The 41208-nt window shown below is 68.6% G+C and carries 46 protein-coding genes and 1 pseudogene; 30 read left to right on the top strand and 17 right to left on the bottom strand.

What is annotated here, in order from left to right:
• On the bottom strand, nt 1–630 hold a 630-nt coding region (locus tag A5701_RS19740; protein WP_067757724.1), incomplete at its 3' end, for a class I SAM-dependent methyltransferase.
• A gap of 198 nt (nt 631–828) precedes the next feature.
• The gene (locus A5701_RS19745) at nt 829–1530 is read right to left on the bottom strand and encodes a TetR/AcrR family transcriptional regulator (protein WP_067757602.1); all 702 of its coding nucleotides are present in this window, start codon (nt 1528–1530) and stop codon (nt 829–831) included.
• 122 nt (nt 1531–1652) lie between these two features.
• On the opposite strand from A5701_RS19745, the gene A5701_RS19750 reads away from it, so the two are divergent.
• From A5701_RS19750 to deoC, 6 genes are all read left to right on the top strand, one after another.
• Complete coding sequence (locus tag A5701_RS19750; protein ID WP_067757605.1) at nt 1653–3047, top strand: DUF445 domain-containing protein; 1395 nt, start codon at nt 1653–1655, stop codon at nt 3045–3047.
• A gap of 84 nt (nt 3048–3131) precedes the next feature.
• The gene (locus A5701_RS19755; protein ID WP_067757727.1) at nt 3132–3557 is read left to right on the top strand and encodes a helix-turn-helix domain-containing protein; all 426 of its coding nucleotides are present in this window, start codon (nt 3132–3134) and stop codon (nt 3555–3557) included.
• Between the two features lie 104 nt (nt 3558–3661).
• On the top strand, nt 3662–4267 hold the full coding sequence (locus tag A5701_RS19760) for a heparin-binding hemagglutinin (RefSeq protein WP_067757608.1): 606 nt from the start codon (nt 3662–3664) through the stop codon (nt 4265–4267).
• 77 nt (nt 4268–4344) lie between these two features.
• Nucleotides 4345–4632 carry a DUF2516 family protein gene (locus tag A5701_RS19765; RefSeq protein ID WP_067282206.1) on the top strand — a complete coding sequence of 96 codons (288 nt, stop codon included), beginning with the start codon at nt 4345–4347 and terminating at the stop codon, nt 4630–4632.
• Between the two features lie 4 nt (nt 4633–4636).
• Nucleotides 4637–5053 (top strand): DUF2599 domain-containing protein, encoded by a 417-nt coding sequence (locus A5701_RS19770; protein ID WP_067757611.1) that lies wholly within the window; start codon nt 4637–4639, stop codon nt 5051–5053.
• Nucleotides 5053–5739 (top strand): deoxyribose-phosphate aldolase, encoded by a 687-nt coding sequence (gene deoC / locus A5701_RS19775; RefSeq protein ID WP_067757614.1) that lies wholly within the window; start codon nt 5053–5055, stop codon nt 5737–5739. The genes A5701_RS19770 and deoC overlap by 1 nt, the downstream gene beginning before the upstream one ends.
• 114 nt (nt 5740–5853) lie before the next feature.
• Here the strand turns inward: deoC and A5701_RS19780 are convergent, their stop codons facing one another.
• Genes A5701_RS19780 through A5701_RS19790 form a run of 3 tightly spaced genes read right to left on the bottom strand, consistent with a single transcriptional unit; the run spans nt 5854 to nt 8274 of the window.
• On the bottom strand, nt 5854–6897 hold the full coding sequence (locus tag A5701_RS19780; RefSeq protein WP_067757617.1) for a DUF2993 domain-containing protein: 1044 nt from the start codon (nt 6895–6897) through the stop codon (nt 5854–5856).
• On the bottom strand, nt 6894–7724 hold the full coding sequence (locus A5701_RS19785) for a carbon-nitrogen hydrolase family protein (protein WP_067757620.1): 831 nt from the start codon (nt 7722–7724) through the stop codon (nt 6894–6896). Before A5701_RS19785 ends, A5701_RS19780 begins: the two co-directional genes overlap by 4 nt.
• A gap of 25 nt (nt 7725–7749) precedes the next feature.
• Nucleotides 7750–8274, bottom strand: a complete 525-nt coding sequence (locus A5701_RS19790) for a DUF2505 domain-containing protein (RefSeq protein ID WP_067757623.1) — start codon at nt 8272–8274, stop codon at nt 7750–7752.
• A 26-nt stretch (nt 8275–8300) separates the two neighbouring features.
• Here A5701_RS19790 and A5701_RS19795 point away from each other — a divergent pair, with 26 nt between their 5' ends.
• Both A5701_RS19795 and A5701_RS19800 read left to right on the top strand, forming a co-directional pair.
• Nucleotides 8301–9407, top strand: a complete 1107-nt coding sequence (locus A5701_RS19795; protein ID WP_067757629.1) for a UDP-N-acetylmuramate dehydrogenase — start codon at nt 8301–8303, stop codon at nt 9405–9407.
• Nucleotides 9408–9467: 60 nt separating this feature from the next.
• The gene (locus A5701_RS19800; protein WP_067757631.1) at nt 9468–10802 is read left to right on the top strand and encodes an Ig-like domain-containing protein; all 1335 of its coding nucleotides are present in this window, start codon (nt 9468–9470) and stop codon (nt 10800–10802) included.
• Here the strand turns inward: A5701_RS19800 and A5701_RS19805 are convergent.
• Entirely contained in the window at nt 10774–11535 is a 762-nt protein-coding gene (locus A5701_RS19805) for an SDR family NAD(P)-dependent oxidoreductase (protein ID WP_067757634.1), read from the bottom strand. The two genes, A5701_RS19800 and A5701_RS19805, sit on opposite strands and share 29 nt — an antisense overlap.
• Before the next feature lie 242 nt (nt 11536–11777).
• Between A5701_RS19805 and A5701_RS19810 the strand changes: the two genes are divergently transcribed.
• From A5701_RS19810 to regX, 6 genes are all read left to right on the top strand, one after another.
• Nucleotides 11778–13028: an ROK family transcriptional regulator gene (locus A5701_RS19810; RefSeq protein WP_231968988.1), complete on the top strand. Its 1251-nt coding sequence runs from the start codon at nt 11778–11780 to the stop codon at nt 13026–13028.
• A gap of 29 nt (nt 13029–13057) precedes the next feature.
• Complete coding sequence (mshA, locus tag A5701_RS19815; RefSeq protein ID WP_231972858.1) at nt 13058–14359, top strand: D-inositol-3-phosphate glycosyltransferase; 1302 nt, start codon at nt 13058–13060, stop codon at nt 14357–14359.
• Nucleotides 14356–14865 (top strand): YbjN domain-containing protein, encoded by a 510-nt coding sequence (locus tag A5701_RS19820; protein WP_067757647.1) that lies wholly within the window; start codon nt 14356–14358, stop codon nt 14863–14865. Before mshA ends, A5701_RS19820 begins: the two co-directional genes overlap by 4 nt.
• A gap of 10 nt (nt 14866–14875) precedes the next feature.
• Nucleotides 14876–15625, top strand: a complete 750-nt coding sequence (locus A5701_RS19825) for a phosphoglyceromutase (protein ID WP_067757650.1) — start codon at nt 14876–14878, stop codon at nt 15623–15625.
• 152 nt (nt 15626–15777) lie between these two features.
• On the top strand, nt 15778–16998 hold the full coding sequence (locus A5701_RS19830; protein WP_156670177.1) for a cell wall metabolism sensor histidine kinase WalK: 1221 nt from the start codon (nt 15778–15780) through the stop codon (nt 16996–16998).
• Between the two features lie 49 nt (nt 16999–17047).
• Nucleotides 17048–17731 (top strand): two-component sensory transduction protein RegX, encoded by a 684-nt coding sequence (regX, locus tag A5701_RS19835; protein ID WP_007167631.1) that lies wholly within the window; start codon nt 17048–17050, stop codon nt 17729–17731.
• On the opposite strand, the gene A5701_RS19840 is transcribed toward regX, so the two are convergent.
• Nucleotides 17728–18225 (bottom strand): hypothetical protein, encoded by a 498-nt coding sequence (locus A5701_RS19840; protein WP_067757656.1) that lies wholly within the window; start codon nt 18223–18225, stop codon nt 17728–17730. The two genes, regX and A5701_RS19840, sit on opposite strands and share 4 nt — an antisense overlap.
• A 769-nt stretch (nt 18226–18994) precedes the next feature.
• Between A5701_RS19840 and A5701_RS19845 the strand changes: the two genes are divergently transcribed.
• The 4 genes from A5701_RS19845 (at nt 18995) to A5701_RS29380 (ending at nt 23995) form a co-directional block, all read left to right on the top strand.
• The gene (locus A5701_RS19845; RefSeq protein WP_197499033.1) at nt 18995–19417 is read left to right on the top strand and encodes an MmpS family transport accessory protein; all 423 of its coding nucleotides are present in this window, start codon (nt 18995–18997) and stop codon (nt 19415–19417) included.
• The gene (locus tag A5701_RS19850) at nt 19414–22350 is read left to right on the top strand and encodes an RND family transporter (protein WP_067757662.1); all 2937 of its coding nucleotides are present in this window, start codon (nt 19414–19416) and stop codon (nt 22348–22350) included. Before A5701_RS19845 ends, A5701_RS19850 begins: the two co-directional genes overlap by 4 nt.
• A 170-nt stretch (nt 22351–22520) precedes the next feature.
• A complete protein-coding gene (locus A5701_RS29210; RefSeq protein ID WP_067757665.1) occupies nt 22521–23711 on the top strand; it encodes a PPE family protein in 1191 nt (396 codons plus the stop codon).
• Nucleotides 23712–23791: 80 nt separating this feature from the next.
• Nucleotides 23792–23995 carry a hypothetical protein gene (locus A5701_RS29380; RefSeq protein ID WP_368664926.1) on the top strand — a complete coding sequence of 68 codons (204 nt, stop codon included), beginning with the start codon at nt 23792–23794 and terminating at the stop codon, nt 23993–23995.
• Here A5701_RS29380 and A5701_RS19860 read toward each other — a convergent pair.
• From A5701_RS19860 to A5701_RS19870, 3 genes are read right to left on the bottom strand one after another with little or no spacing between them, the layout of a single operon-like run.
• On the bottom strand, nt 23946–25796 hold the full coding sequence (locus A5701_RS19860) for a GMC family oxidoreductase (protein WP_067757668.1): 1851 nt from the start codon (nt 25794–25796) through the stop codon (nt 23946–23948). The genes A5701_RS29380 and A5701_RS19860 overlap by 50 nt on opposite strands.
• Nucleotides 25793–26122 carry a hypothetical protein gene (locus A5701_RS19865; protein ID WP_067757671.1) on the bottom strand — a complete coding sequence of 110 codons (330 nt, stop codon included), beginning with the start codon at nt 26120–26122 and terminating at the stop codon, nt 25793–25795. Before A5701_RS19865 ends, A5701_RS19860 begins: the two co-directional genes overlap by 4 nt.
• Nucleotides 26119–27069, bottom strand: coding sequence for a hypothetical protein (locus tag A5701_RS19870; protein ID WP_067757674.1), 951 nt, complete (start codon nt 27067–27069; stop codon nt 26119–26121). The genes A5701_RS19865 and A5701_RS19870 overlap by 4 nt, the downstream gene beginning before the upstream one ends.
• Before the next feature lie 42 nt (nt 27070–27111).
• Between A5701_RS19870 and A5701_RS19875 the strand changes: the two genes are divergently transcribed.
• Nucleotides 27112–27846, top strand: a complete 735-nt coding sequence (locus A5701_RS19875; protein ID WP_067757678.1) for a FadR/GntR family transcriptional regulator — start codon at nt 27112–27114, stop codon at nt 27844–27846.
• Here A5701_RS19875 and A5701_RS19880 read toward each other — a convergent pair.
• Nucleotides 27827–28621 carry a hypothetical protein gene (locus tag A5701_RS19880; protein WP_067757682.1) on the bottom strand — a complete coding sequence of 265 codons (795 nt, stop codon included), beginning with the start codon at nt 28619–28621 and terminating at the stop codon, nt 27827–27829. The two genes, A5701_RS19875 and A5701_RS19880, sit on opposite strands and share 20 nt — an antisense overlap.
• A gap of 120 nt (nt 28622–28741) precedes the next feature.
• Here A5701_RS19880 and A5701_RS19885 point away from each other — a divergent pair, with 120 nt between their 5' ends.
• The 9 genes from A5701_RS19885 to A5701_RS19920 all read left to right on the top strand — a co-directional run bounded on the left by A5701_RS19885 (nt 28742) and on the right by A5701_RS19920 (nt 36196).
• Entirely contained in the window at nt 28742–29758 is a 1017-nt protein-coding gene (locus A5701_RS19885) for a Ppx/GppA phosphatase family protein (RefSeq protein WP_067306251.1), read from the top strand.
• A complete protein-coding gene (locus A5701_RS19890) occupies nt 29755–30699 on the top strand; it encodes a hypothetical protein (RefSeq protein WP_067757685.1) in 945 nt (314 codons plus the stop codon). Before A5701_RS19885 ends, A5701_RS19890 begins: the two co-directional genes overlap by 4 nt.
• Nucleotides 30700–30723: 24 nt before the next feature.
• The gene (locus A5701_RS19895) at nt 30724–31566 is read left to right on the top strand and encodes a sugar phosphate isomerase/epimerase (protein ID WP_067757688.1); all 843 of its coding nucleotides are present in this window, start codon (nt 30724–30726) and stop codon (nt 31564–31566) included.
• A gap of 15 nt (nt 31567–31581) precedes the next feature.
• Nucleotides 31582–32424, top strand: coding sequence for a thioesterase family protein (locus A5701_RS19900; protein ID WP_067757691.1), 843 nt, complete (start codon nt 31582–31584; stop codon nt 32422–32424).
• 27 nt (nt 32425–32451) lie between these two features.
• Entirely contained in the window at nt 32452–33327 is an 876-nt protein-coding gene (proC, locus tag A5701_RS19905) for a pyrroline-5-carboxylate reductase (RefSeq protein ID WP_197499035.1), read from the top strand.
• Nucleotides 33328–33467: 140 nt separating this feature from the next.
• The gene (locus A5701_RS19910; protein WP_046185670.1) at nt 33468–33722 is read left to right on the top strand and encodes a cell division/environmental response transcriptional regulator; all 255 of its coding nucleotides are present in this window, start codon (nt 33468–33470) and stop codon (nt 33720–33722) included.
• Nucleotides 33723–33845: 123 nt separating this feature from the next.
• A complete protein-coding gene (locus A5701_RS27655; RefSeq protein WP_003402602.1) occupies nt 33846–33947 on the top strand; it encodes a 30S ribosomal protein bS22 in 102 nt (33 codons plus the stop codon).
• A 51-nt stretch (nt 33948–33998) separates the two neighbouring features.
• Nucleotides 33999–35126 (top strand): SDR family oxidoreductase, encoded by a 1128-nt coding sequence (locus A5701_RS19915; RefSeq protein WP_067757697.1) that lies wholly within the window; start codon nt 33999–34001, stop codon nt 35124–35126.
• The gene (locus A5701_RS19920) at nt 35108–36196 is read left to right on the top strand and encodes a lysophospholipid acyltransferase family protein (RefSeq protein ID WP_197499036.1); all 1089 of its coding nucleotides are present in this window, start codon (nt 35108–35110) and stop codon (nt 36194–36196) included. The genes A5701_RS19915 and A5701_RS19920 overlap by 19 nt, the downstream gene beginning before the upstream one ends.
• Nucleotides 36197–36295: 99 nt before the next feature.
• On the opposite strand, the gene A5701_RS19925 is transcribed toward A5701_RS19920, so the two are convergent.
• From A5701_RS19925 to A5701_RS19950, 6 genes are all read right to left on the bottom strand, one after another.
• Nucleotides 36296–37225, bottom strand: coding sequence for a cyclopropane mycolic acid synthase family methyltransferase (locus tag A5701_RS19925; RefSeq protein WP_067757703.1), 930 nt, complete (start codon nt 37223–37225; stop codon nt 36296–36298).
• 10 nt (nt 37226–37235) lie between these two features.
• A complete protein-coding gene (locus tag A5701_RS19930) occupies nt 37236–37766 on the bottom strand; it encodes a MaoC family dehydratase N-terminal domain-containing protein (protein WP_067757706.1) in 531 nt (176 codons plus the stop codon).
• A gap of 45 nt (nt 37767–37811) precedes the next feature.
• On the bottom strand, nt 37812–38723 hold the full coding sequence (locus A5701_RS19935) for an HAD family phosphatase (RefSeq protein WP_067757709.1): 912 nt from the start codon (nt 38721–38723) through the stop codon (nt 37812–37814).
• A gap of 144 nt (nt 38724–38867) precedes the next feature.
• Entirely contained in the window at nt 38868–39152 is a 285-nt protein-coding gene (locus A5701_RS29215; protein WP_067757712.1) for a hypothetical protein, read from the bottom strand.
• Nucleotides 39153–39156: 4 nt separating this feature from the next.
• Complete coding sequence (locus A5701_RS19945) at nt 39157–39447, bottom strand: WXG100 family type VII secretion target (protein ID WP_067757715.1); 291 nt, start codon at nt 39445–39447, stop codon at nt 39157–39159.
• A complete protein-coding gene (locus A5701_RS19950; RefSeq protein ID WP_067757718.1) occupies nt 39440–39739 on the bottom strand; it encodes a WXG100 family type VII secretion target in 300 nt (99 codons plus the stop codon). The genes A5701_RS19945 and A5701_RS19950 overlap by 8 nt, the downstream gene beginning before the upstream one ends.
• Nucleotides 39740–39798: 59 nt before the next feature.
• On the opposite strand from A5701_RS19950, the pseudogene A5701_RS19955 reads away from it, so the two are divergent.
• Nucleotides 39799–40163, top strand: a pseudogene (locus A5701_RS19955) (glutaredoxin family protein).
• A gap of 7 nt (nt 40164–40170) precedes the next feature.
• The coding region (locus A5701_RS19960; protein WP_067757721.1) for a glutamyl-tRNA reductase at nt 40171–41208 on the top strand (1038 nt) is incomplete at its 3' end.

Below are 41208 nucleotides of genomic sequence, written 5' to 3' on the forward strand. Positions count from 1 at the left end.
ATCTTCCTGCGTCGGCAGCTGGCCGCCCGGAAAAATCTCGGTGCCGATGAATCGCGCGAATCTCACATCGCTCATCGTCAGCTTGACGCCGAGTGCGGGCATCTGCTGCCATTGATAGGTCAAAATGGTGTGCAACAGCATCCGACCGTCGTCGGGCAGGATGTGGTGGGCACGTTCAAAAAAGGCCGGCCACCGGTCGGCCTTGAACGCCTCGAAGGCGCCGATGCTGACGATTCGGTCGACCTTGTCGTCGAATTCCTCCCAGCCCTGCAACCGGACTTCGACGGAGCGGTCGGTGGGGATGGCGGCCATTTTGGCCTTACTGTAGGCAAACTGGTTGCGACTCAGCGTGATCCCGATCACGTTGACGTCATATTTCTCGATCGCCCGGTGCAGCGCTCCTCCCCAGCCGCAGCCGATGTCCAGCAGCGTCATGCCCGGCTCGAGATTCAACTTGCCCAGCGCCAGGTCGATCTTGGCAAGCTGCGCCTCTTCCAGGGTCATGTCGTCGCGCTCGAAGTAGGCGCAGCTGTACGTCTGGGTGGGGTCCAGGAACAACCGGAAGAAATCATCGGACAAGTCGTAGTGGGCTTGCACGTTTCCGAAATGCGGCGTGAGCTGCACAGACATGTCGAGAAGAGCCTTTCATTTTACACGGAGGCAGGGACGCCCGGCCAGCACGGCGCAGCTGCGTCGCCCCCGGTGCACCCTCTGCATGCTAGTCGCTGCGGGCGATGCACGTCGTTCTCACTAGCGGGTCATAGCGTCACACGAAACGGGTTGAATTCACAAAATGAGAACCGCCCTGGGCGCCCCGCGGGGACGCATCTACTGGCCGCGGGGCGGAACGATCGGCGACGGGTGGGGCTCCTCGCGGAACTTCTCCAGCGATCCGCCTACCTCGACGATGCCCTTCAACGCATTCCAGCTCAGCATCGTCAGGTAGTCGATCAACTCGTCGCGGCTCATGCGCGGGAACGACATCCAGGAGTGGGTGGCCAGTTGCACACCGCCGACGATCAGGTAGGCCCACGGCTCCGCCCCGCCGGTGTCCATCCCCGCCTGCTGCATGCGTCGGCGCATCAGCACCGCGAGCATGCGGGCGATGATGCGCTCGGAGTCGGCGATCACCTTGCTCTTGCTGGCCGAGCTGTTCGACATCACGAAGCGGTATGGCTCGGGTTCGTTCGCGACGGTTTCGACGTACACCCGGATGACCTCGCGGGTCAGGTCGAAGCCGTCCAGATTGGAGGTCAGCGCCGAGGCCAGGTTGGGAATCAGGGTGGTTTGGGTGAACCGCATCATCACGGCGGTCGTCAGGTCGTTCTTGTCGACGAAGTAGCGATACAACACCGTCTTGGATACGCCGATATCCGCGGCGATGTCGTCCATGCTCAGGGCGCCGCCCTGCCGCCGGATCGCGTCGATCGTGCCGTCTACCAACTCGTTGCGGCGCTCCACCTTGTGTTGGTGCCAGCGCCGCTTGCGGCCATCCGTCTTGGCCGCCGCCGCCAACGTTCGCTCTGCCACTGTCGCCGATATCCCATTCACTAGACGCCCTCGATAATACGGCGTGCGGGCCTGTTTCGAACGGTGACCGCGCGCCCCTCGCGGGCTTGTGAACAGTGCGGTCACACCAAACGCCCGCAACGATGAATGATGGAGTGGTGGTACACAGAGCCTCGCCCCGAGGCGAAGCACCGGGGCCCCGCGCGGCGGCCCCCGCCCCGACGACCCCGTCGAGCGGAACCGGGCGTCCCCATCCGTCGCTCGCCGAATCCTTCGCCGGCGCCGACCCGCAGGCCGACGCCGAGCGACGGGTGGCGCTGCGCCGGATGAAGGCGGTGGCGCTGAGCTTTCTGATCGGCGCCACCGGCCTGTTCCTCGGCTGCCGCTGGGCGCAGGCCCACGCGAACCTGGGCGCCTGGGTCGGCTATGTCGGTGCCGCCGCCGAGGCCGGGATGGTGGGCGCCCTCGCGGACTGGTTCGCGGTGACGGCGCTGTTCAGGCATCCGCTGGGCATCCCCATCCCGCACACCGCGATCATCAAGCGCAAGAAGGATCAGCTCGGCGAGGGGCTGGGCACCTTCGTGCGGGAGAACTTCCTGTCGCCCCCTGTGGTGGAGACCAAGCTCCGCGACGCCCAGGTGCCCGGACGGCTCGGCAAGTGGCTGTCGGAGGCCTCGCACGCCGAGCGGGTGGCCAGCGAGACCGCCACGGTGCTACGGGTGCTGGTCGAGCTGCTGCGCGACGAGGACGTCCAGCAGGTGATCGACCGGATGATCGTGCGGCGCATCGCCGAGCCCCAGTGGGGGCCGCCGGTCGGGCGGGTCCTGGCGACACTGCTGGCCGAGAACCGGCAGGAGGCACTTATCCAGTTGCTGGCCGACCGGGCCTTCCAATGGTCGCTGAACGCCGGCGAGGTGATCCAGCGGGTCGTCGAGCGTGACTCGCCGACGTGGTCGCCGCGGTTCATCGACCACCTGGTGGGCGACCGCATCCACCGGGAGCTGATGGATTTCACCGACAAGGTGCGCCGCAATCCCGATCACGAGCTGCGCCGGTCGGCGACCCGGTTCCTGTTCGAATTCGCCGACGACCTGCAAAACGACGCCGACACCATCGCGCGCGCCGACGCGATCAAAGAGCAGCTGATGGCGCGCGACGAGATCGCCAATGCCGCCGCGACGGCCTGGAAGACGCTGAAACGGCTGGTGCTCGAGGGCGTGGACGACCCGTCCAGCACGCTGCGCACCCGGATCGCCGACACGGTGGTCCGCATCGGGGAGTCGCTGCGCGACGACGCCGACCTGCGCGACAAGGTGGACAACTGGATCGTGCGGGCGGCCCAGCACCTGGTTTCGCAATATGGAGTCGAGATCACAGCGATCATCACCGACACCATCGAGCGCTGGGACGCCGAGGAGGCCAGCCGGCGCATTGAGCTGCACGTGGGCCGTGACCTGCAGTTCATTCGGATCAATGGGACCGTGGTCGGGTCGCTGGCGGGCCTGGTGATCTACGCGGTCGCGCAGGTACTTTTCTAGTAGTGCTAACAAGCGCTTGCAATAGCAAGCACTTGTAGTAGTCTGATGGCCGTCACCATCGACCATCCGACCCAGGAGCGCGCCATGGCACCCGAGGAGAAGCTCTCCGCGAAGGTGTCCAATGCCGCCTCCGACATGGCCTCGGACATCGGCAGCTTCATTCGCACTCAGCGCGAACTCGCGCAGGTCTCGGTGCGCCAACTCGCCGAAAAGTCCGGGGTCAGCAATCCGTACCTGAGCCAGGTGGAGCGCGGATTGCGCAAGCCGTCCGCCGACGTGCTCAATCAAATCGCGAAGGCCTTGCGGGTTTCCGCCGAGGTTCTCTATGTGCGGGCCGGGATTTTGGAGCCGAGCGACAAAAGCCAGGTGCGCGACGCCATTATCACCGACACCGCGATCACCGAGCGCCAGAAGCAGGTTCTGCTCGACATCTACACATCGTTCACCCAACAAAATGAAATCAGTGAACCAAGCGACGAGGAGTGTTCCACCGAACCCAACGGCGAGTGAGCTTCCCCCTTCTGGCCGGCACGCATAGACCACCGACCGCTTGGATTACAGCCCTTCGTCTCCCATAGCAACACCCAAGAACGCCGTTAACGAAAGGAATCACCATGGCGGATAACACCAACATCGAAGATCTGCGGGCTCCGCTGCTCGCGGCCCTCGGCGCGGCCGACCTGGCCCTGGCGACGGTCAACGAGCTGATCGCGAACCTGCGTGATCGCGCCGAAGAGACCCGCGTCGACACCCGCACCCGGGTGGAGGAGAGCCGCGCTCGCCTGACCAAGTTGCAGGAGGACCTGCCCGAGCAGCTCGGCGAGCTGCGCGAGCGCTTCACCAGCGACGAGCTGCGCAAGGCGGCCGAGGGCTACCTGGACGCCGCGACCAACCGCTACAACGAGCTGGTCGAGCGGGGCGAGGCCGCCCTGCAGCGGCTGCGCAGCCAGACGGGTCTGGACGACGCCTCCGCGCGCGCGGAGGGCTACGTGGACCAGGCCGTCGAGCTGACCCAGGAAGCGCTGGGCACCGTCGCATCGCAGACCCGCGCGGTCGGCGAGCGTGCAGCCAAGCTGGTCGGCATCGAGCTGCCCAAGAAGTCCGACGAGACGGCGAAGAAGGCCCAGAAGGCCGTCGCCAAGAAGGCGCCCGCCAAGAAGGCTCCGGCCAAGAAGGCTCCGGCCAAGAAGGCGTCCGCCAAGAAGGTCACCCAGAAGTAAGTCCGACGGTCGACTCGGAGTTGCCCTCGGGCAACTCTGAGTCGACGTTTGGGACGGGGCCCGCATACGCTTAAGGCGTGAGCCACCTCGTGGGAACCGTCATGTTGGTCTTGCAGATCGCCGTTTTGGTCACGGCGGTATACGCGTTCGTGCACGCCGCGCTGCAGCGGCCCGACGCGTACACGGCCGCGGAAAAGCTGACCAAGCCGGTGTGGCTGGTGATCCTGGGGCTGGCTGTCGCGCTGACGTCCATCCTGAGTTTTGTTTTCGGGGTACTCGGGATGGCGATCGCCGCGTGCGCGGCCGGCGTCTATCTCGTGGACGTACGGCCGAAACTTCTGGAAATCCAAGGTAAGTCGCGCTAGCCGGATGAAGGCGCTGCTGACGGCGCCCGCCGCCGTGCTTGTCGCGCTGTGGGGCCCGGCGGCCACCGCGGCGGCCGCTCCGGTTTTGCCGTCCCCGCCGTTCATCGACCACACCGAGTGGGGGCAGTGGCGCGGCATGAGCAGCCTGCGCGTCTTCCCGACACCGTCGGGGCGGGCGGCCGCCGCCGGGCAACCCGGCAACGTCGCGCTCGCCGACGAGGCGTGGGGCGAGGTGTTGGCGCTGTCGCCGGACGCGGACACCCCGGGGATGCGCGCGCAGTTCATCTGCCACTGGCAGTTCGCCGAGGTGGCCGAGCCCGGCAAGACCAGCTGGAACTTGGAGCCGTGGCGCCCGGTCGTCGACGACGCCGAGATGGTCGCGTCGGGCTGCAATCCCGGCGGGCCCGAGGAGAGGTTCTAGTGGCCGGCAAACCCACCCGGGCGCAGCTGGCGGCGATGGTCGACCACACGCTCCTCAAGCCCGAGGCCACCGAGGCGGACGTGGCCGCGCTCGTCGGCGAGGCCGCCGAATTGGGCGTCTACGCGGTGTGCGTGTCGCCGTCGATGGTTCCGGTCGCGGTGCGCACCGGGGGCGTCCGGGTGGCTAGCGTCGCGGGTTTCCCGTCGGGCAAGCACATTTCGGCGGTCAAGGCGCATGAGGCCGAACGGGCCGTGGCGTCGGGGGCCGCCGAGGTGGACATGGTCATCGACATCGGCGCCGCGCTGGCGGGAGACATCGACGCGGTGCGGGCCGACATCGCGGCCGTGCGGGCCGCCATGAACGACGTGGATGCCGGTTCCGTGCTCAAGGTGATCGTGGAGTCGGCGGTGCTGTTCTCCGGGACGGACGAGAGCACGCTGGTCCAGGTGTGTCGCGCGGCCGAGGACGCCGGCGCCGACTTCGTCAAGACCTCGACCGGGTTCCATCCCGCGGGGGGCGCGTCGGTGCGCGCGGTCACCGTGATGAGTCAGACCGTCGGGGGCCGGTTGGGCGTCAAGGCCAGCGGCGGCATCCGCGCCGCCGCGGACGCGCTCGCGATGCTGGACGCCGGCGCCACCCGGCTCGGCCTGTCCGGCACCCGTGCCGTGCTCGACGGGCTTGGCTGAATTGTCCGGCGCCTCACCGCGCCGTGCCGGCGCGCATCGTTGCCGAACGGGCTGAATTGTCCGGCGCCTCAACGCGCCGTGCCGGCGCGCATCGTTGCCGAACGGGCTCAATTGTCAGAGGTTGGCGAAGCAGGGGTCGTTGTTGTTGCCGGTCGGGATGCTCGCGTTACGCGTCGAGAAGTGGCTGGTCACACCGTCGTTGGTGACCTGCACGCTGTCCGCGTGGATGCCCAACGGGTAGTTCTTGGTGAACTGCGAGGTGAAGTCGTCCAGGGTCGACTGCACCGACTCCTTGGGCATCGTGAAGCCGAGCGCATTGAAGCTGACGATCTGCAGCTGAAGGCCGGTCCCCGACACCACCGGCTTGGTGGTCAGGTTGTCCAACATGCCCTTCAGCTCGATGGTCCCGTCGGCGGGGTGGGTGGTCACGGTGTTGGTGACGAACGGGCCCAGCACCGGAATCGCGTTCTGGACCGACTCCTTGATGCCGTCGGACGTCCAGGTGACGGTCGCGTCGAGTGACCCGATCGTGCCCTTGGAGTCCTGCGTGTCCTTGAGCCGGACGTCGCGGATGTTGATGTCGATCTTCATGCCCTTGGCGTCGCGGACCTGGTTACCGGCGGTCTGCACCGAGATGTTGGTGTAGTGCTTGGTGAGTTGCTGCCACAGCATCAACGGCGCCACCCCGAACGATGCGGTGGCCTGGTCCTTGACCTCGCAGGCCACCGCTTCGGCGACCTTGCTGTTGGCGACGTGGCGGACGTACAGTTCCGCGCCGACCAGGCCTGCGATCACCAGGCAGACCACGATGATGCAGACCAGCAGCACCGAGAGCGGGTCGCGCAGGAAGCGGCGCTTCTTCTTGCCCTGCGCCGGTTCCTCGCCCGGGGTGGGCAGCTTCTCCGTCGGCCCCGCAGGCGGGGTCGGCGGGGGCGGCGGCGCGTACTCGGGCCGCTGCATGTTCGGCGGCGGCGTGGCGATCCGTTCGGTCTGACCCGGCGGCGGACCGGCGGCCGGCGGCGGGGGCGCGGGCGCCGGACCACCGGTGTTGATCCGCTCGGTCGGCCGCTCGGTGGGGGGCTGACCGAACGGGCCTTGGTTGCCGGGACGGCCCCACGTCGAAGGGTCCTGGTTCGGCGGTCCTTGTGGGTTCGTCACCCGACTGATTCTGCCCTATCGAGCTGAGCGAAATCTGAGTGGTTGCGCAGCACCGCGATGCTCTCGCGCGCCTTGACGACCCGGTCGACGTCGATGTCGGCCACCACCAACTGCGGCCCGGACCCGGCCGACGCGACGACTTCACCGAACGGCGAGGCCACCAGGCTGCCACCCACCCCGGTGGGCGCGCCCGACTCCGTCAGCGGTGCGCCCGGGTCGGCCTGGCCGGCCGCCGCAACGTAACTCATCGAGTCGAGGGCGCGGGCCCGCGCCAGGAGCGTCCACTGGTCGAGCTTGCCGGGCCCCGAGCCCCACGACGCGCACACGGCGATCAGCTGGGCGCCGCGGCGGGCCAGCTCGGTGTACAGCGCCGGGAAGCGGATGTCGTAGCAGACGGACAACCCCACCCGGACGCCGGCGACCGTGATCACCACCGGCTCGTGGCCGGGGGCCACGGTGCGCGACTCGGTGAAGCCGAAGGCGTCGTAGAGGTGGATCTTGTCGTAGTGCGCGTTCGGCTCGTTGGGGCTGCCCGGACCGGCCGCGATCAGCGTGTTCTTCACCCGGCCGTCCCCGGCCGGCGTGAACATGCCGGCGATCACCGTGATTCCGCAGTCGGTCGCGATCCGTCGCACACCCGTCGCCCACGGCCCGTCGACCGGCTCGGCGACGGGCGCCAGCGGAACGCCGAACCGGCACATGGTCGCCTCCGGGAACACCACCAACTGGGCACCCGCGTCGGCGGCCTGCGCGCTGTACTCGCGGACCAGCCCTAGGTTGGCGGCCGGGTCGGTCCCGCTGAGGATTTGGGCCAGCGCGATTCGCATGGGCGCCAGCTTAGGCTCGCCGCCCTCATACCGTTTTGGCGATCCACTCCGTGGTGAACCGTTGCTCCGCCGCCACCAGCTCGGCCAACTGGGTGCCGATGATGTTCTCCAGCTTGCCGCCGATGATCGGGACGCGCACCTGGACGGTGGCCCGGAACGTCAGCCGGGCGCCGCCCGTCTCCAGGATCGGCAACAGCGTCGCGGTGCCGGTCAGGTTGACCGGGGCGTCCAGAATCGAGCCGACGACGGTGCCCTGCGCGGTGCCGTCGGCGACCGGTCCCCACACTTCCTCTCGCCGGATGCGCAGATCGCCGCTGTGCAGCTGCGTGACCATCCCGGGCAGCTTGTGGCTGTGGATCACTTGCACGGTGACGACCTCGACGGTGTCGTCGTCCCCGGTTTCGCCACCGACCCGCATCGATTCCAGCGTGGCGATGTCAACGCCGGATCCGGCCAGCCGTGCCCGCCAATAGGTCTCGTCCGTGAACGCCCGATGAACCTCTTCAACGCTGCCGTCGTAGTCGGCCGACAAGTCGAATGAACGCGGCATAGCAGGTGAGGCTACCGTTACGGGCCATGAAATCCAGCGACGCCGGTCCGACGTTCGCCGGCGCGCAGGTCGCCGAAGCAGTGTCGCTCGCGCCGCTGACGACGTTGCGGGTGGGGCCGGTGGCCCGCCGCCTGATCACCTGCGCCAGCACCGACCAGGTGATCGCTGTGGTGCGGGAGCTGGATGCCGAAAGCCGTGGGGGAGAACGTTCCCCGGTGCTGGTGTTCGCCGGCGGGTCCAACCTGGTGATCGCGGACAGCCTGACGGACCTGACCGCGGTGCGGTTGGCCAACAGCGGCATCACGATCGACAACACCCTGGTGCGCGCGGAGGCGGGCGCGGTGTGGGACGACGTCGTGGTAGCCGCCATCGAGCATGGTCTGGGCGGGCTGGAATGCCTGTCCGGGATTCCCGGTTCGGCCGGGGCCACCCCGGTGCAAAATGTCGGAGCCTACGGCGCCGAGGTCTCCGACACCATCACCCGCGTGCGGATCCTGGACCGCGACAGCGGGGAGGTGCGCTGGGTGCCGGGCGGCGAGCTCGGCTTCGGCTATCGCACCAGCGTGCTGAAGCAGGCCGGCCCCGAAACCCCTTGGGTGGTATTGGAAGTCGAGTTCGCGCTGGACGCCTCGGGCCAGAGCGCGCCGCTGCGCTACGGGGAGCTGGCGGCCGCGTTGGGCGTGAGCGGCGGCGAGCGGGCCGACCCACGGGCGGTGCGCCGGGCGGTGCTCACGCTGCGGGGCCGCAAGGGCATGGTGCTCGACCCGGACGACCACGACACCTGGAGCGTGGGTTCATTCTTCACCAACCCGGTGGTCGCACCCGAGGTTTACGAGCGGCTGGCCCACACTTTCGGAGACGACCGCGGCCCGGTTCCGCACTACCCGGCCCCCGACGGCGTCAAGCTGGCCGCCGGCTGGCTGGTGGAGCGGGCCGGCTTCGCCAAGGGATATCCGGACGATCCGGGGGCCCGGTGCCGGCTGTCCACCAAGCACGCGCTGGCGCTGACCAACCGCGGCGGGGCCACCACCGAAGAGGTGATCGCGCTGGCCCGGGTCATCCGCGACGGGGTTCGTGATGTGTTTGGTGTCACATTGAAACCGGAGCCGGTCCTGCTCGGCTGCAGGCTATAGCTCCGAATCCGCCGACGCCCGAATTGTCGCGGCGGAGTTGGTGGATTTTGCCCGGTATCTTTGACTTTCGTGAGCACGTCGCGCGACCCGCAGCCGATCAACCGGCGCGTGGCTTTGGCGACCCTCGGACTGGGGATGTTCGCCCCCAGTGTCTTGGCCGCGTGCGGCGGCCCGGCCGCCAAGCAGGCCGAGAAGAAGGAGCAGCCCGCGCCGAAGCTGAAGTTCCAGCCGGCCGATGCGACCGAGAACGTGGTACCGATCGCGCCGATCAGCGTCGAGATCAGCGACGGCTGGTTCCAGCACGTGACGCTGACCAATTCCGCGGGCAAGGCCGTGGCGGGCAAGTTCAACTCCGACCGCACCGTCTACAGCACCACCGAGCCGCTGGGCTACGACGCGACCTACACCTGGAGCGGCTCGGCCGTGGGGCACGACGGCAAGGCCATCCCGGTGACGGGCAAGTTCACCACCGTGACGCCCACCAAGAAGATCGGCGGGGCATTCCAGCTGGCCGACGGCCAGACCGTCGGGGTCGCGGCGCCGATCATCATCCAGTTCGACGCGCCGATCACCGACAAGGCCGCCGTCGAGAAGGCGTTGACCGTCACCACCAACCCGCCCGTCGAGGGCAGTTGGGCCTGGTTGCCCGACGAGGCGCAGGGTGCCCGCGTGCACTACCGCACCCGCGAGTACTACCCGGCGGGCACCACGGTCAACGTCGACGCCAAGTTGTACGGGCTGCCGTTCGGCGACAGCGCCTACGGCGCCGACGACATCTCGCTGAACATCCAGATCGGTCGCCGGCAGGTGGTCAAGGCCGAGGTCTCGTCGCACCGCATCCAGGTGGTCAGGGACGAAGGCGTCATCATGGACTTCCCGTGCAGCTACGGCGAGGCCGACAAGGCGCGCAACGTCACCCGCAACGGCATCCACGTGGTCACCGAGAAGTACGCGGATTTCTACATGTCCAACCCGGCCGCCGGCTACAGCCACGTGCACGAACGGTGGGCGGTGCGGATCTCGAACAACGGCGAGTTCATCCACGCCAACCCGATGAGTGCGGGCGCGCAGGGCAACACCAACGTCACCAACGGCTGCATCAACCTGTCGACCGGCGACGCGGAGCAGTACTACCAGTCCGCGATGTACGGCGACCCGGTCGAGGTGACGGGCAGCTCGATCCAGCTGTCCTACTCCGACGGCGACATCTGGGACTGGGCCGTCGACTGGGACACCTGGGTCGCGATGTCGGCGCTGCCGCCGCCCACGGCGCACCCGCCGTCAACCCAGATCCCGGTGACCGCGCCGGTGACGCCGTCGACCGCCCCGAGCCTGTCCGGCACGCCGACGACGACCACCACCTCGCCTAGTCCGGGGACTGGCCCCGGCGGTTAAAGCGGGTGGCCGACGCCTGGTCGCGCGGCTTCATGACGATCAGGTCGAGGTCGACGTGCGGCGGCCGCGAGGCCACGAAGCCGATCACTTCGGCGACGTCGGCGGCCACCAACGGCGTGAGGCCGGTGTACACCGAGTCGGCGCGTTGCTGATCGCCGTCGAAGCGGACCAGCGAAAACTCCGTCTCGACCGCGCCCGGCGCGATCTCGGTCAGCCGAACCGGCTTGCCCAGCAGCTCACCGCGCAGCGTGCGGTGCAACGCCCCCTGCGCGTGTTTGGCCGCCGTGTAACCGGCGCCCCCGTCGTAAACCTCAAGTGCGGCAACCGAAGTCACCGTGACGATCAGCCCGTCGCCCGAGTCGATGAGCTTGGGCAGCAGCGCGCGGGTGACCCGCAGCGTGCCCATCACGTTGGTCTCCCACATCCATCGCCAATGCTCGAAGTCGGCTTCGGCGACTGGCGCCAGGCCGCGAGCGCCCCCGGCGTTGTTGACCAGCACGTCGACCCGGCTCAGCTCGTCGGCGAGCGCGGTGACCGCGGCGTCGTCTGTGACGTCGGCCACAATGGCGGTTCCGCCGATCTCCCTCGCCAGGGCGTTGATGCGGTCGGCCCGGCGCGCGACCGCGACCACGTGAAAGCCCTGCGCAGCGAGGGTCTGGGCCGTCGCCTCGCCGATTCCGGAGCTGGCCCCCGTGACCACGGCGACGCGTTCATTCCTGACATTTCCAGTCATAGAAACAACCTTAGTGAGCGTGCTAAATTTTCGAGGTGCACCTCAGCGCCCTGTCCAGCACCACCACCGCGTGTCTCTGCGCGGCGGGTGCGTGTTGTTGTCGCGCACTTTGCCGCTCCTGACTTTCAGGTGTGGCCAGTGACGGCCAACAAAGACTCGGACAAAGGACGCTCGTGCGCTCGAATACCCTCACCCAGACTCATCATTCGCCCACCCGTGCCACCTACAAGGGCCACCGGTCGGTGCGGCGTCAGATCGTGCCGCCGGCCCTGCACATCGCCGACTCGGCGGCGGCCTCGGTTTTCCGGGCCGTCCGCTTGCGCGGCCCCGTCGGCCGTGACGTCATCGCCGGCGTCACCTCGCTGAGCATCGCGACGGTCAACCGCCAGGTCATCGCCCTGCTCGAGGCCGGTTTGCTGCGGGAACGCGCCGACCTGGCCGTCTCCGGCGCGATCGGTCGGCCCCGCGTGCCGGTCGAGGTCAACCACGAACCGTTCGTGACGCTGGGCATCCACATCGGCGCCCGCACCACCAGCATCGTGGCCACCGACCTGTTCGGTCGCACGCTCGACACCGTCGAGACGCCGACACCGCTCAGCCCCGCCGGGCCCGCCCTGGCGACGCTGGCCGAGAGCGCCGCCCGCTACCTGCAGCGCTGGCATCGGCGGCGCCCGCTGTGGGTCGGCGTCGCGATCGGCGGCACGGTCGACAGCGCGACCGGCCACGTCGACCACCCGCGGCTCGGCTGGCGGCAGGCGCCGGTTGGCCCCGTGCTGGCCGATGCGCTGGGACTGCCCGTCTCGGTGGCCTCGCACGTCGACGCCATGGCCGGGGCCGAGCTGCTGCTCGGACTGCGGCGATTCGTGCCCAGCTCGCCCACCAGCCTGTACGTCTACGCCCGTGAGACCGTGGGCTACGCACTGGTGATCGGCGGGCGGGTGCACTGCCCGGCCAGCGGCCCGGGCACGATCGCCGCCCTGCCCGCCCACTCCGAGTTGCTGGGCGGCACCGGCCAGCTGGAATCCACCGTCAGCGACGAGGCGGTCCTGACCGCCGCGCGCCGGCTGCGCATCCTGCCGTTCGCGCCCGCGGGCCGCCCGAACGCGTCGGCGGCCGGCATCAACGATCTGCTGCGGCTGGCCCGCGGCGGCAACGAGCAGGCGAAACAGCTGCTCAACGAGCGGGGCCGGGTGCTCGGGCAGGCCGTGGCGTTGCTGCGCGACATGCTCAACCCCGACGAGCTGGTAGTCGGCGGCCAGGCCTTCACCGAGTATCCCGAGGGCATGGAGCACGTCGAGGCGGCGTTCGCCGAGCACTCGGTGTTGCCGGCACGCGACATCCGCGTCACCGTCTTCGGGAACCGGGTGCAGGAGGCCGGCGCCGGAACCGTGTCGCTGGGCGGGCTGTATGCCGACCCGCTCGGTGCGATGCGCCGCGCGGGGGCGCTGGGCCCGCGGCTGCGCGACGTCTCCGCCGACGAGCCTTCCGCTTAACGCGAAGCCGTGTCCTGGGCGCTGGGCTCGTGGGCCGAACGTCCTGTAAAGATGAAAGAGTGCGGCACGATGACGTCTTCCGGCTGAAACCGCGCCGCGTCGCAGTGTTGGCGGTGCACACTTCGCCCCTGGCGCAGCCGGGCACCGGCGACGCCGGGGGCATGAACGTCTACGTGCTGCAGACCGCGTTGCACCTGGCGCGCCGCGGCATCGAGGTGGAGATCTTCACCCGGGCCACCGCGTCCGCCGACCCGCCCGTCGCCCGGGTGGCGCCCGGCGTGCTGGTGCGCAACGTGGTGGCGGGGCCGTTCGAGGGGCTGGACAAATACGACCTGCCCACCCAGCTGTGCGCGTTCGCCGCGGGGGTGCTGCGCGCCGAAGCGTCGCACGAGCCGGGCTATTACGACATCGTGCATTCGCACTACTGGCTGTCCGGACAGGTCGGCTGGCTGGCCCGCGACCGCTGGGCGGTGCCGCTGGTGCACACCGCGCACACGCTCGCCGCGGTCAAGAATGCCGCGCTGGCCGCGGGTGACGCGCCCGAGCCGCCGCTGCGCACGGTCGGCGAGCAGCAGGTCGTCGACGAGGCGGACCGGCTGATCGTCAACACCGATGACGAAGCCAGGCAATTGATTTCGATCCACCGCGCCGACCCGGCCCGCATCGACGTGGTCCACCCCGGCGTCGATCTCGAGGTGTTCCGCCCGGGTGAGCGCCGCGCGGCCCGGGCCGCCCTGGGGCTGCCGCTCGACGAGGACGTGGTGGCGTTCGTCGGGCGAATCCAGCCGTTGAAGGCCCCCGACATCGTGCTGCGGGCCGCCGCGAAACTGCCGGGCGTGCGCATCGTGGTCGCCGGCGGCCCGTCGGGCAGCGGCCTGGCCTCCCCGGACGGGCTGCGGCGGCTCGCCGACGAACTCGGCATCGCCGCGCGGGTGACTTTCCTGCCCCCGCAGTCCCGCTCGGACCTGGCCACCCTGTTCCAGGCCGCCAGCCTGGTCGCGGTGCCGAGCTATTCGGAGTCGTTCGGCCTGGTCGCCGTCGAGGCCCAGGCCTGTGGCACCCCGGTGGTGGCCGCCGCGGTCGGCGGTCTCCCGGTGGCCGTGCGGGACGGGATCACCGGCACGCTGGTGGCCGGCCATGACGTCGATCGGTGGGCGGGCGCGCTGGACCGAATGCTGCGCTTGCCGGCGCCGCAGGCCGAGGCGATGAGCCGGGCCGCCGCCGCACACGCGGCCACGTTCTCCTGGGAGAACACCACCGACGCGCTGCTGACCAGCTATCGCCGCGCGATCAGCGGGTACACCGCCGAGCGCCGCGGGGTCGGCGCGTGAGCCCCACGGTCGAGCGCGTGATCGAGGACGCGCTGCAGGCCAGCGGTCTTGTGTACTCGAAACACGACGGCGCGCACGGCGGCCGGTCGGGACTGGTGGTGGAGCTGCCCGGCGAGCGCAAGCTCAAGACCAACACCATCCTGAGCGTCGGCGAGCACTCGGTGCGCATCGAGGCGTTCGTGTGCCGCAGGCCCGACGAGAACCACGAGGGGGTCTACCGCTTCCTGCTCAGGCGCAACCGCCGCCTCTACGGCGTGGCCTACACGCTGGACAACGTCGGCGACATCTACCTGGTGGGACGCATGTCGCTCGCGTCCGTGGACGCCGACGAGATCGACCGGGTGCTCGGGCAGGTGCTCGAAGCGGTCGACGCGGACTTCAATACGTTGCTGGAGTTGGGATTTCGCTCGTCGATCCAAAAAGAGTGGGACTGGCGGGTGTCTCGCGGCGAGTCGCTGAAGAACCTGCAGGCGTTCGCTCATTTGATCGACGAAGACGACGAATAAGCTAGCCGGCATGGGAGATACCGGCACGTTGGTGCTGCTCCGCCACGGCGAGAGCGAATGGAACGCAAGCAACCAGTTCACCGGATGGGTCGACGTGGACCTGACCGAGAAGGGCCGGGCCGAGGCGGTGCGCAGCGGCGAGCTGCTGGCCGAGCAGAACCTGTTGCCCGACGTCCTTTACACGTCGCTGCTGCGCCGCGCGATCACCACCGCGCACCTGGCCCTCGACGCCGCCGACCGGTTGTGGATTCCGGTGCGGCGCAGCTGGCGGCTCAACGAACGGCACTACGGGGCGCTGCAGGGCCTCAACAAGGCGGAGACCAAGGACCGCTACGGCGAGGAGCAGTTCATGACCTGGCGGCGCAGCTACGACACGCCGCCGCCACCGATCGAGAAGGGCAGCCAGTTCAGCCAGGACACCGACCCCCGCTACGCCGACATCGGGGGCGGCCCGCTGACCGAATGCCTGGCCGACGTGGTCGTGCGTTTCCTGCCGTATTTCACCGACGTCATCGTCCCGGACCTGCGCAGTGGCAAGACGGTGCTGATCGTCGCGCACGGCAACTCGCTGCGGGCCCTGGTGAAGTACCTCGACCAGATGTCCGACGACGACGTCGTCGGGCTGAACATCCCGACCGGGATTCCGCTGCGCTACGACCTCGACGCCGACCTGCGGCCGGTGGTCGCGGGCGGCACCTACCTCGACCCGGAGGCCGCCGCCGCGGGCGCCGCGGCGGTTGCCAGCCAGGGGCGCCGGTAAAACCGGCCACCGGCCCAAAGCGAGTTTCAAAGGCCTGTTTGCCGAACATCGCGTTAACGGGAGTGGAACACCTGAAGCGAAAAGTGTGACTTGTCCGATTTTGGCCTCGTTCCGCTAGGGCAGCGTTTCCGAAGATTTGTAGGATTTGCTATGTGACTGTGTTCTCGGCGCTGTTGCTGGCCGGGGTCTTGTCCGTGCTGGGGCTGGCCATAGGTGTGGCAGCCGGGACCCGGCTGTCGCCGAAAGCCGCTCATCGCAGGCAGCGGGTCAGCACCGAGTGGACCGGGATAACGGTCGCGCAAATGCTGCAACGCATCGTCGCGCTGATGCCGCTCGGGGTGGCGGTCGTCGATTCTCACCGCGACGTCGTCTACCTCAACGATCGGGCCAGGGAGCTGGGCCTGGTGCGCGACCGCCAGCTCGACGACCAGGCGTGGGAAGCGGCGCAGCAGGCGCTCGGCGGCGTCGACGTGGAGTTCGACCTGCGGCCGGCCAAACGGGCGGCCGGCCGGTCCGGCCTGTCCGTGCACGGCCAGGCGCGGTTGCTCAGCGAGGAAGACCGGCGGTTCGCCGTGGTGTTCGCCCACGACCAGTCCGACTACGCGCGCATGGAGGCGACCAGGCGCGACTTTGTGGCCAACGTCAGCCACGAGCTCAAGACCCCGGTGGGCGCCATGGCCCTGCTCGCCGAGGCGCTGTTGGCGTCCTCGGACGACTCTGAAACCGTTCGCCGGTTTGCCGAGCGGGTGCTCGTCGAAGCCAACCGGCTGGGGGACATGGTCGCCGAGCTGATCGAGCTGTCCCGGCTGCAGGGTGCCGAACGGTTGCCCAACGTGACCGAGGTCGACGTGGATACCGTTGTGTCCGAGGCGATTTCACGGCACAAGGTGGCCGCCGACAACGCCCAGATCGAGGTTCGCACCGACGCGCCCAGCGGCCTACGGGTGCTGGGCGACGAGACGCTTCTGGTCACCGCGCTGGCCAACCTGGTGTCCAACGCGATCGCCTATTCGCCACCCGGTTCACCGGTCTCGATCAGCCGCCGCCGCCGTGGCGACAACATCGAGATCGCCGTGACCGACCGGGGCATCGGGATCGCGCTGGAGGATCAGGAGCGGGTCTTCGAGCGGTTCTTCCGGGGGGACAAGGCACGTTCGCGCGCCACCGGCGGCAGCGGGCTGGGCCTGGCCATCGTCAAACATGTCGCGGCCAATCACAACGGCAGCATCGGGGTGTGGAGCAAGCCGGGCACCGGTTCCACGTTCACGCTGTCGATTCCGGCCTACAAGGACAACGACGAAGAACCCGAGCAACCGCAGGGTCGCGACGTGCGGCCCAACAGGTCACAACGAGAGGAAGAACTGAGTAGATGACCCGCGCGTACGACGATGCAGAGCAAAGCGATGAGGAGGAGTCGCGCTGATGACCAGTGTGCTGATCGTGGAGGACGAGGAGTCGCTGGCCGATCCGCTGGCATTCCTGTTGCGCAAGGAGGGCTTCGAGGCCACCGTCGTGACGGATGGACAGGCCGCACTGGCCGAGTTCGACCGTGGCGGCGCCGACATCGTGCTGCTCGACTTGATGCTGCCCGGCATGTCGGGGACCGACGTGTGCAAGCAGCTGCGTGCTCGTTCCAGCGTGCCGGTGATCATGGTGACCGCGCGGGACAGCGAGATCGACAAGGTCGTCGGGCTGGAACTCGGCGCCGACGACTACGTGACCAAGCCGTATTCGGCGCGCGAGTTGATCGCCCGGATTCGCGCGGTGCTCCGCCGCGGCGGTGACGACGACTCCGAGATCAGCGACGGTGTGCTCGAGTCCGGGCCGGTGCGGATGGACGTCGAGCGCCACGTCGTCTCGGTCAACGGTGACACGATCACGCTGCCGCTCAAGGAGTTTGACCTGCTCGAGTACCTGATGCGCAACAGCGGGCGGGTGCTGACCCGCGGGCAGTTGATCGATCGGGTGTGGGGCGCCGACTACGTCGGCGACACCAAGACGCTCGACGTCCACGTCAAGCGTCTGCGGTCCAAGATCGAAGCCGACCCGGCCAACCCGGTCCACCTGGTCACCGTGCGGGGACTGGGCTACAAGCTGGAGGGCTAGACCCTGGGGATGAGTGGTCCGCGGCTGGTTGGTTCGTTCGTCGTGATGGTCACGTCCGTCTGGCCGACCAACCGGTAATGCAGACGGCGCCGGGCGTCGTCGTCGATTGTGACGGTGAAGACGTACGTCCCCAGCTTCTCCAACTGAAGCACGGGCATATTGACCGCGAACGCCACCGACTGGGTTTCGCCGTCCTCAACATCGCGCCGTCGGCCAACGTTGAATCGAAAATGCGCCCGGAACGGTTCCCGCTCGCCGAATCCCTTGTCGACCTCGACCGGATGGCCGTCCTCGTCCGCCAGGTCGACGGTGACGGTGTGCTCTTCGTTGGTAGCGGTCCACGGGACCTCCGCGATGATTCCGAGGGCCAACGAAACCGTGAAGGGCCCTGAGCGTCCCGCCGGAATGACCGCCCGGTCTACGCCGCCGCCCATGACGTACAACAAGTTGTTCTGCGCCTCGGCGTGGTTGCACAGAATTGTCGTTAACTCCATCGGTTGCTCCCGCAGACGACAGTTGCTAGCTGGGCGGTCACACCTTATCCGATCCGGCGGGTAAAGCGCGGATTATCGCGCCGCCCTGGCGCCCTCGCGCTGACCCTTCTTTTTCGCACGGGTCGAGCAGCAATGCGACATTTCGCAATGGAACTGGTCACTGCATTCATGCGAACAATAAATTGAAGCGGCCGGAAGCCAGTCCGGGTCGGACAAGTCGCGCGGTCGGTCGTTGGGATCGAACGTGTGGCCGCAATGCACGCAGGTCCTGACCTTGGTAGCCATGTCGTCAGGGTACGCGCCGGGGGCGCTCAATGGCTGCCCGTTTCCGCATTTCGCAGAAATGCCAAGTGCGCAATTCAACCGGAAATCGCCGGTGCCAGCGAATTAGTTTTTCAAACTAACTCGGTCGTCGGCGGATGTCGATCGCGGCGCGGTTCGACATGACCGTCGCGGCGATCACGATGAATTCGACGGCGCGGCAGGCCAATAGGCGCCGGATCGGCATCCGGCAGCGAAATGTCCTGCGGCGCAGGCCATTCCAGGCCCGTGATGCCGGCCGGCGGCGGCGAGTGGCCCAAGGCGGCTTTCGGCGAGCGGTGTGGTCACGGCCCGGGCGGCGACGTGGCCCCGAACACGTCGGCGCAGCCGAAGGAATTAATTCGGCAGCCATGACGTTCGGGGTAGCCGTGGCGCGCGACGAAATGCTCGAACGGGTGAACTGTCTTAGCATCAGCCCATTGGTCGACCGTGATCGGGGGGAACGGTGTTGACGCTTCTCAAGCGGGCATGGGTTCCCGTGGTCGTGGTGGTGGCGGTGATCATCGGCGGCGTCGCGGTGGACCGCCTCAACGGCGTTTTCCCGGGACCCGGCCTGCCCAAGCCCGATCCGCGGGACGCGACCCCGCCCTACGCCGCCAAGACCGCCGTCTACGAAATCCTGGGGCCAGCCGGGACCACCGGCGTCGTCAACTGGATGGATGCCGACGCGCAACCGCAGAAGGCCAACTTCACCACGTTGCCGTGGTCGACGACGATCGTCGCCCAGATGCCCGGCATCTTCGCCTACGTCGTCGCGCAAGGTGACAGCCCCTCCATCGGCTGCCGGATCACGGTCGACGGCAAGTTGGTCGATCAACGGCAAGCCGAGACGCGCAATGCGCAGGTCTCCTGCCTGGACAAGTCCGCATGACCGACAACACCAGCGACACCGACGAAATACCCGTCGCACAACGCACCGAAGTCGAGCACAAGCCGCGTATCGCCCGCGCCGTCCGCGTCCTGGCGCTGCCGATCGTCGTCTGCTGGGTGCTGATCGCGGTCGGCGTCAACGTCTTCGTCCCACAGTTGGAGAAGGTTGCCGAGGAGATCTCCGTTCCGCTCTCGCCGTCCGACGCACCGTCGGTCACCGGGATGAAGCACATCGGCGAGAAGTTCAAGGAGTACGACTCCGACAACCTCGTCCTGGTCACCCTGGTCGGTGATAAACCGCTCGGCCCGGACGCGCACCGGTTCTACGACGACCTAGTCAAAAAGATCCAGGCCGACCACGAACACGTCGAGCACGCGCTGAACTTCTGGGGACAGCGCTTCACGTCCTCAGGTGTGGAGAGCTACGACCATAAGGCCGCCTACGTCCAGGTCAACCTCAAAGGCGATCAGGGAGGGGCGGTCGGCGACGAATCCGTTGCCGCGGTGCGCAAGATCGTCGCGGACTCCACGCCGCCCGCCGGCGTCAAGGCCTACGTCGCGGGCCAGGGAGCGCTGACCGCCGACGTGATCGTTGTCGGTGACAAGAGCCTGGCCAAGATCACCATCATCACGGTCGTCATCATCGCGATCATGCTGATGTTCGTTTACCGGTCCATCGGCACCGTGTTGCTGACCATGTTCATCCTCTTCATTGGGCTGCTGTCCGGCCGCGGCGTGGTGTCGCTGCTGGGCGAAACCGGCGTCATGGGGTTGTCGACCTTCGCCGTGAACCTGCTGACCTCACTCGCGATCGCGGCGGGTACCGATTACGCGATTTTCATGGTGGGCCGCTACCAGGAGGGCCGTGAACGCGGTCTGGACCGGGAAGCCGCCTATTACGACACCTTCGCCGGTGTCAGCAAGGTGGTCCTGGGCTCGGGTCTGACCATTGTTGGGGCGCTGGCCTGCTTGAAGTTCACCCGGCTGCCTTACTTCAGTTCGCTGGCGTTCCCGTGCGCGATCGGTCTGCTGGTGGTGGTGGCGGCCGGGGTCACGCTGACGCCCGCTCTCATCGCGGTCGCCAGTGGCTTCGGTCTTCTGGACCCCAAGCGCAAGTTCAACTACACCCGGTGGCGCCGCCTGGCGACGGCCATCGTGCGCTGGCCGGCGCCCATCCTCGCCATTTCCGTCATTCTTGCGATCGTTGGCGCCCTTGGTCTCGCGGGCTTCACCCCGCGCTACAACGACCTCTACTACCTGCCGCATAGCGCCGCCTCGGTGCAGGCCTACGACGCGGCCGACCGGCACTTCACCCAGGCCCGTCTCAACCCGGACCTGCTGATGATCGAATCGGACCACGATCTGCGCAATCCCCGAGACATGCTGGTGCTGGACAAGGTTGCCGGTGCCATCTTCCGGGTGCCGGGCATCGAACGGGTGCAGAGCATCACCCGACCGCTCGGCCCACCGATCGAAGACGGGTCAATTCCGTTCCAGCTCAGCGTGCAAACCGCGCCGATCCGTGACAACCTCAACTACCTGAGAGACCGCGTCGGCGACATCAAGAAGATCACCGGGTTCCTCGACACCCAGATCTCCCTGCTGGAACGCCAGTACGCGATCACCCAGAAGCTCGCCAACGCGACGGACGACAGCGCAAAAACCACGGCGGAGACCGCCGCCATCACCGACGAAATTCGCGACCACATCGCCGATTTCGACGACTTCTGGCGACCGATCCGCAGCTACTTCTACTGGGAGAGGCACTGCTACGACATCCCGATGTGCTGGTCGCTGCGTAGCCTGTTCGACGCCTTGGACGGGTTTGATCAGCTCGCCGAGAAGTTCCACGCCCTCACCGGCGATCTCACCAACACGGCCGCGGCCACGCGCGAATTGTTGGCGATCATTCCGGAGAACATCGCCGTGTCGAAGGCGATCCGGGATACGACGCTGACCATTTACAGCTCGTTCGACAGTCTGATCGACCAGTTCGACCGGCTCACCGACACCAATGCTGTGATGGGTAAGTCGTTCAACGACGCTCGGGTGGAGAGCCTGTTTTACCTGCCGCCGGAGATCTTCCAGAACTCCGATTTCCAGTTCGGGTTGAGCCTGATGGTGTCGCCCGACGGAAAGGCCGCGCGCTTCATCATCACTCACTCCCTGGACCCGGCAACCGCGGAAGGCATCAAGTCCGTCGAGCAAGAGCGCAACGCGGCCAAGGAGGCGCTGAAGCTCACCTCGCTGGAGAACGCCGACATCTACCTCGGCGGCACCGCCGCGACATTCAACGACATCGCCACCGGCGCCTGGTATGACCTGCTGATCGCCGCGGTGGCGTCGATCGTGCTGATCTTCATCATCATGGTGATCGTCACCCGCGCTCTGGTCGCGGCGGGCGTCATCGTCGGCACGATCGTGCTGTCGCTGGGAGCGGCGTTCGGATTCTCGACGCTGATCTGGCAGCATCTGGGCTACTTCCAGTTGCACTGGGTGGCAACGGAATTCGCGCTGATCGTGCTCTTGGCGGTGGGGTCTGATTACAACCTGATGCTGGTGTCGCGGATCGAGGAGGAGATCGGGGCCGGCCTGAACACCGGACTCATCCGCGGCGTCGGCGTGACGGGCCCGGTGGTGTCCGCGGCCGGTGTGGTGTTCGCCGTGACCATGGCCGCGATGCTCTCCAGCGATCTGCGGGCGATCGGTCAGTTCGGTACGACGATCGGTATCGGTCTGATGTTCGACACCTTCGTCGTTCGGACGCTGATCACGCCGTCGATCATGACGCTGATGGGCCGCTGGTTCTGGTGGCCGAAGCGGGTCCGGGTCCGCCCGGCCAGCCAGATGCTTCGGTCCGTCGGGCCGCGCCCGCTGGTTCGTGCGCTGCTGCACCAGCCGCGGCACGCGGCCGCGCCGGATCCGCAGACGTAACCGCCTAGCTTCCCGGGCATTTCGCGGCGGCCGCCTGCGGCCTGATTGTCACGCGCCGTTTACGACATTTGCTGGTACTCGACCGCCAGGCACGTTATTCTATCGCCGTTGAAAAATTATTCTATGGCTGTTGAAAATCGGGCCCGCCCGCCGCGGAGAGGACTGCCGACATGGACTTTGCGTCGCTGCCTCCGGAGATCAACTCCGGGCTGATGTACTCCGGGCCCGGGGCGGGGCCGATGCTCGCGGCCGCGGCGGGTTGGGAAGCGTTGGCCGCGCAGCTGGAATCCACCGCGGCCGGCTACGCGACCGAGCTGGCGGGTCTGACCGGCCAGGCATGGTCCGGCCCGTCGTCGCTGCTGATGACGGCGGCGGCCACACCCTACGTGCAGTGGCTGTCCAGCGCCGCCGCGCAGGCCGCGCAGACCGGCGTGCAGGCCTACGCGGCGGCGGCCGCGTACGAGGCGGCGTTTGCGATGACCGTGCCGCCGCCGGTGATCGCTGCCAACCGGGCGCAATTGCTGGCGCTGATCGCGACCAACTTCTTCGGTCAGAACACCCCGGCGATCGCGGCCACCGAGGCTCAATACCTGCAGATGTGGGTCGAAGACGCCAGCGCGATGTACGGCTATTCCGCCGCCTGCGAGATCGCCAGCAGGCTGACCCCGTTCGACGAGCCGCCGCGGACCACGAACCCGGCCGGGCAGGGCGCCCAGACGCTGGCGGCGCAGGCCACCGGCAACGCCACCCGGCAGCTGGCTTCGGCCAATGCCACGATGCACACCGCCACCGCCGCCACGCCCGTCGCGCCAGGCGAAACGGTCACCGCCCCACCGGGCAGCACCATCGCCATCGGCACCAACACGGGCATGTACCTCAACAGCGGCTCGATCACCATCACGGGCTCCGGCACCAACCTCATCAGCTTCGGATCCGTTATCGTCAACCCCGGCAGCACAATTCACACGCTGATCGACTGTTCCGAGGGTGGTGTTCTGGTCCCTGGCGGCGTCGACGTCACCGCCGGGTCCAGCCCGCTCGTCCTGACCCCGGGATCGTTCCAGGAGGTCCTGGTCACCCTCGTCAACGGCTCCGCCACACTCCCCGTCGTCGGGGCGGAACAGGTCGCGGTCCAGACCATCGGCAACACGGCCACCGCCATCGCCGGCCCCGCGGGCGCGTCCATCACCAACGTCTTCGGCACCGTCAGCATCGCCACGGTCACGCCGATACCCAGCCCGACCGGCGCATTGGGGGCTCCGCTGGCCGCGCCGGGGCTCGCGGGTACCGCCGGGATTGAGCCCCAGCTCGACGTGGATGGGCTATTGGATTGGGCCCAAACGCTTTCCGGCGCCGGATGAGGGACATGCCGACAGACCCAAACGCGCGGCCCGCATGGCCGTTTCACCCGGCGTGCGGGGTCGGTGCCCCGTCCGCCGGGATGGGTGACGCGGATTCACTCGGTCCGCTGTCGGTGCCCGCGGCCTGGACGACGAACGCCCCGGAGGCGAGGGCGGCTCCGCGTGCTCTACCGGACGCCCGCGTCGACGCCGCCCGGCCCGGGCGTACGTTTCGGCCGGCGTTGATGGCGACGATCACCGGGCACCCATCACCTCGTCGGCCACGCCCAGCGCCAGCGCCATGATCGACACCTGCGGGTTGACCTCCGGGCAGCTCGGCAGGATCGAGGCGTCGGCCACCCACACGCCGTCCACGCCGCGCAACCGCCCCGCCTCGTCGACCGGGCACAACTGATCGTCGGCGCCCGCGGCGGCCGTGCCGGTCGGGTGGAAGGCGGCCAGGTGCAGGCTTCGGGGATCGCTGCGCCGCAACGCATCCCGCAGGGCGGGCAGCGACGTCACCGTCATCGCGCCGGGCAGACCGGTGAGCACCTCGGTCGCGCCGGCGGCGAACAACAGCCGGCCCATCGCCTCGATCGCCACCACGAGCTTGCCGACGTCGGTGGGGGCGATGTTGTAGCGCACCAGCGTCTCACCGCGCACCGTGGACACCGACCCGACACCGCGGTCGGCCACCATGGCGCCGAACGTGGCCACCCGGGGCGCGGCGTCCAGCCAGCCGAGCAGCTCGGCGCCGTAGCCGGGATACACCATCGAGCCCATTCCGGGCGGGGTGGACGTGGCCTCGATCAGCACGCCGTGCGACTCGTGCAGCTCGTGTACCGCGGCGCTTTGCAGCACCCCGTGCCAGGCGACGACGTCGTCCTCGAAGCGCCCCGCGAGCATCGTCGCGGGATGCAGCGCCAGGTTGCGGCCGAGTCGCGGGTGCGAGCCGAAAGCGCTGCGCCGCAACAATCCCGGCGTCTCGGTGGCGCCGGCCGCCACGATGACGGTGTCGGCCAGGACGTCCAGTGCCGTGCCGTCGGGCCGGCGGGCCCGCACGCCGCGGGCGCGCCCGCGCCGGTGCAGCACCCGCTCGACGCGGGCCTCGGAGATGATCCGCGCGCCCGCCGCGCACGCCTGCGGCAGCGCGTTGAGGTGCACGCCGAACTTGGCGTTGCGCGGGCACCCGATCGCGCACTGGCAGCACCCTTCGCAGCCCGGTGCGTTGCGCGGAATGGGCGCCGCCCGCCAGCCCAGCGTGGCGGCGGCGTCCAGCAGCAGCCGGCCGTTGCGGCCCATGATCTCCAGCGGCACCGGGGCGACCTGCAGCGTGCGCTCGACGTCGTCGAGGCGCTCGCCCAGCCGGTCGGGATCGGCCAGGGTGAGCCCGAAGTCGTCGCGCCAGCGCCGCTGCACCGCCGGCGGCGGGCGGTAGCAGGTGCCGGAATTCACCACCGTGGTGCCGCCGACCACCCGGCCGATGGGCAGCACCACCGACGGGCGCCCCAGGGCGACGGTGGCGCCGGCCCCGCGGTACAGCCCGGCATAGCGATCGATCGGATGGGTGGTCCGGAATTCCCCGACGGTCCAGCGGCGTCCCTCCTCGAGGACGACGACGTCCAGTCCGGCCCGCGCCAGGGAGCGGGCCACCATCGCGCCGCCGGCGCCGGACCCCACGATCACCGCGTCGGCGGTGACGACGGAGCGGCTCTCGGCCGACGAGGCGATGTTCAACGCCGAATCTGGCCGTGCCGTCCCGTGCTGGCTCGCGTGCGAAAGAAGCTCGGGCGCATAGGTTTCCGCGCCGTTGGCCAGCAACGCGATCGCCTTCAATGCCTCGACGGCCGCGCCGGCGTCCGGACTGAGCGCGGCGACCCGGCGCAGCACCTGCTCGCGTCGGTCGGGGCCGAGCCGCGACATCGACCGGCCGGTGGTGACGTAGCTGGCCGCGGCCAGCGTGAGCAGCCCGGCACGCGCCGCCACCCGTGACGTCGTCGGCAGCTGCCGCAGGTAGCGCTCGACGCGCTGCGTCAGCTCGGAGGCCGCCGGGCCGCCGAGTTCCTCGGGCAGCAGCGCGGTGCCGAACGAGCCGACCAGGCTCATATCAGCCGCGCGAGGCGGCGGCCCAGCTTGATGAAGAACGGGTAGGTGGCGAAGATGGCGCCCGCCGCAGCGTGCAGGGGCCACTCCGCCTTGGCGGTGTCCACGCGGAAAATGCCGCTGTTCCACATGAAGTCGCGGCCGTTGCGGGCGCGGAAGGGGCGCCACAGCACCCCGAGGCCGGGCACGTTGTTGTAGAGCCCGAATGACCCGCCGAAGAAGACGCCCAGGGTGGCGGCCTCCGCAACGTCGCGCTGGTCGGCGGGCAGCCGCCGCTCAATGAGCACGCCGGAGGCGAACAGCAGTGGTGGGTCGAGCAGAAAGCTCATGTCGGGATCCTTTCGTTGACATCCGGCGCCGCATCGCCGCGCAGGCCCACCTCGGCGTGCCCGGTGCCCAGCACCGACCATTGCCGGTCGTCGATCTCGATGTGGACGTCGGCTTGTTCGGTGTTCGTGCACACCGCCCTGCCGCCGTCGGGGTCGGTGTATTCCAGGCTCACGCACTTCTCCGCCGGCTGGTCGATCCGGATGAGCACCCGCCGGCCGCCGATGCGTCCCTCCAGCTGCCAGTGCGCCACGCCGAGGGTGGTCCGCATCCGCAGTGACGGCAATGGACCTGCGGGCCAATCCCTTCCGTCGATGCGAAACCGGACGAACGCCAGCGGGGCCAGCCTGCGCAACCCCGGCTTGTGCGAGACGGCGCTGACCGCCTCCACCACATCGCCGTTGCCGAGGTCGGCGTGCACCCATCCCCAGCGCTTGGCGTTGCCGTGCCCGTAGATGTGGGCGACCCCGCCGCGCCACCCCTCGAGGCGCAAGGCGGTGTCGGCCACGGTGAGCGAGCCGGCGAAGTCGGCGGTGGGGGCGAGGACGACCTGGGCGCCCGGCAGCAGCTCGCGGTCCCAGGCCGCGCGGGGAAACGTCCACAGCGGTGCGCCCGTTTCGGCCCAGGACAGGTCCCAGGCGAGCGAGCCGGCGCGCCCGGTCAGCTGTTTGTCGCCCACCCGCGCGCCCGCGGCGTCGAACCACCAGGGGCCGGACGGGGGCTGGGCGGGCGCGGGACCGAACCGCTCGGTGCGGGGCGGGCCGTCGGCGGGGAACCAGGTGGCCCAGCCGTGCGCGTAGGCGTCGCCCCGGAGCGGGGCGACCGTCTCGCAGTGCACCCACAGCCCGGCGCGCGTCGCCGGATCCGAGAGGGTGGCGTACCAGACCTCCAGGCGGCCGGCCTTGCCGCGCCAGCGTGGGGCCGCCGCCAATCGCGTGTCGCCGTCCATTGCTCACCTTCCGTGGATGCGTCCACTATATTGGTTGAGCCAATGAACCAGTCAAGTCCGCTGCGCCCGCCCGACCGCCAGCGCGTCGATGAACAGATCGCCGCGTCGATCACCGACGCGATCCTCGACGGCGCGTTTCCGCCGGGTACGGCCCTGCCGCCCGAGCGGGACCTGGCCGAACAGCTCGGTGTCAACCGCACGTCGCTGCGCCAAGGCCTGGCCCGGCTGCAGGAGATGGGGCTGATCGAGACCCGGCACGGCAGCGGCAACGTGGTCGCCGACCCGCACGGGCTCACCCACCCCGCGGTCGTCGAGGCGTTGGTCCGCAAGCTGGGGCCGGAGTTCCTCGTGGAACTGTTCGAGATCCGGGCCGCCTTGGGGCCGTTGATCGGCCGGTCGGCCGCGCGACGGGGCGCGCCCGAGGATGCCGAGGCGCTGCGCGCCGCGTTGGCGGCGGTCCGCGACGCCGATAGCGTCCAGGCGCGCCAGGCGGCCGACCTCGCCTACTTTCGGACGCTCATCCAGCACAGCCGCAACCGTGCGCTGGTGTTGCTGTATCGCTGGGTCGAGGACGCTTTCGGCGGCCGGGAGCACGAACTGACCGCCGCCTACGACGACGCCGCGCCCGTGGTGGCCGGCCTCAGCGCGATCACCGAGGCCGTGCTGGCGGGCGACGAGGCGGGGGCCGCCGCGGCGGTCGAGGCGTACCTGCACGCCAGCGCGCAGCGAATGCTCTTGTCCTACAACAAGACTGGTGCTACTCGGCGAGCCGAGTAGCCGGATGCACCGCGATGAGCCCCAACTTGCCGCGGCGCTTGCACATCGCCGCCAGCTCCGCGTAGGCCTTGGCGCCGAGCAGCTCGGTGAGCTCGTCGGCCATGCTCTCCCACACCTGCTTGGCGCCGACGTGGGCGCCGGGGTCGCCGGTGCAGTACCAGTGCAGGTCGGCGCCGCCGGAACCCCAACCGCGGCGGTCGTATTCGGTGACCCAGGTCTTGAGTATCTCGGTCCCGTCGGGCCGGGTCACCCACTCCTGGCTGCGCCGGATAGGCAGCTGCCAGCAGACGTCGGGCTTCATGGTCAGCGGCGCGACGCCGAGCTTGAGGGCCTTGCTGTGCAGGGCGCATCCGACGCCGCCGGGGAAGCCGGGCCGGTTCAGGAAGATGCAGGCGTCCTTGTGTTTGCGCGTGCGGTACTGCGGCTGCCCGTCGTGCTCGTCGAGCTCCAGATACCCCTTGCGGCCCAAGCCCTTTTCGCGGAATTGCCAGTCCTCGTCGGTCAGCTGCTGCACGGCGTCGTCGAGCCGGGCGCGGTCGTCGTCGTCGGACAGGAACGCCCCGTGCGAGCAGCAGCCGTCGTCCGGGCGGCCCGCCACCGTGCCGTGGCAGGCGGGCGTGCCGAACACGCAAGTCCACCGCGACAGCAGCCAGGTGAGGTCGGCCGCGATCAGGTGCTCGGGGTTGTCCGGGTCATAGAACTCCACCCACTCGCGGGCGAAGTCCAGTTCGACCTCGTGTCCCGGCTCAGGGTAGGAATTCGCCACGGCGTCCACGTTAGTCGACAAAACCGGCTCTTCGGCCCGCTGACACTCGGGGCCCGACGGATCAAGATCGGCAACGTCCCCAGCGGGCCGCAACGCGCGGCCCACCCGTATCCGACTAGGTTGTTTCCCGTGCGATTGGGCGTGCTCGACGTGGGCAGCAACACGGTTCACCTCTTGGTGGTTGATGCGCACCGTGGCGGGCATCCCACGCCCATGAGTTCGACGAAGGCCACGCTGCGATTGGCCGAGTCGATCGACAGCTCGGGCAAGATCACCAAGCGCGGCGCCGAGAAGCTGATCTCCACGATCGACGAGTTCGCCAAGATCGCGGACAGCTCCGGGTGCGCCGAGCTGATGGCGTTCGCCACCTCGGCGCTGCGCGACGCGGTGAACTCCGACGACGTGCTCGCCCGCGTCCGCAAGGAAACCGGCGTCGAGCTGGAGGCGCTCAGCGGGGTCGACGAGTCGCGGCTGACCTTCCTGGCGGTGCGCCGGTGGTACGGCTGGAGCGCGGGGCGGATCATCAACCTCGACATCGGCGGCGGCTCGCTCGAGATGTCCAGCGGCGTCGACGAGGAGCCCGAGGTGGCGCTGTCTTTGCCGCTGGGCGCCGGCCGGCTGACCCGCGAATGGCTACCCGACGACCCGCCCGGGCGGCGCAGGGTCGGGATGCTGCGGGACTGGCTGGACGCCGAGCTCGCCGAGGCCAGCGAGCAGGTGCTCGACGCCGGCGCGCCCGACCTGGCGGTGGCGACGTCGAAGACGTTTCGCTCGCTCGCGCGGCTGACGGGCGCGGCGCCGTCGGCTGCAGGACCGCGGGTGAAGAGGACGCTCACAGCAAACGGCCTCAGGCAACTCATATCTTTCATCTCTAGGATGACGACCGCTGACCGGGCAGAACTGGAAGGGGTGAGCGCCGAGCGCGCGCCACAGATCGTGGCGGGTGCGCTGGTGGCGGAGGCGAGTATGCGAGCGCTGTCGATCGAATCGGTGGATATCTGCCCGTGGGCGTTACGGGAAGGTCTCATCTTGCGCAAACTCGACAGCGAAGCCGACGGAACGCCCCTCATGAAGCGATCCGTGCGCGATGCTGGAGGCCAGGCAGGTGATCGGGACGGCAACCGATCGAGAGGCGACAAAGCATGACCGGACCACACTCCGAGACCGAGAGCCCCGGCACTCGGCCGATCTCGGTGGCCGAACTTCTGGCCAGGAACGGAACCATCGGCGCCCCCGCGGTCACGCGGCGCAGGCGCAGGCGGCGCGGCGATAGCGACGCGGTCACCGTCGCCGAGCTGACCGGTGAGATCCCGATCATCCGTGACGACGACGAGGACCCGCGCACGGCCGAACGGCCGGCCGCCGAGGAAACCGAGGCCGAGCAGCAAACCGAAGACAAGCCCGCGGCCGCGTACTGGTCGCAGCCCGAGCCGCGTTGGCCCAAGTCGCCGTCTCAGCCCAAGAAGGCCTCCGGCCCCGAGCGCAGCGCGTACCCGCGCCCGCTGAGCCACGGCGAGGCGGGGGAGACCAACGGCATCGGGCAATCGGGCGCCGAGGACATGAATCCCGATCCGCTGGACCACTACACCGATCTGCCGGTGGACGTGATGGATTCGGAGGTCCGCGACGCCGAGCCCGCGCTGGAGGATTCCGCCTATGTGCGCTCCTACCTGCAGACCGAGGCCGACGAGGACGAAGAGGACGCGGAGGACCCGTTCGCCGCCGGCTTGTTGCCGCACGAGGAGCGCGACGAGGACCACCCCGACGGCGCGACCGAGGGGGTGGCCACGGCGACCGACGCCCACGCGGGCCCGGGCAGGTTCGAGGCGTTGTGGCGCGGCAGCCTGGTCGTCTTCCAGTCGATCCTGGCCGTGGCCTTCGGCGCCGGCCTGTTCGTCGCCTTCGACGAGCTGTGGCGCTGGAACAGCATCGTGGCGCTGGTGCTCTCGGTGCTGGTGATCCTCGGCCTGGTCGTCGGCGTCCGGGTGGTGCGCAAGACCGAGGACATCGCGAGCACATTGATCGCGGTCGCGGTGGGGGCGCTGATCACCCTGGGCCCGTTGGCGCTGTCGTTGCAGTCGGGCTAGGCGGACCGGGGACCACACAGACCGTTGCGCCCAGCTATCAAAGTCGGACTCTCAACGGCTTCGGTGTACCCATTGCGGGCCGAGGCCGCGTTCGAGTACGCCGCGCGGCTCGGGTACGACGGCGTCGAGCTGATGGTGTGGGCCGAGTCGGTCAGCCAGGACATCGACGCCATCGAAAAGCTGTCCCGGCGCTATCGCGTCCCGGTGCTGTCCGTGCACGCGCCCTGCCTGCTGATCTCGCAGCGGGTGTGGGGCGCCAACCCGATCCCCAAGCTGGACCGCAGCGTGCGGGCCGCCGAACAACTCGGCGCGCAGACCGTCGTCGTGCATCCGCCGTTTCGCTGGCAGCGGCGCTACGCCGAGGGGTTCAGCGACCAGGTCGCCGAGCTGGAAGCCTCGAGTGACGTGCTGATCGCGGTGGAGAACATGTTCCCGTTCCGGGCGGACCGGTTCTTCGGCTCGGGCCAATCGCTGGAGCGGATGCGCAGGCGGGGCGGCGGCCCCGGCCCGGCGATCTCGGCGTTCGCACCCTCCTACGACCCGCTGGACGGCAACCACGCCCACTACACGCTGGACTTGTCCCACACCGCGACCGCGGGCAGCGACTCGCTGGACATGGCACAGCGGATGGGCGGCGGATTGGTGCACCTGCACCTGTGCGACGGCAGCGGCCTGCCCGCCGACGAGCACCTGGTGCCCGGGCGCGGCACCCAGCCCACCGCCGAGGTGTGCCAGATGCTGGCCGGCAGCCACTTCGCCGGCCACGTCATCCTGGAAGTTTCCACGTCCAGCGCGCGTTCAGCCAATGAGCGCGAGAGCATGCTCGCCGAATCGCTGCAGTTCGCCCGCACGCACCTGCTGCGCTGACAGACCCAGGAGACCATGAACGCGTTATTCACCACCGCGATGGCATTGCGGGAGGTCGGCCCCGGCGTCTTCGAGGGCGAGCTCGACAAGCACTGGACCATCGGTCCCAAGGTGCACGGCGGCGCCATGCTGGCGCTCTGCGCCAATGCCGCCCGCACCGCCTGCGGTGGGCCGTCGAGCGAGTTCGAACCGGTTCAGCAGCCGGTCGCGGTGTCGGCGAGCTTCCTGTGGGCCCCGGATCCGGGGCCGATGCACCTGGTGACGTCGATCCGCAAGCGCGGCCGCCGCATCAGCGTCGTCGACGTCGAGCTCACCCAGGGTGATCGGACCGCCGTGCACGCCGTAGTCAACCTCGGCGAGCCCGAACACTTTCCGCCCGACGGTGACGCCAAGCCCCTGCTGTCGGCCAACCCGGTGGTGGACCTGATGGCGCCCGAGCCGCCCGACGACATCGCCCCGATCGGGCCGGGCCACCCGCTGGCCGGCCTGGTGCACCTCGGCGAGGGCTGCGACGTCCGACCGGTGCTGTCGACGCTGGGTCCGACGGCCGACGGGGGCCCGCCGGTGATCCAGATGTGGGCGCGCCCCCGCGACGTCGCCCCGGACGCCCTGTTCGCGCTGATGTGCGGGGATCTGTCGGCGCCGGTGACCTTCGCCGTGGAACGCACCGGCTGGGCGCCCACCGTCCAACTGACCGCCTTCCTGCGCGGGCTGCCCGCCGACGGGTGGCTGCGAATCATCGCGACCTGCACGGAGATCGGGCACGACTGGTTCGACGAGGACCACACCGTCGTCGACAGCCTGGGCCGCCTCGTGGTGCAAGCCCGTCAACTGGCGCTGGTCCCTGCCGCTGGTTAGACGCCGGTGTCTGCGATGCTGTCGGGCATGGCAAGAATCGCGATCATCGGTGGCGGCAGCATCGGGGAGGCACTGCTGTCGGGTCTGCTGCGCGCGGGCCGGCAGGTCAAAGACCTGGTGGTGGCCGAACGCGTGCCCGAGCGCGCCCAGTACCTGGCCGACACCTATTCGGTGTTGATCACCTCGGTGGCCGACGCGGCGGAGAACGCGTCCTTCGTGGTGGTCGCGGTGAAGCCCACCGACGTGGAGCCGGTGCTGGCGGAGCTGTCCCGGGCCGCGGCGGCGTCCGAGAGCGACACCGCCGAGCAGGTGTTCGTCACCGTCGCGGCGGGCATCGGCATCTCGTATTTCGAATCGAAGCTGCCCGCCGGGACACCGGTGGTCCGGGCGATGCCCAACGCGGCGGCGCTCGTCGGCGCGGGGGTGACCGCGCTGGCCACGGGCCGGTTCGTCACCGCCCCGCAACTCGAGGGGGTATCGGCCCTGTTCGACTCCGTCGGTGGCGTGCTGACCGTGCCCGAGGCCCAGATGGACGCCGTGACCGCGCTGTCGGGGTCAGGCCCGGCCTACTTCTTCTTGATGGTCGAGGCGCTGATCGACGCTGGGGTGGCCGCCGGGCTGAGCCGGGAGGTGGCCACCGACCTGACGGCGCAGACGATGGCCGGATCCGCGGCCATGCTGCTGGAACGGATGGACGCCGACGGGCGGCCGGGGGAGGGCGAGACCCCGGGGCTGCGCGTGGACGCCACGGCGACGCAGCTGCGGGCGACCATCACCTCACCCGGCGGCACGACCGCCGCGGGGCTGCGGGAACTGGAACGGGGCGGCCTGCGGACGGCCGTCGACGCGGCCGTTCAGGCCGCCAAAACGCGCTCTGAGCAGCTAAGAATTACATCGGAGTAATCCAAGAAATTTGAACTGATTGTCCCCCACCAGTACCAGTAACCCCATTAGTCCCGCTATTCTCCTCTTTGTATGCACGTGTGGGTGCCAGCGGAGGGGAAGCCGCTGGCATTGCGGGTGCCTGACACGATTGGGTTGCGATGACGTCTACGAACGGGCCATCGGCGCGCGATTCTGCTGGTAAGCGGGACACCGGTTCCGGCGAGGGCCAGCAGGGCAGGACACAATTCTTGACCGTCGCCGAAGTGGCCGCGTTGATGCGGGTCTCCAAGATGACGGTGTACCGGCTGGTGCACAACGGCGAGCTGCCCGCGGTCCGGGTCGGGCGGTCTTTCCGGGTGCACGCCAAGGCGGTGCACGACATGCTGGAGACGTCTTACTTCGACGCGGGCTGACCCGAAACCGCACTTCGCTCTTCGCTCGGTGGTCGCCGACGCCGTTTGGTGTTCGGTGCGTCCCGCCGGGTAAAGTGTCCGGGTCAATCCTGCAAACAGGTCACGGGTCAGATAGCGGAGTTCATGGGTTCAGTAATCAAGAAGCGGCGCAAGCGCATGTCGAAGAAGAAGCACCGCAAGTTGTTGCGCCGCACTCGGGTGCAGCGCAGAAAACTCGGCAAGTAGGCCCGCCCGCGGCATCCGCTGCGGTCTCTGCCGAGTCGATAGGCTGTTTGGGTGGATCAGTCGAGTGGGGATGGCGCCGGAACCGGCGACACCGCGAGCAACACGGTGCACTACCCCAAGGTGGTGCTGGTCACCGGTGCGTGCCGGTTCCTGGGCGGCTACCTGACGGCCCGGCTCGCGCAGAACCCGATGATCAACGCGGTCATCGCCGTGGACGCGATCGCGCCCAGCAAGGACATGCTCCGCCGGATGGGGCGCGCGGAGTTCGTCCGCGCCGACATCCGTAACCCGTTCATCGCCAAAGTGATTCGCAACGGCGAGGTGGACACCGTGGTGCACGCGGCCGCGGCGTCGTACGCCCCGCGGTCCGGGGGCACCGCGGCGTTGAAGGAAATCAACGTGATGGGTGCGATGCAGCTGTTCGCCGCCTGTCAGAAGGCGCCCTCGGTGCGGCGCGTGGTGCTCAAGTCGACGTCTGAGGTGTATGGGTCCAGCGCGCACGATCCGGTGATGTTCACCGAGGACAGCACGAGCCGCCGGCCCTTGCGCGGCGGTTTCGCGAAGGACAGCCTGGACATCGAGGCCTATGCCCGCGGACTGGGGCGTCGCCGGCCCGATATCGCGGTGACGATCCTGCGGCTGGCCAACATGATCGGACCCGCGATGGACACCACGCTGTCGCGGTACCTGGCCGGGCCGTTGGTGCCGACGATGTTCGGCCGCGACGCGCGGCTGCAGTTGCTCCACGAGCAGGATGCGCTGGGCGCGCTGGATCGCGCGGCGATGGCCGGCAAGGCCGGCACGTTCAACATCGGCGCCGACGGCATCATCATGCTGTCGCAAGCGATCCGCCGGGCCGGCCGGATTCCGTTGCCAGTGCCCGGTTTTGGCGTGTGGGCGCTCGATTCGTTGAGACGGGCTAACCGTTACAACGAGATCAGCCGCGATCAGTTCGCCTACCTGAGTTACGGCCGCGTCATGGACACCACCCGGATGCGGACGGAGCTGGGCTATCAGCCGAAATGGACGACCGCCGAGGCCTTCGACGACTACGTTCGCGGCCGCGGCATGACTCCCATTATCGATCCGCATCGGGTACGCTCCTTGGAAGGTCGCGCCATATCCCTAGCTCAGCGCTGGGGCAGCCGAAATCCAATTCCGTGGGGTGGGGTCAGGTAGGAATCGTGGCGGGTGAAAGCAGAGCGAATGTTATTCCGCTGCATACGAATCGGGGTCGGGTAGCAGCACGCCGGAGAGCCGATCAGCGCGCGGAGTCCGCCCGCCAGCATCCCTCCTTGCTCTCGGATCCGAATGGTCGGGCGTCGGCCGAGCAGATCGCCGCCGTCGTTCGCGAGATCGATGAGCATCGGCGTGCGGCCGGCGCCGGCTCGTCGGAGGTGCCGCTCAACGACCTCGCCCAGCGCGTGGCCGCAGTGGCCGGGTTCATGCGCCAGCGGCTCACCGGCGACTACACCGTCGACGAGTTCGGTTTCGATCCGCACTTCAACAGCGCGATCGTGCGGCCGTTGCTGAGGTTCTTCTTCCGGTCGTGGTTCCGGGTGGAGGTCAGCGGTGTCGAAAACCTGCCCAGCGAGGGCGCCGCACTGGTGGTGGCCAATCACGCCGGGGTCTTGCCGTTCGACGGGTTGATGCTGTCGGTCGCCGTCCACGACGAGCACCCCGCGCAGCGCGACCTGCGGCTGCTCGCCGCCGACATGGTGTTCGACCTGCCCGTCGTGGGTGAAGCCGCCCGCAAGGCCGGCCACACCATGGCCTGCACCACGGACGCGCACCGGCTGCTCGCCGCCGGCGAACTCACCGCCGTGTTCCCCGAGGGCTACAAGGGGTTGGGTAAGCGCTTCGAGGACCGTTACCGGTTGCAGCGGTTCGGCCGCGGCGGATTCGTCACCGCGGCGCTGCGCACCAAGGCGCCGATCATCCCGTGCTCGATCATCGGCTCGGAAGAGATCTACCCGATGCTGACCGACGTGAAGCTGCTGGCGCGGCTCTTCGGGCTGCCCTACTTCCCGATCACGCCGCTGTTTCCGCTGGCCGGGCCGGCGGGCCTGGTGCCGCTGCCGTCGAAGTGGCGCATCGCGTTCGGCGAGCCGATCTACACCAACGACTACGCCGCGTCCGACGCCGAGGACCCGATGGTCACCTTCGAGTTGACCGATCAGGTGCGCGAGACCATCCAGCAGACGCTGTACCGGTTGCTCGCCGGCCGTCGCAACATCTTCTTCGGCTGACGCTTTTCGTTTACCGGCCCCGCCCGGTTCGCTATCCGGCTTGGTGCCGACGCGAAAACGCCCCGGAGCCAATGGCTTCCGGGGCGTTTTTCGGGCGAATTACTTGACCATCGTGAACTGGCAGACGTTGGTGTAGCCGTCGCGGAACAGGTCGGAGCAGCCGCGCAAGTACTTCAGGTAGATGTCGTAGGTCTCCTGCCCCTTCAGCGCGATCGCCTCTTCCTTGTGCGCCTCGAGCGCGTCGCCCCAGGCGGTCAGCGTCGGGACGTAGTTCTTGCCGATGAAGTGGTGGCGCTCGATCTTGAAACCGGCGTCGGTCGCGTACTTGTCGACCAGGTCGACCTGAGGCAGCTTCCCGCCCGGGTAGATCTCCTTGAGGATGAAGCTGATGAACCGCAGCAGGGTCATGTTCACCTGCAAGCCCATCTTCTTGCCCTCTTCGGCGGACGGCACCACGATCGAGTGCAGCAGCATGCGGCCGTCGTCGGGCAGCAGGTCGTAGTACTTCTTGAAGAAGGTGGCGTACCGCTCGTACCCGGCGTCACCGGCGCCGTCGGCGAAGTGCTCGAACGCACCCAGCGACACGATGCGGTCGATCGGTACGTCGCCGGGGAATTCCTCCCAGCCCTGGATCCGCACCTCTTTGCGGCGGGGGCTGTCCATCTTGTCGAACTCGGCCACGCAGTGGGCGTACTGGTTTTCGCTGAGCGTCAGGCCGATGACGTTGACGTCGTACTCGGCCACCGCGTGCCGCATCGTCGAACCCCACCCGGAGCCGATGTCGAGCAGTGTCATGCCTGGCTCGAGGTTGAGCTTGTCCAGCGCGAGCTTGCGCTTGGCGTACTGCGCCTCTTCCAGCGTCTTGGTCAGGTTCTGGGGGTCCGGATTCTCGTCGAAATAGCCGCAGCTGTAGGTCATCGACGGGTCGAGCCAGAGCTTGAAGAACTCGTTCGATTTGTCGTAGTGCGACCGGACCTTCTCGACCGGCGGCTTCAGTTGCGTGCTACCGCTTTCCCCCTGTGACGTCATTGATTCGAACCTACTTTCCCGCTGATATGGACTTTCCCGCTGATATGGACGCGACTGCCGCGACGGTTGCTTCGTGGTCGGCATCGTTGTTTGCGGCTTCCCCCAGCATCGTGACTGTACTGGTGATGACCGGTTTGCCCTCGGCGTCCGTGACCTCGCTACGGATCTCGGTGATCACGGCGCCATGGGACTCAATGACCGAGTCTAGATAGGTGTCGAAGTAAAGCCTATCCCCTGCGACGATCGGCCGGTGGAACTTGAATTTCTGGTCGCGGTGCATGACCCGCGCGATGTTGATCGGAATGCTGAACTTGGTGAAGATCTCCAGCTGCACGCGCCGGCCCGCGATGGCGAGGAACGTGGGCGGTGCTACCAGCGCGTCGTATCCGGCCGCGGCGGCGTCGGCCTCGTTGAAGTGCGTCGGATGGTCGTTGTTGATGGCGAGGGCGAACTCCCGGATCTTCTCGCGGCCGACGAGGAAGTAATCCGGCGCCCGGTAATGGCTGCCGATGAGCCCTTCGGCTCCCTTGGGGATTGTCATAGCGCTGTCGCTCTCCGCTCGAATAGGTCTCAGCGGCGCAGCCTATCAGCGCGATTGCCGCCGGGAAGCCACCGCGGCCAGTGCACCACCGGCCGCACCGAGCGCCAACGCCGACGGGACCCCGATCCGGGCGGCCTTGCGGGCGGTGCGAAAGTCCCGGATCTCCCAACCGCGTTCGCGGGCCAGTGTGCGCAGGCGTGCGTCCGGGTTGATCGCGACGGCGGTGCCCACCAACGAGAGCATGGGCACGTCGTTGAAGCTGTCGGAGTAGGCCGTGCAGCGTTTGAGGTTCAGGCCCTCCCGGATCGCCAGCGACCGCACGGCGTGCGCCTTTCCGGTCCCGTGCAGGATGTCGCCGACGAGCCGGCCGGTGAACACCCCGTCGACGGACTCCGCGACGGTTCCCAGGGCGCCGGTCAGGCCGAGCCGCCGCGCGATGGTCGCCGCGAGTTCGTAAGGGGTGGCGGTGATCAGCCACACCTGCTGGCCCGCGTCGAGGTGCATCTGCGTCAGCTCGCGAGTGCCCGGCCAGATCTTGTCCGCGATGATCTCGTCGTAGATCTCCTCGCCCAGCGTCACCAGCTGTTCGACCGAGCGGCCCTCGATGAAGGCGAGCGCTTTGCGACGGCCGGCGGCGACGTCGTTGCTGTTCTCCTTGCCGAGGACCTGGAATTTGGCCTGGGCATAGATGAAACCGAGCACATCGCGATAGGTGAAGTAGTTGCGCGCGGCCAGCCCGCGGCCGAAGTGCACCGCCGAGGAGCCCTGCACCAGGGTGTTGTCGACGTCGAAGAAGGCGGCCGCGGTCAGGTCGATCGGCGGCTGGGGCCGGTCCTCGTCGGTGGCGGCCTTTTCGGCTTGCAGGTCCTCCAGCGCACGGGCCGCGCTGGCGTCGGCGGCCAGCGACTCCAGGTCAGCGCGACTGACGTCTCCGTCGACGGGGTCAGAGGAAGTCATCGCCAAACCTCCTAGATCGCTGTGTTGCCTGGCGACCCAGTGGGTCCCGGTATCCAACCCTATCCGGCGGTTGTGCCGCGGGGCTTCGGCTATGCCGCGCTGTCGAGTGTGAAGCTAGCCGCACACTCGGCGCCGAGCGTGAAGCTAGCTGCACACTCGACAATGTCCGCTCGCATCTGTGGTGTAGGCGGAGTCGACTTCCTGAGAGCTTTGCTCGCGTTGATCGTCGAGTGTTGGCGTGGCCTCCGCCAACAGCATTGCCATGGTGCCGCCGCCCGCGGCGGTCTCGGTGGCCATGAAGCTCGTGCCCGCGCTGCAGGCCAGCGCCGCCGTCAACGCCGAAATCACCGATCCCATGGACTCGCCGGTGGCCAGCACCGTGGCACCGGCGCGGTCTAGCGCAGTCGCGTCACACGCCAGCGGCGCCATCTGGTCACGACCACATACCGAGGTTCGTCGACATCGCCCCGGTGTAGTTGCCGTGCGCGGTCGCGGCCACCTTCTTCAACTGCGCCAGCGCCTCGCGCATCATCGCCTCGCCGCGCACCCAGTGCTGATGCGCCTCGGCGTGCGCGGCCGCGGCCTCACCCGTCCACGTGGTGTGCAAACGCGTTACGCGGGAATCGATTTCGGTGATCATGTCCTCGGCGTAGCGCTGAAAGTCGGCCATCCGCTGCACCGAGTCGGCCAACGCCTGCGGATCCACCCGAAACGCCTCAGCCACCGCGCACCGCTCGCTCCGCCGCGGCGGACCCGGCCTCGTTGGCCTGATAGCCCTCGCCGGCCTCACCCACGAGGCGCGCCAACATCGACAGCCCCAGCTGAACCTCGCGAGCGCCCCGATGCCAGAGTTCCCACGCGGAGGAATACGCCGTCCCGGACGCGCCTTGCCAGCGGCCCAGCATCTGCCCCACCTGATCGTCCAGCTGAGCGAGGCGGCTCGAAAGGTTCTCTGCCGCGCCGGCGGTGGAAACGGCGTGACTCTGCATCACCGCCGGGTCAACTCGCAGGGCCATGACCGGAAAGTAACGCCGGCCAGATGTCCCCACAAGTCACCGGTGCCAGACTGATGGCCATGACCGACGCCCCCCGACGGCCGCAGGTGGAACTGCTGACTCGCGACGGCTGCACCCTCTGCGTGCGGGTGCACGACCGGCTCGAGGAACTGGCGTCCGAGCTGGGCTTCGACCTGTCGACGACCGACGTCGACGCCGCCGCGGCCGCCGGCAACCCGGCGCTGCGGGCCGAATTCGGTGACCGGCTGCCCGTGATCCTGCTCGACGGCCGCGAGCACAGCTACTGGGACCTCGACGAGCCGCGGCTGCGCGCGGATCTGGGGAGATGAGGACCACCGGGCAATTATTTGGTAGCCCACCTGATAAACGATTACCTTGGAAACCAGTTCAGTTACTGGAGGAAGCAAGGGAGCTGGCCAGGTGATGCTGCCGTGAGCGTCTTGCTCTTCGGGGTTTCGCACCGCAGTGCGCCGGTCTCCGTCCTGGAACAACTCAGCATCGACGAATCCGATCAGGGCAAGATCGTCGACCGAGTGTTGCAGTCGCCGCTGGTGACCGAGGCGATGGTGCTGTCGACATGCAACCGGGTCGAGGTCTATGCAGTGGTGGACGCGTTCCACGGCGGGTTGGCGGCCATTGGGCAGGTGCTGTCGGATCACTCCGGAATGTCGATGGGGGACCTGACCAAATACGCGTACGTCCGGTACAGCGAGGCCGCCGTCGAGCACTTGTTCGCGGTGGCCAGCGGGCTGGACTCCGCCGTGGTGGGTGAGCAGCAGGTGCTCGGCCAGGTGCGCCGCGCGTATGCCACCGCGGAAGGCAATCGGACCGTCGGGCGGGTGCTGCACGAGCTGGCCCAACGGGCGCTGTCGGTGGGCAAGCGGGTGCATTCCGAGACCGCGATCGACGCGGCCGGCGCCTCGGTGGTGTCGGTCGCCCTCGACATGGCCGAGCGCCGGCTGGGCGGCCTGGAGGGCAAGACCGCCGCGCTGGTCGGCGCCGGCGCGATGGGCGCCCTGGCCGCGGCCCACCTGACCCGCTCCGGTGTCCGGCGGGTGCTCGTCCTGAATCGGTCGTTGTCCCGGGGGCAGCGGCTGGCCCGCAAGATCCGCGAATCCGGTGTGCAGGCCGACGCGATGGCCCTCGACCGGCTGGCCGACGCGGTCGCCGACGCCGACGTCGTGGTCAGCTGCACCGGCGCGGTGAGCCCGGTGATCACGCTGGCCGACGTGCACCACGCGCTGGCCGCCGCCCGCCGCGACGAGTCGACGCGTCCGCTGGTGATCTGCGACCTGGGCATGCCGCGCGACGTGGATCCGGCGGTCGCCGGCCTGCCCGGTGTGTGGGTCGTCGACGTGGACCGCGTGCAGCACGAGCCGTCGGCGCACGCCGCCGCGTCCGACGTGCACGCCGCGCGCCACATCGTGGCCGCCGAAGTGGCCGCCTACCTGGCCGGCCAGCGGATGGCC

Source organism: Mycobacterium sp. E3305 (assembly GCF_001666785.1).
Classification (GTDB): Bacteria; Actinomycetota; Actinomycetes; order Mycobacteriales; family Mycobacteriaceae; genus Mycobacterium.

Bases quoted from the DNA above. Each gene is read 5' to 3' on its own strand.
- A5701_RS29210 (WP_067757665.1), top strand. From the start codon at position 22,521: ATGGACTTTGCGTCGCTGCCTCCGGAGATCAACTCCGGGCTGATGTAC.
- A5701_RS19770 (WP_067757611.1), top strand. From the start codon at position 4,637: ATGAAGGCGCTGCTGACGGCGCCCGCCGCCGTGCTTGTCGCGCTGTGG.
- A5701_RS19760 (WP_067757608.1), top strand. From the start codon at position 3,662: ATGGCGGATAACACCAACATCGAAGATCTGCGGGCTCCGCTGCTCGCG.
- A5701_RS19900 (WP_067757691.1), top strand. From the start codon at position 31,582: ATGAACGCGTTATTCACCACCGCGATGGCATTGCGGGAGGTCGGCCCC.
- A5701_RS27655 (WP_003402602.1), top strand. From the start codon at position 33,846: ATGGGTTCAGTAATCAAGAAGCGGCGCAAGCGCATGTCGAAGAAGAAG.
- A5701_RS19840 (WP_067757656.1), bottom strand. From the start codon at position 18,225: ATGGAGTTAACGACAATTCTGTGCAACCACGCCGAGGCGCAGAACAAC.
- A5701_RS19890 (WP_067757685.1), top strand. From the start codon at position 29,755: ATGACCGGACCACACTCCGAGACCGAGAGCCCCGGCACTCGGCCGATC.
- A5701_RS19950 (WP_067757718.1), bottom strand. From the start codon at position 39,739: ATGGCCCTGCGAGTTGACCCGGCGGTGATGCAGAGTCACGCCGTTTCC.
- A5701_RS19935 (WP_067757709.1), bottom strand. From the start codon at position 38,723: ATGACTTCCTCTGACCCCGTCGACGGAGACGTCAGTCGCGCTGACCTG.
- A5701_RS19860 (WP_067757668.1), bottom strand. From the start codon at position 25,796: ATGAGCCTGGTCGGCTCGTTCGGCACCGCGCTGCTGCCCGAGGAACTC.
- A5701_RS19755 (WP_067757727.1), top strand. From the start codon at position 3,132: ATGGCACCCGAGGAGAAGCTCTCCGCGAAGGTGTCCAATGCCGCCTCC.
- A5701_RS19790 (WP_067757623.1), bottom strand. From the start codon at position 8,274: ATGCCGCGTTCATTCGACTTGTCGGCCGACTACGACGGCAGCGTTGAA.
- A5701_RS19805 (WP_067757634.1), bottom strand. From the start codon at position 11,535: ATGACTGGAAATGTCAGGAATGAACGCGTCGCCGTGGTCACGGGGGCC.
- regX (WP_007167631.1), top strand. From the start codon at position 17,048: ATGACCAGTGTGCTGATCGTGGAGGACGAGGAGTCGCTGGCCGATCCG.
- A5701_RS19910 (WP_046185670.1), top strand. From the start codon at position 33,468: ATGACGTCTACGAACGGGCCATCGGCGCGCGATTCTGCTGGTAAGCGG.
- A5701_RS29380 (WP_368664926.1), top strand. From the start codon at position 23,792: ATGGGTGACGCGGATTCACTCGGTCCGCTGTCGGTGCCCGCGGCCTGG.
- proC (WP_197499035.1), top strand. From the start codon at position 32,452: ATGGCAAGAATCGCGATCATCGGTGGCGGCAGCATCGGGGAGGCACTG.
- A5701_RS19750 (WP_067757605.1), top strand. From the start codon at position 1,653: ATGAATGATGGAGTGGTGGTACACAGAGCCTCGCCCCGAGGCGAAGCA.
- A5701_RS19865 (WP_067757671.1), bottom strand. From the start codon at position 26,122: ATGAGCTTTCTGCTCGACCCACCACTGCTGTTCGCCTCCGGCGTGCTC.
- A5701_RS19930 (WP_067757706.1), bottom strand. From the start codon at position 37,766: ATGACAATCCCCAAGGGAGCCGAAGGGCTCATCGGCAGCCATTACCGG.
- A5701_RS19875 (WP_067757678.1), top strand. From the start codon at position 27,112: ATGAACCAGTCAAGTCCGCTGCGCCCGCCCGACCGCCAGCGCGTCGAT.
- A5701_RS19850 (WP_067757662.1), top strand. From the start codon at position 19,414: ATGACCGACAACACCAGCGACACCGACGAAATACCCGTCGCACAACGC.
- A5701_RS19825 (WP_067757650.1), top strand. From the start codon at position 14,876: ATGGGAGATACCGGCACGTTGGTGCTGCTCCGCCACGGCGAGAGCGAA.
- A5701_RS19870 (WP_067757674.1), bottom strand. From the start codon at position 27,069: ATGGACGGCGACACGCGATTGGCGGCGGCCCCACGCTGGCGCGGCAAG.
- A5701_RS29215 (WP_067757712.1), bottom strand. From the start codon at position 39,152: ATGGCGCCGCTGGCGTGTGACGCGACTGCGCTAGACCGCGCCGGTGCC.
- A5701_RS19785 (WP_067757620.1), bottom strand. From the start codon at position 7,724: ATGCGAATCGCGCTGGCCCAAATCCTCAGCGGGACCGACCCGGCCGCC.
- A5701_RS19925 (WP_067757703.1), bottom strand. From the start codon at position 37,225: ATGACGTCACAGGGGGAAAGCGGTAGCACGCAACTGAAGCCGCCGGTC.
- A5701_RS19795 (WP_067757629.1), top strand. From the start codon at position 8,301: ATGAAATCCAGCGACGCCGGTCCGACGTTCGCCGGCGCGCAGGTCGCC.